The sequence below is a fragment of the Roseburia sp. AM59-24XD genome, assembly GCF_003478445.1.
Taxonomy (GTDB): domain Bacteria; phylum Bacillota; class Clostridia; order Lachnospirales; family Lachnospiraceae; genus Jutongia.
On the sequence record NZ_QUET01000002.1, the window covers coordinates 1 to 57671 of the forward strand.

Below are 57671 nucleotides of genomic sequence, written 5' to 3' on the forward strand. Positions count from 1 at the left end.
TTTCATATATCACCTTTTTCAAATTATATCATTTACATACTTTAGTTATAATATTATTAAAATATCTTTACTTTATCACTACATTTATAATATGTCAACTCCTTTCTTGAGCCTCCAACGATATTCTGTTACAATAAAAAACACACAATCGATAAATGATATAAGGAGTAAACGAATTTTTGACCTCAGCAACAACATCGTAGAACTTCTTGTCATATAGCGATATAAACACAGAAAAGGACACCACCATGAAAAATTATAAACTCATCCTGCAGTATGACGGCACGCGCTACAGCGGCTGGCAGAAACAGGGCAATACAGACAATACGATTCAGGCAAAGCTGGAGACGATCGCATCAAAGCTGACCGGCGTCCCGACAGATGTCAACGGCTCCGGGCGGACTGATGCCGGTGTCCATGCTTTTGGACAGGTGGCAAATTTCCGATGTGAGGAGTCCGCACTGCCGCCGAGGTTTCTGCGATCAGAGGAAACTGTCACCGACCTGATCCGGGATTATTTTAATAATGCTCTTCCGATGGACGTCCGCGTCCTCTCGGTCAGTGAAGCTCCGGCACGCTTTCATGCAAGATTAAATGCAAAAGAAAAGCATTACCGATATGTGATCGATAATGCTGCCGTTCCCGATGTATTTACAAGGCGGTACGCCGCACGGATCCCGACTGAGCAGGAGGTGCGCGTTTCATATGATATTGAAGCGATGCAGCGGGCCGCAAATGCTCTGATCGGCGAACATGATTTTAAGAGTTTTTGTGATAACCGGCACATGAAAAAATCCACTGTCCGAAGCATCCACGATATCCGGATCGTTTTGCAGGACGACCGGATCACCATGGATTTCTACGGCAATGGATTTCTGTATCATATGGTTCGCATTCTGGTAGGGACGCTGTTGGAGGTCGGAAGCAGAAAGCGCTCTGCCGATGATATCCCCCGCATTCTGCAGGCACTGGACCGCCGGGAAGCAGGGTTTACCGCACCGGCACAAGGGTTATTTCTCGTAGAAGTGACTTATTAGCTTAGTGTTTAAGCGCACTGGTACTTTTGTAGAATGCCATCCATTTCACAACTAAATAATTAATTTGTATTGTAAAAGCTCGCACTATTTTGAATATGTCCTCTCCTTGCCGGTTGTCCGGTAAAGAGGGGATATATCTTCTATGTCGAGGCTTTTGGTATATATTATTATAAAATTGTAGTTCACTCTACGCCTGCATCCGCTCAAGGATCGTGTCTAACAGCTGCCCGGCAACCTCTTCTTTGGACTGCAGCGGCAACTCAACGGTATCCTCCGGCGTGATCAGTGTGACCACATTGGTATCGCCTCCGAAGCCGGCACCCTGCACCTTGAGGTTATTGGCAACAATCATATCGACATTCTTTTTGGCAAGCTTTGCTCTGGAGTTATCCAGCATGTTTTCTGTCTCCATGGAGAAGCCGCAAAGGAACTGTCCCGGCTTGCGATTTTCTCCGAGCCAGCCGAGAATATCCTTCGTGCGGGTCAATGCGATCGCATTGTCGCCATCCTTCTTTTTTAATCTTCTCGGAAGCCACCTGCACCGGTGTGTAATCTGCCACCGCTGCAGCTTTAACGATAATATCCTGCTCTGCCGCACGGCTCGTCACTGCTTCAAACATATCTGCCGCACTTGTCACAGGCACAACATTTACAAACATTGGCGGATCGATAGAGACCGGTCCGGTTACAAGAGTCACCTCTGCGCCGCGCAGCATCGCCTGACGCGCAATGGCATATCCCATTTTGCCGGTGGAATGATTGGTGATATAGCGCACCGGATCAATTGCTTCCACGGTCGGTCCCGCCGTGACCAAAACACGTTTTCCTTTCATTGTCTTCTCACATGCGGTTTCCTTCAAAATGTACTGAAGAAGGACATCCTCCGATGGGAGCTTCCCCGCACCCACATCGTGACATGCAAGAAGTCCGACTGCGGGCTCAATGATCTCCATGCCGTAGTGCTTCAGCTTCTGAAGATTGTCCTGCACGATCGGATTCTCATACATTGCTGTATTCATAGCCGGAGAGATGATCTTTTTGCAGCGGCATGCCATGACCGTGGTCGTCAGCATATCATCGGCAATACCGTTGGCAAGCTTACCGATCACATTGGCGGATGCCGGTGCGATCAGTACAACATCAGCCTGCTTTGCGAGCGCGACATGCTCTACACTGTACTGAAAATTACGGTCAAATGTATCGATCAGACATTTGTGGCTTGTCAGTGTCTCAAATGTCGTCGGATGAATAAAATTCGTAGCATTCTGCGTCATCAGTACCTGTACATCGGCATGCAGCTTGACCAGCATGCTTGCAAGATTGGCTATTTTATAGGCTGCTATACTTCCTGTAACACCAAGTACGATCGTCTTTCCTTTTAACATTGTTTCCCTCTTTTCTGAGCCTTTCGAAGTTGTTGTAATGTACCACTTTTCTTTCCCCTAGGAAAGCTGTCCGTGCTTCTCATAGCTGGTGACACGGCTGATATGATTCTGCTCGTCTACAAATACAACCTTCGGTTTGTGATCCTTCGCCTCCTCCGGCGTCATCTGACAATAGCACATGATGATCACATGATCGCCTACCTGCGCCTGTCTTGCCGCCGCACCATTGAGGCAGATCATGCCGCTTCCCGGCTCTCCGGCGATGGTGTATGTCTCAAAGCGGTTGCCGTTCTCAACATCGACGATCTGAACCAGCTCATATTCTAATATTCCTGCCTGCTCCATGAGTTCCGGATCCACGGTAATGCTGCCCACATAATTTAATTCTGCCTGCTGCACGATGGCACGATGGATCTTTCCCTTTAACATTGTAATCTGCATTTTGATTCTCCTTTTATCTGCATAAGCTAATGAGCGGATTGCAAAACTCGCATTCATTATTTAATAAAGTTGTCGATCAGTCTTGTCTTACCGATATAAACTGCCATTGCTGTCAGGATCTCTCCCTCGGTGCTGTCAACCGGCTCAAGTGTATTCCAGTCTACGATCTCAACATAATCGATTTTGGCAAGTGGCTCTTTCTCGATCTCACCGCGGATCGCTGCGATAACCTTTTTGGCGTCCTTCTCACCATCCTCGATCAGCTTTTTGCCAAGCTTTAATGAACGGGATAATACAAGTGCTGCCTTTCTCTCCTCCGGGCTTAAGTAAGTATTTCTGGAGCTTTTGGCAAGTCCGTCCTCCTCGCGGATGATCGGGCAGCCCACGATCTCAATACCGAAGTTCAGATCAGACACCATATGACGGATCACGGCGAGCTGCTGCGCATCCTTCTGTCCGAAATAAGCGCGGTCCGGTGTTACGATATTAAACAGTTTGGAAACAACAGTACATACGCCACGGAAATGAATCGGTCTTGTCTTTCCACAAAGACCGCCGGTCAGCGTACTCATATCCACAAAGCTTGAGAAGTCATCGTGATACATCTCAGACGGCTCCGGATGAAAGATCAGACTCGCCCCCGCATCCTCACAGAGCGCTGCATCTCTGTCCATATCTCTCGGATAGCTTTCCAGATCCTCGCTTGGTCCAAACTGCATCGGATTAACAAAAACGCTGACAACCACTCTGTCATTGTCTGCCACTGCGCGGTCGATCAGGCTCTTATGCCCTTCATGAAGATATCCCATGGTTGGCACAAGACCTACGGTAAGTCCCTGCTTTCTCCACTCCTTAACCTGTGCTCTCACTTCTGCTACTGTATTTACGATTTTCATTTTATGATACTTCCTTTCCCGTTGTCCTTGTATTAATAAAGCTTGTCCAATACGTCATCATCTATCTTAAATGTATGCTCCTGTGCCGGATAAGAGCTTTCCTGTACTTCCTTTATGTACTGGGTGAAGCCCTTCTTCATAACTTCTCCGACCTCGGCAAAACGCTTTACAAACTTTGGAGAATAATCGGAAAACATTCCAAGCATATCCTGATATACCAGAATCTGTCCGTCACAGCCTGCACCGGCACCGATTCCGATCGTTGGAATATCAAGCTTGTCGGTGATGATCTGCGCCAGCTTTGCCGGAATACATTCCAGAACAACCGCAAAGGCTCCTGCCTCCTGTACGGCAAGTGCCGCCTCGATAATACTCTGTGCTGCCTCCTGGCTCTTTCCCTGCACCTTGTTGCCGCCAAATGCATTGACGTGCTGCGGTGTCAGTCCGAGATGTGCGCATACCGGAATACCTGCATCCACGATTGCCTTGATCTGCGGACATACTTCCTTGCCGCCCTCCAGCTTAACTGCATTGCCGCGTCCTTCCTTCATCAGTCGTCCCGCATTGACTACGGCATCGTAAACGGATGTCTGATATGACATAAACGGCATGTCGATCATGACAAGTGCGTTTTGGGCTCCGCGGGAAACGGCAGCGCCGTGATGGATCATATCCTCCATTGTCACAGAAAGCGTATCCTCATATCCGAGAATCACATTGCCAAGGGAATCACCAACAAGAATACCGTTGATCCCTGCCTCATCCTCCAGCTTTGCCGTGGAGTAATCGTATGCGGTAAGCATTGCAATCTTGACTCCGTCCTGTTTTGCCTGTCTCCATGTCTGTACTGTGTTTTTCATTTGATTACCAACCTTTCTGAATATCCGCTATCCTTATGGATAGTCGCATTTCCGGTCACCGCCCACACCTTCTGTGCAACCGGCAACGATGTTTGTTCTGTTCCATTTTACGGACAGATCTCCTCAGCCTGCGAATGCTTTAATCTGTTTCCTCTTCAAACAGATCTCTTTCAGTCCGCGAATGCTTTAATCTGCTCCCTTTTCAAACAGATCTCCTCAGCCTGTGAATTCTTTAATCCGCATTCTCCTCAAACAGCTTCCGGATCGGGGTATAGTCCCTGTCCGGATTGCGCCGCCCGGCAAGCTCTACCATGGTGCTGCCAAGGCTCTGATAGATCCTTCCCGCCTTGCTGCCCGCCAACGCCTGCAAATGCTTCTCGACCGTCTGCGCATCACCGCGCTCCACCGGTCCCGTCAAAGCATTGACGCAGCCCTTCTCCAGCATGGATGCGATGTTGCCCTCCACAAGCGGACGCAGAAGCGCCATCGAATCCTCCTCGGCAAAACCACATTCGGATAGCACATCAATGCTCGCCTGCATCAGTCCAAGCATTTCGTTGCTCGCCATCGCTGCTGCCGCGTGGTACTTGATCTTATCCTCCGCCTTCAAGGTCAGCACATGATGACCAAGCTCTTCCCACATCGGCTTCATCACTGCAACCGCCTCCGGGTCGCCCTCCAATGTCAGATATGCTGTATGAAATTGTTCATATGAATGGAACTTGTCGCTGAACGCGTACATCGGATGCATCGAGATTCCAAGGGCACCTGCCCTTTCCCGATCAGAAAATACATAAGAAGTTAATGAACCACTGAAATGACATATGATGTGATGATCTAAGTTTTCTTTCAAAAGTGCTTCCCAGACATGGGCGATCACGCCGTCCGGTGTCGTAATAAATATAATATCGTTATCCTGTGTAAGCTCGTGCAGGGTCGTATATGTCCCTGTCCCTACAAAAGTCGCTGCCTCGTCAGCGCTTTCTCTCGTCCGGCTGTAAAATCCACCGACATCCCTTCCATGCATGAAAGGTATCTGCCAAGTGTTGTTCCGACTTTACCAGCCCCTATAATGCCTATCTTCATGGGAAACCTCCCTGTGATGATATCGGAAGCTGTCCAATATCTGTGTGATCATCTGATTGTCATTTGTCGTTCGTTCTGATGCAGTTTCTCTCCGAATACCGCTCATTTTCACAGAATAACACAAAGCGGCGGCTTTTTCAAGCCGCCACTTCACAGAATATAACCCCCAATCAACGAAAATCAACCAAAACAATTCCCCCAGCTAGATCATGAACACGATTCCAAACCCACCATGATTCCTATCGTTGATTTCTTCATCGCTGTTTCCTTCCTTTCTATAATTTATTAAGTTGATTTATCATCAAAAGCATCATTTCCTTTGTACTAAACGTCACTGTGGATCCGTCCTTATATGTAATACACGTTTCGTGAGGAAGTACCTTATCATATCCTGCTCCCAGATCCCAATATGCACTTCTGGTTTCGCCATTCTTCAGGGATTTACATGTATCCGTAAAACTAATCGGAGTACCGCCGCTCCACTCCTCACCATAGATATCATATAGCCTAAAAAGAAATTCTACTTTTTTAATCGTTTTGCCCGATACATTTTTATAAGTGATATGAAATTGATTGGTAAAACCGGACCTATCCATGTCTGATTTGATCCATTTAATGGAATGCTTCAACTGTTTGATATGAAGCTTTTTCTGTCTCTTTTTATACGCCTTTTGTTTTGCTGTAATTTCCTTTTCGTATTTTTCGATTTCCTCTTTATTTTTTCCAAGCTCTTTTATTTCGTCTATTTCATTGAGCGCACTGGAATAGTCATTCTTTTTCACCTTTTCTGCACAGTCTTCCTGCACCTTTTTCCAATATGCGTCATAATTATCATTCATCATTTTCTGAGCCGTCTTGTAATTGCAATCCTGTTTTATAACACCATTTAAATTCTTAAACGCTGTCGCATACTCCTTTTTCTCAATCTGTCCTTTACCCAGACCAAATTGACCTTTGGAAACCTTCATTTTTAAAAGATCCTTCTGAAGAGACTCTGTATATTCCTTACAGCCTTCTACTCCCGCCAACTCTTTCAGACTTTTCTCACAGTCGTCATAGCTTTTCGCTTTATCATTCGCATAATTCTGATAAATTTCTTTTGCTTTGTCCTTCACCATGCGTTTTGCCTGATCTGTTTTGTCGACATCCGTGCTGTTTTCCTTGATGTATGCTTTTACATCATTAATATTGTTCGCTTCCAGAGCTTTCCCGACAACATACTCCGGGCCGGTAAAATACTGATATGCATAAAATCCTCCACCAGCCAGAAGTAACACCAGAATCACTAAAATAATAATTTTCTTTCTCATTTGATCTCCTTTCCTAAGTGACTTTCTATGATTTTCATAGTATGCACTACGTCCGGACATCGATGTCTTAATTTTTTAATCCCACAAAAACTTTCCTCCGGGAGATCAATATTCGCCCATACGATTTCTTATATCCAATAATTTATTTTGATATTTTGCCACCAAGACACTGAAAGATCCGAGAACTGTGCCTGAAAAATTGTCTTGTCACTTACGGATTTCGAAAAGACTAATTGCTTTGCTGCTTTGATGTTTGATGAATGTGCCCTTCCGTACGCGCCCCAGGTGGGAATCAGGTGTTTCGCAAGGCACTCTGCCCCCGCCAGTACTTATGCCCCTGCACTCAAGAAAAAATTTAAAAAACAGGGCGCATTATGTACTGCTGCGTGGGGCAACGTAGCGGGAGCGTGCCTGCCGAAATAGCTGATCCCACCTAAGGGGCTTGCTCGTACGGACACACATTCATCAAAGCATTGCAAAGCAAAGTCTTTTCAGAAATCCTACTGATCTGCGTCAATTTTTCAGGCACAGTTCTCGGATTACTTTGTTTTGTAGGCAAAATAATTATTTTTCATATTGGACATAAGAAATCATATGGGCGGATACACTTGATTAATATGGGAAGCTTGGGAGATTAAAAAATTGCACAAAAAAACAGCCCTATTGATCACTCAATAGAGCTGCTATGAATCAGTCTGATTTCAATTAGTCTGTGGTATATGGCATAAGTGCTACGTGACGAGCGCGCTTTACAGCGACTGTCAGAGCTCTCTGATGCTTTGCACAGTTACCGGTAATTCTTCTAGGAAGAATCTTACCTCTCTCAGAGACATATCTCTTTAACTTATTGGTATCCTTGTAATCAATGAAATCATGCTCTTTGTCTGCACAGAAAGCACAAACTTTTTTTCTTCTGCGAATCGGTCTTCTCTTTGCTGGAGCACCGTCTCTATCGCCTTTATTATAAGCCATGACAAAACCTCCTAATCATTATTACGCCACTGTCTAGTTAAATGGCAATTCCTCTTCGATGGCATCCGGAATATTCATGAATCCATCCCCTGCTGCCTGTGTCGGCTCAGGTCTTGATGGAGCCTGCTGGTAGCCATCCCTGTTTCCGTTGTAGTTCGCTGCAGCCGCTTTGCTCTCGGCAAACTCCTGCTCCTCTACAACTACATCGGTCGTATAAACACGGTTGCCTTCCTTGTTGGTATAGCTTCCGGTCTGAATACGTCCGGTTACCGCAATCTTGGTACCCTGATGAAGATAATTCTCAGCGAACTCTGCACCTCTGCCGAATACGACACAGTTGATAAAGTCTGCTGACTGATCATCTCCCTGACGTTTAAATCTACGATCGACTGCAAGCGTATATCTTGCAATTGCTGTCTGATTCTCTCCGGAAGAATAACGAATCTCCGGATCACGGGTCAGACGACCCATCAAAATAACCTTATTCACTTAGGAAACACCTTCCTTTCTCCTATGCTTCCTGTCTGATGCATAAGAATCTGAGAACATGATCCATGATGCGGACTGCCTGCTCAAGCTGTCCCGGAACATCTGCCTCAGCATCGAACTGAATAAAGTAGTAGTAGCCTTCCTTCATGTGCTGGATCTCGTAAGCAAGCTTCTTCTTGCCCCACTCATCCACATTTGTGATGTTACCGCCGAATTTGGTCACATAGTCCTTTGCCTTCTCGACAGTTGCTACTCTTACATCCTCTTCGATCTTAGCATCGACAACTAACGCTAATTCATACTTGTTCATAGTTGTCTGTACCTCCTTTTGGTCTCTGGCTCTCTCCATGGCTCGCCTCCGTGTGATAAGCGGCTGCGGCATGTCCCTGCATGCTTTGCCCTGTCAGGAAAGAACAAGGATAAAATAAACGTATCACAATCCAACATTTTATATCATTTGTCAATAAAATGCAAGCGTTTTTTTCTTTAAATCCCTTTAAATCCCTTTTAAATTCGATTTTTTGCGAAAATCACACGGTATTTCCCCGCTGCAGCCAGCCGTAAATCCCCATCGCCGCCGCAGAAATTCCGGCAAAGATCCACATGCCGGTGACCAGTCCCACGCTGAGCATGCCACCAAACACCATGGTTCCAATGGATTCACCCAGATTATCGGCAAGATTGTAATATCCCATCGCCTCATCCTCACCATACGCCGCCACCTTCGGCTGCCTGCAGAACAAAATCTCCCGTCCCGCTGCACCAAAGCTTTTCGCCGCGCCAAGAAGGAACAACGTAAGGGCAAGCATCGGAAGCGTCTGAAAATACCCAAACAGCAGAACAGCTCCCAAAGAAACCGCACTCGAAAGATAAAGCGTTCCTCTCCCGAGATGCTTCATGGTAAGACCGGTCAGTGCTTCACTTAAGAAGATTCCCACAAGACAGTTCATGACAAGAAGCAGACTCGTCTGTGACTCGCCGAGTCCCTGGCCATCCGCAAAGATCGGCAGAAAGTAGCTGGTAAAGCCGTTGATGATCACATACGGCACGACGATCAACAGAAGGTACCCAAGCACCTGTCCGGAAAACACAAATGACAGTCTGCCGGTATGGCGCACCCTCTCTTTGCCGGACATATGAAACAGACCACCCACGGCAAGCAGCAGGAAAAGCATACTTCCCCAGATCACCGCAGAGCAGAAGAACATTTTGGATTCGCCCAGCTTCTCGGCAATCGCAGCACCGATCACCGTGCCGGAGATCATTCCCGACAGGATCGCACCGTTAATGACCGAAAATCCCTTGGACTGCACCTGATCGGACTGGTCTGCCACGATGATCGACAGTCCGTTCATCAACAGACCGCATCCCATTCCGCCTAAGATCAGTCCTGCTAAGATCATGCCATAGCTCCCGGAGTATGCCATCATAAGATCTCCCACCGCACAGCATAAAGCCCCGGCACCCATGACAAGACGGAAGCCAAACCGCCGCAGCAGCCCGGATACAAACAGGGACATGACACCGATCATCGCAAAATTGACCGTCAGCGGCAGGGAACCCGCAAGCTCTCTGGTGATCGGAAAATCCTCCCGGTAAAAACGTTCCACATATACAGGCAGGAAGCTTGTCGGCATGTTGTACGCCGCAAAAACGAAAAACGTCACAACCCGCAGATAAGGGATTGGAAAGGTATGTGTTCTTTCCTTATGACTTAAACGTTTCCAATCCCTGCGATCCTCCATAAATGCAAGACCTTCATTTAATAAGAAAACAGCGATGATCACCATCAGGATGATCTCAACCATGATCCTTGTACGCATCGAATCGATCATTCCGGACAGCGTATCGGACACCATGCCGATCTCAATAATTCCGATCACTCTTCCCGCGCGTCCTTGACCGGTGCCTTAACGTAAACATAGGAGCCGGTCGCATCCTGCTTTCCGTCATTGATATACTGCTCGCCAGTCCGGTAAACCCTCTTCGCTTCCTTGGCTTCTCCCTCGTCCAGCGGATAATACGCGCCGATCGAATGATCCAGATATGCCAGTGCATACGCCCTTTCTCCATTCACTTTAACAATATTACAATAGAGATTTTCACTGTACCGGCTCGTCACATCAATCAGATCATTCATGCATTCCTGCAGCTTCCGGTAATCCTCAGAGCCATAATCCGTCGGATAATTCACATGCTTTAGTGCATCCGTATCCATAATATCCGATGCGATCTGCGTCACCGTGCACATGCTGCCGATCTGCTCCTGTGTGTAGCTGTCCTTAAAACGTTCGAGCATGCTCACCATAACCACAAGTGCCGAAATACTGACACCAAGGATCATAAAGATACTGAAGCGTTTCTTTTGAAAGATTCCCGAATGGATCAGATAACGAAGCAGCACCATCGAATAATAAATTGCCGTTACACCGGAAAATGTCCACACCACAAAACAAAACAACAGCTTTGCCAGAAAAGAATCTGCATAATAGAAGCTTTGTCTGGTGTCCATTTTTACGGACACACCCTGATCCACTGCCAGCACAGCCGAAGCATTATCCCAGGTAACGGAGATCATTTCTTTTCCTGCACTTTCCGTCACCTGGATCGTCTCCAGAACCGAATGCTTCAGATCAAGCCCGGTAATCTTCTGCAGCTTTTCCATCGGACAGAAGCACTCTGCCTGCTCCTTTCCTTCCTGCAGCCGGTATATCCCATTTCCACAGATATCCGTGAAATACAGATATCCTCCCCGAAAGGAAAGATTATACGGCAAAAGCCAGGTCCGGTCTTCCGCCCGGTACACCACCTTAAGCGGATCCTTTTCAAAGGAATAGATCGTTCCGTTTTTGATCACAAAATATCCGCCATTCTCATTGACGGCAAAATCCTGAATCTCATCCGCAAGATCCCAGGAAATATACCGGTCTCTTTTCGCATTTGTCTGTCCGTTTTTCAGGACATATGTACTAAAGCCCTTTCCATCCGGATCCACCGCCGCAAAACGAATCTCATTCTTCAGGGCAACAAGTGAAAACAAATGGCGTTTCATGATCATCATATCCGTATAATCATTTTCAAAAACAACACCGGCAAATTTCCCGTCGGAGGTATACTTGAGCACCCTCTCGCCGGAAAGACCAAGCCCTGTATCATTCCAGAGTATATCGAGAATATAAATGCTGCCATCACTGCCTACCGCCACCTCGTCCGCCTCTCCAAAGCAGTCCTTCTGGTGATCTCCCCACGCGATCCGTGCCGTGATGCGTCCTTTCCCTGATATTTTGAGAACCTCGCTTTTCCCCTCATTGATAATATAGCGGTTGCCCTTTTGATCCATTGTCGCAAAATACGGGTTTGATATGTCCCGTTTTACGGACAGAGTCACAGGCAGATACCACCACACCAGCATGCCTGCTGCCAAAAGAGCCGCTGCAAGTATCATCCATATTATATCTGTCTTCTTACATTCCAGTCTGCGAAATGCCGTAAACATACTATCACCTCTTTCTTATAACAGCTGGCGCTTCGCCATCTGTGCAAATCTGCCATTGCAATGCAGCAGTTTCTCATACGTTCCCTGTTCCGCAATCCTTCCCTGCTCCAGATAAAGGATCCTGTCACAGTCCCGGATCGTGGACAGACGATGTGCAATAACGAGACGCGTGCATTTCATCTGCTTCAACGTATCCACCACACGCCCCTGCGTCTCGTTGTCTAACGCTGAGGTCGCCTCGTCAAAAAGCAGGACTCCCGGATCACTTGCCAGTGCACGCGCGATCAGAAGCCGCTGTCTCTGACCGCCGGAAATGCCACCGCCATCCTCGGAGATCATCGTAAACATTCCCATCGGCATCTGCCGGATATCCTCCGCCAGTCCCGCCCGTTCTGCCGCCTCCCATGCACCCTCCATCGTCAGCCATGGTGCACAGATCGTGATATTCGAGAAAATATCCCCTGCAAACAGCTTTCCATCCTGTAAAACAACGCCGATCCTGCGGCGCAGTGAGGGAAGATCAAGCTGTCCAAGCTCGCGTTCGTCATAATATACCGATCCCCTTTCCGGCACCTCAAAGCCCAGAAGGATACGCATCAGTGTTGATTTTCCGCAGCCCGAGCTGCCGACGATCCCGATATATTCTCCCGGCTCGATCCGCAGATCAAGTCCGTCTAACACATACGGCATATCCGGCGTATACCGGAAACAGATGTTGTTTAGTTCCAGCCTTCCCTCAAGCCGTTCCACCGCTTCCCTGTCCTCATAAAGCTCCGGCTCTGCCAAAAGCACCGGGCGAAGCATTTTGACCGCCGGACCGAGACAGCCAAGCTGCAGGCCAAAGTCCGCAAGCATTAAAACAGACACGAAAAAGGAAGAAAATGCGGTCTGAAAGGCAATATAATCCGAGGTCGAAAGTCCACTCTTCCAGGCACACCAGTACAGAGCCATGCTTCCGCCAAGTGCCGTCACCTTTGCGATCACCGGCGACAAAAGGATCCATGCATTTCCCATGACCGGCATATGCTTCCAGACAGACGCCCAGACCTGAAATGCCGGCTCCTGTGCACCGGCAATTTTGATCTTGCAGATTCCGCGGATCAACTGATAGGAAATGCCTGTCACCTTTGTCTGCGCCTCGTTCTCACGGTCACGCAGACGGATCTGCAATATACCTGCCACTGCAATATTACAAAGCTGAATGAAAAGGATCACAACCGACGGAATCATAAGTTCACCGGCAAACCATGAGATCTGAAACAGATAGATAACAGACAGCACCGCTGTCAATGCCGCCGGAAGCATTCTGCCGCCAATGATGTTACAGATCTCCTCAATGGCGTCCGTACGCTGATACAGCTCTCCGGAATCATATTGTTTGAAAAAGGCTGCCGGAAGCTGTAAAAGACGCCGCCACACGGCACTCTGTCCTGCCACCTTCATTTTCTCGCCCAGACGGACTCTGCAGATTTCTTTATATAAGGAAAGCAGGGTTGAAAAGATAACGGTGCTGATCACCAGAACCACGATGCCCGGTATTTCCCTTGCCGTCCCGGAAGGAATGACACGATTATAAACAACGCTGTTGATATACGGCATCAGCAGCCCGCACAGCTCCACAAACAGACTGATCACAAGGATTACGATCAAATCGGTATGCGGAATGCTCTCCCACAGGAAACGCCACAGCATCCCCGTCCCTTTGTGTTCACAGGAAAATGGCTTATAAAAGCATCTCGCCGTCCTCTGAAACTGCTTTGCAAGCTGCATATCTACCACCTTTTCCTGTTCTTCGATCCAGACATGGTAGTGGTTTCCGACCGGAACCGCCGCATAGATCCGGTCATCCTCGCCGTAAAGCTCCATTGGGAGAAATGCTTCCTTCCACCATGCCCCCTCCAGCGTGATTTTCCGCGGGATCAGTCCGGACTGCCGCAGGATGCTTTCATGCCAGTCCGCTGCCAGCAGATCGATCCCCTCCGGCATAGAGATCCGGTAATAATTCAGAATCCTGGCAATCTCGTTTTGTTCTCTTTTTCTTTCTCTCTGCTCCAATTTCATTCTCCTTTTTGCACATCAGCCTGCTCAGCGGATTCCTGCTTTATCGGTGAAGCCCCCTCTTCATCCGCTCGAAGCAATGCCGCATATGCACCGTCTGCCGCCATCAGTTCTTCGTGGGTTCCACGCTCCTTTATCACACCGCACTCCAGCATAATGATCTCATCGGCATCCCGGATCGTGGACAGACGATGCGCGATCACAACACAGGTCATCCCGCGCCGTCTTACTGCATCCATCACCTTCTGTTCAGTCATCACATCCAATGCAGAGGTTGCCTCATCCATGATCAACACGGAAGGATCCTTTACCAGCGCCCGCGCAATTTCCATCCGCTGTCTCTGCCCGCCTGAAAAATCTGAACCTCCCTCGCGGATCACATGCTGATAGCCATGTTTTCTCGCCATAATGTCCTGATGAATGCATGCATCCTTACATGCCTGAATCACCTTTTCCTGCCGGATCGAATCATCCCACATCGTGATATTGTCCCGAACCGTTCCCCCGAAAAGGGCGATCTGCTGATCCACAACGGCAACCGACCTGCGAAGAAGCTGTATGTCCAGCTCCTCCAGCCGGACATCATCATATAACACCGCCCCGGACGCACAGGGATAAAGCCCGCATAACAGCTTTGCGACAGTCGATTTGCCACTTCCGCTGCCTCCTGCCAGTGCGATCACCTTTCCGGGCTCTGCCTCCATGGAGAAGCTCCGGATCAAAGGTTCCGTCACCGGGCTATAGCCAAACGAAATATCCCGCACACAAAGCCTGCCGGTCAGTCGCCCGGCATTCTCCGTTTCCGGCAAAGCAGCACCGCCCGATAAAGGATCGTCCTCATACTCCAGCACATCCTGTACCCGCTCAACATTTCCCTTCATCTCCTGTGCCGCCTGAAGCCCCTGTGCAAACGATGTCATCGGCGAGAAGCAAAGCTGCAGAAATGCCTGAAACGCCGCCAGCGTTCCGATCGTCTGCTGTCCCTCAAATACCGCATAAATTCCAAGGATCAGTATGATACCGTTACTAAGTCCAGCCATCAGTCCCGGAAGGATTCCAAGACGGATCCTGCTTTTCTCCAGCTCCAGCCTGACATTGTCGTATCTGGTCTGATAGCCGAGGATCCGCTCTAAAAGCCCCTGCTCGGCACCACTCGCCTTGATCGTCTCGATCATGGAAATTCCAGAAAGCTTCACCCCCGACAGTTTTCCACTGTCCCGGCTTAAATTGCGCCCAAGATTGCCATAGTAGCGTGCCCGCAAAAGAGCCGCCAGAAGCTGTAAGATCCCCGCCGCGGCTGCCACAAGACTCATCCGGACATCCAGCGAAAACATCAGACCATACAGACAGAACATCAGGATCACTTCCATAAGTGCCGGCAGGATCCGTTCAAAAAATAACGAAATAATCTCCTGTCCGTCCTGCTGCCTCGAGACAATATCCCCACAAAACCGCTGGTCAAAAAATGCCGCCGGAAGCCGGAGCAGCTTCCGAAAAAACACTGCCGCTTCCCGGATGCGAAGCTGTGCCTGAAGCCGTTTGGCAAATAACACCTGCAGACCTCCGGCAAGAAGCATTCCTGTACCTGTCACCAGCATGGCAAGCAAAAGTGCCGGCAGCCATTCCGGGGAACCGCCGAGAAGGATCCGGTCCGTAAATATTTTATAAAAGACCGGCGGCAGTCCGTTCAAAAGACTGTACACAGCCCCCAGGACAATGACAAACACAAATGCCGCCTTCTGTCCACGACACATTTTCTTAATAAATCCTCCTGTCTGAGCCGGCATGCCGATCCGCTCAAACGCCTCTCCCGGTCTAAAACACAGAGCGATTCCGGTAAACGACCGGTCAAACACCTCCGCAGGAACCCGTATCCTTCCTGACGCCGGATCATTGATCACCGCATCCGTCCCCCGAAATCCGCACAGCACCACGAAATGATTGAAGTTCCAGTGAATGATCATCGGAAAATCCTGCCTTTGCCGGATCTGTTCCGGATCCATCTTGTAGGCTTTTGCCTCCAGCTCATGCTTTGCGGCAGCCTTGACAATATATTTTGCCAGGCTTCCATCCCTCGTCACATTGCAGTCAATCCTCATTTTCTCCAGGGGAATAAACCGCTTATAATACGCCAGTATCATTGCCAGCGATGCCGCGCCGCACTCAACGGCTTCCATCTGCAGCACCACCGGCACTCTCTTTACATTTTTCATTGCTTCCCCCTGTTATATTTTCTGAAGGATCAGCTCATACGGATGATATTCCTGCCGTATGATCCGGATCCGGCAACGGTCGCCGGATTTCATGTTCAGCGCCTCGCCCTTCGTATTTGACCAGACATAGCCTCCATCTCCCGTCTCCTTCACACTGAGCTGAATGGTTACCTCCACACAATTCTGTGACGGCAGGATTTCCTCCACATAGTCCAATGTGCCCATATGCTTCACAATATGATTTTCCGTCACAATGTTTTCATCAATGTTCGAAATAATTCCTTCGACATAGCCATATTCCTCTCTGGTCACATACGACGGCGTGATCTGCGCCTCCATACCTACCGCAAGCGCGCCGATCTGCTCCCTCGGAACATAGATATAAACCTCCTGATAGCTGTAATCATCCTGCGGAACGATCGATGCCACCACGTCTCCGGCATCGACTGCCTGCCCGTTTAAAAGAATCTTCTGCACAACGCCGTCCGAGGTGCTTCGCAGCATGTATTCTCCGCGCTGCCCGCGGATCTTCTCCTCCAGATCACGGTATCTTTGCGAAGTCTTCGCATAGCTTTTCTGGCGTTCCCGCAAGGTCTCAATCCTTTGCAAAGCAGCTTCATTATAGATGACCGCAATCACATCGCCTCGCGATACCGTATCACCTTCCTCGACTAAAACGTCACCCAGAACACCGCCGATCTGCGCCCGCAGACTGATCACATCGTTGTAGTCGAAAATAACACCGTGATAATCTGCCCCGCTGGACACTGTCCCAAAAAACGCCCACATCACCGCTGCCGCAATTCCTGTCAGAACCGCCGCAAATAAGATCCATGCACCGGATGGAATGATCCGCACTCTCTGGTCGAGCTGTTCGGGTGCTGCCAGCTGCTGCATTGCTTTTTCCTGAAATAATCCCTGTTTCATCCCTCGATCCCTCTCATTTCATTCGCACAAACTTGCTGTTTCTGCACACAAACACCGGACAGTTTTCGGAAGAAAGACGTCCCTTTTCATCGAAATAAATCCTTCCTGCCACGCCCTCATATCCTTCCTTTTTCTTCAGCTCCCGCATCATGCTCTGACTTTCTCCGCCGCATCTGTCATACGCCTTTCCAAGCATCTGAAACAGATCATAATACTGCACCGCCGCAGTCGAAAAGCGAACCTGCTTTTCCACCTCGTAATGCCGTATAAACCGTTCCATCTCCTCGCTGTCTTCATACGGATAGACCGGAACGATCACGACCCCCTCCAGATCCTTTCCATACTTTTTCAGGATTTCAGAGCTGTCAAGGGCATAATCTCCAACCACGGTCAGATCCGGTCTTTTCTTTCGCAGTCTGCTAAGCAGCCATGCGCTGTCGGTCTGTGTATAAAAGTTGGCAACCACCGTATCAATTGAAAGCTTTTCGCATCTCGCCAGCAGCTGTGCCAGACCATCCTCATCAAACGGACCGGTCTGAGTATAATAAATATTCGTATTGTCACTGTCCCGGATTGCGGACTGTATCCCTTTTAGTTCGTCCTTTTCAAATGTTGTATCCGAATGACAGAGTGCGATGTTTTCCCGTTTTTCCTGTTTCAGAAATTCGCCGATACTGCTGCCGATCGTTCTGCCGCTTAAGAAATCCGTGATCAGATATTCATAGCCCCGTTCTGCCACCTCATCGTAGCAGCCCATTGTAATAATAAACGGCTTTTGTACCTGTTCAAAAAATCCGGCCTCCGCACCGATCGACTCGAAATTCTGAAAGCTGATGACCATGTCCACACTTTCATCCTCCGCCAGTGCCTTCGCCATGGAAATTCCATTGACATAATCGCCTCCGTCATCCACACGCTCCAGATCGATTGATATTCCGCTTTCCTTTTCCAGAGCCTCCTGCGCAAGCATGATCCCGTTTTCAATTCCTTCATCGGAATAATAGTAATCACCGCTGTCCAAAATAACTATTTTTAATGTGTCCGTTTTTGTGGACTTTGCTTTTGGGGGCTTTCGCTGTATTTTTCCTGCCACCATAACAGTTCCTGCCACTACTGCCAGAATAACGATTCCGGCAATGATCCGTTTTTGACGTTTCACTTCATCCCTCCCTGCTCTCCGGCGGGCTGTCCGATATAATCCTTATATCCGGCAGTTGTCCGGTATATGGTGTTTTTGCCGTCTCTGCTTAAATATTCCGGATAGAGAAGCTGGATCAGTTCCATGTCTCCTCCATGAATCTTATTGCACTTGCGCCCGGAGTCCGTCTCGTCCACACTGTCCACCTGTACCACATACCGTGTCCCATACAGATAATACGGTAGTGCGAGCATTGTGATATAATCAACCACCGCCTCCTTGCGCGTATCCCTTCCCGTGATCTTCTGCATATAGGTTGATCCCTCAAGATACGGTCTTCTTTTTTCATAAAAAAGCTCCCGCAATTCCACCTCTCTGTCATGTACCACCAGATAGGAAAGCTTCGGATATTTCTCTGCGACATGACGGATCACATCCAGATAATGATCCGTGATCCGATAACATTCTTCGCGAAATTCTTCCATCACCTTCTCCCGGAGCGTTTCCTCCAGATTTTGAAGGATTGCCTCCATGTACTTAAAATAGGACAGATCCGGAAGCGGAATCACAATTTTCCCGTCAAACACCTCTGCCACACTGAACAGATAACGGATACTGTCATACTCCTGCCTTGTCACTCCTTTTTTACAGTTACGGATCCGGACAGCCTCGATCTTCTCCGGATGCCTTTCAATAAATTCCTCGATCGTCTCCTTTTCGTCATTTCCGACAAGGCAGCGTCTGTCACAGCTGCAGTCAAAAACCGCCCGCTCCCCATTGTCTGTCGTCATCTCCAGAAAAACCTCATCCACACCAAACAGGCACGGTCCTCCCACCAGCCCGATCGGCTCCTTCTGCGCTAATGCCTTTCGAAGCTGTTCCAGATGCGACACAAAAAGAGGAATCTCCCGGATGTCTCCGGTCTTTATCTTTGCAAGCTGCGGAAACATTTTCTGCAGATCATAAAACCAGCTGAAATAGACCGTATTTTTGTACATCATTGTCCGGATCTCTCTGTAATCATAGCCGTAAATGCCGCAAAGCTCTTCCTCCTTTCCCCGCCGGATTTCCCTTTTTTGTTTCTGCAGACGTTTTCGTTTCTGTTTGAACAGTGCCATTTCTTCCTGTGTAAAGCCTTCTCCCGCTTCGTTTTTCTTTCGCTTAAGCCATCTGCCAAGCTGCTCGGATATACGGTTGATACGTATATATTCCGGATCGTTTTCCAGCGCATTCTTCAGCCTGCTTTTGTATTCCAGAAGCTCTGCAAACTGCTCGGCACTGTCCTCTCCGTTTTTTTCCTGAAGAAAATTTCCTATCGTGATCGGATAATCAAGCACCTTTCCGGGCATTTCCCGGTAGACGCTTTGTTCCGGTTCCATTCTGTCACATAGTATACTCCGGATGTCTGTCAGCATTTTCTTTTCCTGCCTTTCTAAGCAAACAGCCCGGCATAAAATTACCGGGCTGCCTGGCAGCAAACCTGAAATCGGTATACTGCTTTCCTTGTTTTTAACCTTAACAAATGTCATGGATCACTGCATTTGACCCCTGCATTATTTTTTGACTTTAACAACGGTTTTGCCGGAGTATCCCTTCTTCGTCACCGTCACTCTTACCGCCTGTTTCTTTTTCAGCTTTTTCTTCAGGCGGATCACCACTTTGCCCTTTTTGTTCGTCTGATATACCGGATACTTCCGAATCAATCCCTTTTTCTTACCTTTTCCGGCTGTCTTTTTGTTCCGGTAAACGGTCACAGAGACCTTCGCCTTTGACAGCGTCTGAACGGTTATCTTATTCCCCTTTTTGTTGATCGTCACCTTTGCCGTCGTCTTTTTCACGGTCGGCTGTACGCCTGCGTCTGACGGTTCCGGCGATGCGGAAACTGATGGCGTACCGGATGGTGCTGCGGTCGGCTGCGAGCCGGCCGGTGCGGTACTTGACGGTGTATCTGTCGGCACCGGTGTCACGGTCGGTGTCGGCGTCGGCTTTACTTCTGCCTTTTTGACCGTTACCTTGATCGTATTTCTGGTGATCAGAGACTCCGGCACACGGTACATTTCCCGGTTCTGTCTAAACCAGCCGGTTCCGTCGGTCTGGCTTAACGAGCCAAAGCTGCCATCGTATTCCTCCTCAATATTTCCGTTTGCGGCAAATGGATCTGCCTGCTGCAGCTCGCCGCCCGGATAAGTGACTGCGGTAATTTCCGTCTCGCCCTCCTTGAGCGGGATCAGCACACCGTTGTCATTGACATAAGCCACGCTTTCATCCGAAGAAGTCCATTTTGTATTCAGGATCGACTTTGGATCAAGCCCCTGTTTCTGAAGCTCGGCTGCCTCACTGCTATCATCCTTCCAGTCAAAGACCGGCTCAAGCTTAAGCACCTGATCCTCGGAAACCTTCAGCGTATCCTTTACCGGCTGCAGCGTCTGTGCCGCATCCATGATATCCGGAATACCCTGATCCTGAGCTGCTTCATTGCTAAGCTCACACTGTCCGATCCGGATACCGCTCAACGCATCCACTGCCTTTCCTTCCCATGCGGACACTTCTCTTGTCACATTAAACGGCTGTGAGATATCGCCATATTCCGCCGTCAGCGTCAGTGCATCGGACTTGCTTCCGTCCTCTGCGGTTGTAACTTCGCCGAACTTCGAATTGCTGATATCAACCGTCATGGTCAGATCGCAGCTCTCTCCATATGCTGCCTTAACCATCTTTTCCTGTGCCAAAACTTCTTCCTTATCCTTCACCTTTACCGTTCCTTCAAAATCCTGATTTCCCGTATTGACAACATGCAGCTTCACCGATGCTGTTTTTGCATCAACAAGCTCTGCACTGACCACGGAAATACTCAGCTCCGGCTGTTCATGAAGCACCTTCTCCACGGTAGTGATCTCATCCCCCTGCTTCAACTCGATCACAAGCTTTGTTCCTTCTATCTGTCCCATATTCAGGACACCATCATACTGCAGTGTTACCGTATTTCCTCCGAGAAGCACTCCCTTTCCGCCATCCTCTGTGACGGTTCCAAGAGACGTCCATTCCACCTCGTCGGTCACGACTTCATTGTCCCCCCGGATATACATCCGATACTCCGCATTTTCGATCGGTTTTAAGCCATCGTTGGTGACATTCATCCGGAAGGAAATGTCCTCTCCCAGCGCATAAAGCTCCTTCTCCGTCTGAATGCCATCATTCTGTAATTCACTTCCGATCACAAAAGTCTGCGCATACATCTGCATATTGCTTTCATCCATTTCGAAGACATTGTTGTCATCGAGTTTCTGTTTTCCTTTGATAAAGAAGGCGCGAATATTTCCGTCCTCATCCACCCGGAAGGAAAGATCCTCGTAGTTGTCTCCCTGTCCATCGGTAAGCTGAACCGGTTCTGACCATCCATAGCCGTCACAGGCACGGATCGTTTTATCTTTGCCGGATCTCCTGCCGAAACGACACCGGTCTGACCGTTCAGATCCTCCTGCTTTTTGTAGTCGAACGTGAACACATCGCCCGCAGAAAGGGTCGAACCGTCCTCCAGTGTTGTGTCCTTCAATGCCGTGAAGCTTACCGGATACGTTGTTTTATCCTTACCTGTCGCAAACCGGTACGTTTTCGTATCATCGTCCTCAAATGTGTATGCGGTAGAAACAGATTCCAGCTCCGGTTCACAATATGCTCCGTAAAGCTGTGTCTCGCGCACAACATTTTCGGCTCCCGACTTATCTTCATCCTTCTGGCTCGTTCCGAGTGCACTCCAGATCACATACATGCTATTGTCGTTTGCCTGCACATCGTATTCACTGATCTTGTTCTCCGCAACACTGCCATCCTCGCTGACCTCCTGCTGATGACGGATTGCTGTGACAACCGGATCATTTTCGTATTTGTTGATGATATACATCGGTCTTGTACTGCCATCCGGCATGGAGACCTGTGTTTCCTTCAGATAACTGCTGTCGCTGTTTAAGGACGATACAATATCGCTGACATTCAGATACTGAATATCTCCGTCATGCAGCCAGTACAGATAGGTCATGCCCTTGCAGCGCACAAACTTCGGTCTGGAATCTCCGACAGAATCGCCCGTGATCTGGATCGGATGATGGAACTCATCCTGCCTGAAGTTGTATATCTGCAGGTACAGTCTCTGATCGTCACTCGTCTCCAGATTGGCATCCGCATCGGTCGTGTACGCATAAAGAGACAGGCCGTTGTAGGAAATGCTGTCGGAATCTACGACACGCGGATCTATCATCTCATCTACGATCACGTCTGAGGTCTTCTTTGTCTCTGTGATCGTACGCGTAACCGTTTCTCCGTTTTCATCCTCGATCTCAACGGTTTCACCCGGTACCTCAGTCTCCGTTTCCTCGATCCTTGCCGGTACACCGAGATCTAACAGTCTCTGACCATATAACTCAGGATCCTCCGGATCTGCAGAATCCCATTCCAGTGCTCCGTTTTTCAATGTTGCCATACGACATGCGATCGCATTGTAGCCATTGATGATATCACCGTAGGTTGTCACCTCGGAATCACTGTCGGCATCCTCATCCACGATCACATCGCCATTGTTGCCATGCTCGTAGCTTTGCTCATCGTAATCAATCTTCGTATAGTAAACAACCAGCCTCTGTGATTCTTCATCAAAGGCGATCATCGGATCCATATCTGCCATCACTTCATCCTGTGTTGTCTTTGTGATCGCAAATTCGTCTGTCATCGTATTATCATTAACATCAAACAATACACCACTGATATCAAGCTGCGACAGAACATCCTTTGTGCCGTCTGATTGGTAAATTCCCTTGCGGCATCGGACCATGTGATCAGCACCTTGTCATCTGTCAGACGATAAAGAGCCGGTGCCTCATCCCAGGTTCCGTCATCGCTTACGCTGACCGGTCTGGACCATGTTGTGCCGCCATCTTTCGTGATCGTGTAGAACAGCTCGGCACGGTTGATCATGTCACGCTCTCCGCTGTCGCTGATAAATACCGTGAGCTGCTTGCCATTGCCAAGATCCAACATCTTTGTCTGCTGATCCGGATAAGCTCCCTCCATCAGCAGAACCTCTTTGCCGGCATCCACTGACCGCTTCTTTAGCTTCACCGGCTGCCACTTGCTTCGGTTATTCAGATAATCTCTCGCAAATTCTTCCGAATTGGAGACATCGTCAATATCTTCATAGAGATAATTCTCCTCGAAGTCATTTAACATCTTTGCCACGCTGACTGCACCATACTGGAACAGATTCATCTGCTCACCCTTGTAAAGCGTCCATTTCTTTTTGATAAATAAAATTTTCAGCTTCAGTGCCGCGCTCAGTGTAACATTTCCATATCCGGAGGAGGATTCGTTCTGTCCCATAATTGGTACAGTGAATCCGAAATCAAAATCGGCTGTTCCGGATACGACAACACTTGCCACCTTGCCAAGACCAACACCCGCGCCCACGGTAATGGTCGGTGCCAGCATGAATTTGGTGTACAGCGAGAAGTTATCCTTATTCAGGCTTAATGCACCCTTCTCGTTGCCGGCCTTTGTCACATTGAATACATCATCGTACATTCTGCCGTTTGAGGATTCTGCGGCAAATGCTGCCACCGCCTTTCCTCCTACCTCAAGCTCTGCAAGGATCTCCACTCCGATCGGCGTCATGTAGCTGACCGTATACTGGAAATCTGCATCTGCCGCGGCGATCAGTGCCAGCGAATTAAAATAATACTGACCATCCGGCTTGCCCTGACCGGTAATTCCACTTTCTACCGTCAGGATCACCGCAACGCTGAAATTGTAATGGAAGGAACTGCTTCCCATTGTACTGCTTGCCGGAGCGGCACTTTCCTGCGCCTTCTCCGCCGCCTTCTTGCTCTCATTCAGATCCTTCTTCGGTGCCGGTGTGCTTGTTGCCTTCTCATCGTCACCGTCGTCATCATCCTCGCTGTCATCACTGCCCATCAGACCCTCCATATACTGCTTGATATTGTCTCTTCCGGACAGTGCCTCCCCCTTATTCTCCGCACGATATTCCAACTGCTGTTTCTTAAGCTCCTCCATGACCTTGCTGTTATAACCAAAGGCAACCTGGATCGTGTTGATCTGCGCATTTGTTTTCTTATCATTGTAATGCGTCTTGTTGCCCATAGACTCGACATCATAATCAAGAGGAAGATCAAACTTTGTGCTGACACTTCCGATCAGCTTGAGCACCTTGGTAAAAGGTGTCTTAAAGCTTGCTGCAATGCCGATCGCCGTCAGTTTATTCTGGAAGGTCATACCTACATCCACTGCAGGATATACATGGTCAATCTCCTTGCCATCCTTCTTATCCGTAAAGATTCCCTGAATGGTCATCTGATCGCCGCCCTTGACGCCTGCCTTTAAGGTATTTAAGGTCAACTCAAACGGCTGATCTGCCGATTGACGCGTTAAGGTCTTCGAATAAATCTCACGGTCGTCGCGAAGAATCTTCACCACAGCCTTATTTGCCTTAACACCAACGCTGGAGCTAAAGCCAAAGGTAAATGTCGTGTCATCGTTGACAACATCTAAGATGCTGTCGCTTCCGTTGGAACGGATCCCTGTGTCTGTTCCGCCGATTTTCACTGAGAAATTGGTCGGGAACATATACTTGGAAACATCGATCGTCTCCTCTTTATAGCCGGTTCCCTGTACGGCACCGACAAAGCTGATCGCACCCATGCGGACGTCCGCCATATAGGTTTTACCCTTTTCATAGTTGCCTTCTGCGATATAGTAGCCTTCGCTGTCTCCGGTCACAGCATCCTGACCGGCAAAGGTCACGGTCGCATCAGTCAGCGGTTTCTCGATCGAAACATCCGGATCCAGCACCGTGGATGATTTCTGCGTCAGCTTCATCAGCACGGTATTTTCATTGCCGGTCGATGTGTCGCGTCGCACAAAATCATAATAAACCTTGCTGTTTGCATAAATGCTCGGACTGTATTTGAATACATTTCCATAGAAAATGCTGACGCTTCCCGCAAGATCCCCGGAAAATCCAAGCTCTTCGAGACGTTTCTTCGCACTTTTCACATTTTCATCGGAAAGATTTCCATCGTTGTCGGTATCTGCGGAATAATCTCCCCATCTGCCGATAAACAGCGGAGAAATCATGGCATTCATGGTGTAATCCGTAAATGGATTCGCATTTTTGAAGGTCAGTCCGGTGTTTAAATTGCCAAAGGTGTTTCCACTGCTGTCCTTCATCATGCCCTTGTCGTCAGACACGGACACATAGCCGCCGGAGTTTCCGAGAAAATCAATCTCTGTTTCCTGCGAGGTCAGATTTAATCCATTCACCTTGCGGTTTCCGCTGATTGTAATGGTTGCCCCGGTTCCGTCCACCCAGCCAAGCTTCTTCCATGTTCCGCTCATGGAGAAACGGTATTTTCCGTTTACAACCGTCGGTGTCAGTTTATATGGTGCGCCCGTAACCAACGCACCGCTGTCATCATACACACACAGACTTGCGCTGACCGGTTTGCCGAACATCTGCGCCTGATCGCCCTTGCCGTTTTTGTATTTTGGATTAGCAAGATATTCAAAGGAAATGGATACCTGTGCATCCGTACCACTCTGATACAGCTTCTCCATCGCCGTCTGCATTGCTTCCACATCAGAAGCCTTTGAACAGTTATACGTCTTTCCGGCGATCACATATTTCAGATTTGTGTAGGTGTTGCGGTACGTGTTCGGATCCGCCTCCACCTGCAGCTTCGTATCGCTGTAGTCAAGCTTGACGATATTGTATGGCATCTGCAGCGAGATATTGGCAACATTTCCCGCCGAATTGCTGTTATCAAGCGTCAGACAGGTGCCTGCCGCTGCTGCCGCAAAGGACTTCCTGCCCCACCTGTAGTCATTCTCATTTCTTGTGGTATAAACAGAGAACGCCGGGTTGTACGCGGCAACATTTCCGGAGCCGGTCAGCCCCTTCACCGTATCACCCACCTTGAGCGTAAACTCTTTCCCCTTCGCATCAAAGCCCTTGAGCATTCCTCTGTTGACATTGGCGTTCTCCAGCTTTAATTTCGCTGTCTTCTGGGACAATACCGGTCTGAAATAGATCGTATCTGCCTTATAAAGGTCAAATTTACTAAAGAAACCGGCATTTAATACAACATTTAAATTGCTTCCGTCTGTGATTCTCTGCCATTCCCTGTTGTCTGTTGATGCCTCAATTCCCTTCAGCTCCAGTACCTGCTCGTTGAATTTCTCGAGCTTAAAACGGATCACATCGGAGCGGTAAACGCTGCCATAGCTCGTTTGATTGATCCCGTTTTTGCTGTTCTGTACATTCGAGGAAACAGAATCGATCTTTAAAGTAGGAGTAATATCCGTTTTCTTTTTTAAGGTCAGTTCTCCCTTTCCATTTCTGTCATACCCGACCTGATATTGCTGCGTATAAAATTTATCATGGGATGCCTGACAGGAGGCCGTGTATTTTTTCAGATATAAACGCATCCAGCCTACATAACCATTGGTATGATTGCCTTCCTTTGCCCAGCTCTGAACCTTCACCTTGTTCTTCCACTGGTTATTGTTGTCAAAGGACTTCTTGCAGACCGCCCATTTTGTGTCTGCTTTATAGCTCCACTTCTGATCATTTCCAAAATACATATTGACGCCGTATTCTTTTTCTGAATGATGATGCGTCTTCTTAAAGATCCACCAGCCGGAGGTCGTGGTCCACTGTCTGCCGTTACCGGAATTGTAGTAGCCAAACTCCGCTGCCGAAGCACCGTACAACTTCACACTGTCCTTTGTGGTGATCCATCGGTCACCGCCCCAGTATTGGAACCGTGTCTCATTATTCTCACGCCAGATATTACCACCGCTGTAGTCCATATCCTGCGCCGGAACAGCCCACTGACCATTTGCCGGCTTCCAGCCGTTCGGACTGATCTTCTCCGGACCGGTCTGCGCTGCCGTCGCTGTTTTCAGTGCTGCCTTTTTCTTCGATGTGGCTGCCGGGATCACAACCTGGCAGGCATCCTTCATATAGCTGCTTCCGTCACGGCTTAACAGAACATAAAAGTCGCGGCTTGCCTTGCGGTACTCATTTGATAATACATCAATGGATACCTTCTTCTCCGTCTCACCGGCATAGAAATCGACCTTTTTCAGACCGGCTTTATAGTCAGCCCCCTGATTGGCACTTCCCTCGCCGGTTCCGATATAAACGGAATCAAAGAAATTAATTCCTGCCGTTCTGCGGACCGTGACAACTGCTTTGTCCGCGGAGGCATTCACCTTATCCTTTGCAAAGGTATACTTAGACGTCTCACTGCCATCGTTATCCTTGATATTGACATAGGCATTGTAGGATTCACCGACCGGTGCACTGCCCTCGACCGGAAGAAGTGCACAGACAAGCTGCTCCTCTGCCTCGGAAATCTTGTCATCCTTCGGCACCAGATAGAGGTATTTGACATACTCTCCGTCCTTGAAGTTTAACACCTGCTCACTTCCGGAAACATTGTCCATAAAGACTTCAAAATTGTCTCTTACCTCGTCTGCCTTCTCGGAGTTATCGGCGATCTTCCAGTTTGGACGATCCGATTTCTGTCCGGTCTGCGCGTCGCGGCGTGCCTTTAAGGATGTTTTCGCTGTCTGTGGTTTGCTATCTGCCTTTGCGGCATACGGCGTCACCGTCACATCCGGATACTGATCCAGCGGATTCCCGGTTGCAACAGCCTTCTTCTCCTGACCGCCGGCATAATCTGCTGCCGCAGCCTCCACCACACTGCTGCCGTCCGGCGCCTCGGTGCTTTCTGCGGTATCGTCTTTGCTCAGATCCACCTTCTTTTCCATTGCCGTCTGAATCAGCGGAAATGCATCCTTCCCCTTCTTCATGGCACGGAAACGATTCTTTCCCACATAGATCTTATAGTCCTCACCATAAGAGCTTGTGATATCAATCGCTTTAAACTTTACCTGTGCACTCCCCTCGGTTCCACCCTGACGGATCACGGCAATCTCAAGCGCCTTGTCACTCTCCTTCACCTCCATCTGGGTTCCCAGAAAGTTAAACAGTCCGTTCGGATATTCCTGTACCATCTGCTTTCCGTCCCGGATCGCTTCCCTTAAGCCGGCTTCCTGCGCCTTTGCCTTCTGCTGATAGGATGCTGCCGCGGCCGAGACCTCCGAAACATTTCCCGTTGCGAGCATCGCCGCCACTAAGAGCAGCGATATTCCTCTTCGGTAATAACTTTTCCATTTTTTCATACAATCCCTCATTTCGTTTTGCGGATTTTACTGTGACTTAAATCCTGCTGATCGTGTCATCACTGATCGCAGTTGTCTCAACCTTCTTTTTCTCACGCAGGCTGTAGCCGCCTGCCACCTGCTCGAGGTCCTCCAGACTGATTTCTGTCACCTCCTGTGCTGCCTTCTTGTCCTCCTGATTGAGCTTCTTGTTTTCCATAAGCTCCTCCTTTCCTGCATTACGTTCATTGTTTTCATTTTATTCATAATAACATCGCTGTTACCGAAAGAATACCTGCATTTCGTCCAAAAATTCATACATTTGGTCAAAAAACGTATGCGTTTATGCATTTTTTGCTGTATTTTTGTGACGAAATGTGTTACAATTTGTTCATATTCATCGAACGAGGGGAGGGTTTGCTATGACCATTGCAATCTGTGATGATGATCCGGCGGTCTGTGACTATCTGACCGGCTGCATCCGGGAATACGATGCGCTTCACGGTATCGGACCGGATATGAAGATCCTCTGTTTTCCGCGGGGCGGGGATTTTCTGAAAAATCCCCACGCCGATATTCTGTTTACGGATATTTATATGGAAGATCTGTCCGGCATCGATATGCTCCAAAGCATTCCGCCGCGCTTCCGTCCCCGCTATGTGATCGTGATCAGCACCAGCCGCGAGTTTGCCATTGACGCCTTTCGGCTCAAGGCGACACATTATCTGATCAAGCCCCTTGACCGTAAGGATGTGTTCGAGGCGCTGGATCGCTGTATGGAACATCAAAGGCTCTCCCCGCAGCTTCAGCTCCATGCAGCTTCCGGTCTGATCTCCATCCCGATGGCATCGATCATTTATCTGGAGTCTTTTCATAAACGCACGCTGATCCACACAGAACGTGAGACGATCTCCACCTACGATCCGCTGCAGGCACTAAACGAAAAGCTGGATGACCGTTTTCTGCAGCCACACCGCAGCTTTATTGTGTCCATGCCGCATATCCGTGCGTTTTATTATGATCATCTGATCCTCGATAATGATCTGGAGATCATGCTGTCCCGCAAGAAGCGCAACGAACTAAAAAAGCAGTATCAGTACTATCTTTGCCGGATCACGCGGGAACACGGATGACTGCGCTGACAGAAAGGTAAGCTCAAAAAGACTGCAGGCCGGAATGCTTTTTCTGATTTTACAGACTGCAAGTGCTGCAGAAGGGAGGTAGTTATGCTTTTATTGATACGTCTTCTGGTGGGATACTTTCTCCAGAGCTTCCCCTTCGGACTGCTCTGCATCTACGCCTTCCGGGATCATTACCGTTTTCGCAGCAGACAGACCTATCTGATTCTGGGTGGCGGAACCCTGCTGCTTAGCACAATCTTTTCTACTCTATGTATACTCCTGTACAAATATTCGATCATTCCACAGAAGGATCTCTTTTTCGCTGCCAATCTGCTTTTTATGGCAACGATGATCCCCTGTCTTTTGATGTATATTTATCTGACTCGCGGTATCTTCTCCAAGAAGCTGTTTGTTTTTCTGTTTGCGCTGACCGCAGCATTTGTCATAAATTCATTTAACAACATCATCTGCTCCCATCTTTCCAGACACATGACGGCGGACGGGCTGCCTTACGACAATGTCTCAATCCCGATGATCCTTTTGTGTACGCTGTTGTTTATCCCGCCGCTGTTATTTCTCCTGCACCACAAATTTATTCCGCTTTGCGATTTTCTGGATCCAAAAGAATACCGCCAGCTCTGTCAGCTCGCACTTGTTCTCTTTCTGATACTGATATTTGAATTTTTCCCGATGTCTGACGGAAGAATTTACAACCGGACCATCCTGTATCTTTACATCGCTTTGATCCTGTGTACGTTTATGATCTATTTTATATTCTTTCAGATTTTCGCCAGAGAGAAGAAGCGGTTTGAAGCGCAGAAGCAGCTGGAGGAGACAACCCGCCAGCTCGAGCTGCAGCAGACGTATTATCAGAATATGATCAAAAATACCGAAGAAACAAGACGGATGCGGCACGATTTCCGCCAGCACCTCATCGTTCTGCAGGGCTATGCAATGGCCGGAAACACACAGGGACTCGTCGAATATCTGTCCGACCACATCCGTCAGATCGACCATCTTGCCACTCCGTCGTATTCCAATCTTCCGGTCGTGAACATGCTCCTGCATCATTACCGCCGGCTTTGTCAGGAAAATGAGATCCGGATGGACATTTCCGCCACACCGATTCCATCCACCGGTCTCTCCGATTCGGAGCTTGCCACGCTGCTCGGCAATCTTCTGGAAAATGCCTATACCGCAGCAGACCACGCCCTGCCCGGCAACCGAAGCATTACGGTCCGCCTTGCTGTTCACGGCAACATGCTTGTCATCACGATCGACAACGGCTTTGACGGAAATGTCAACAAAAAAAGAGACCATTACCTGTCGACAAAAGTGTCTCATACAGGTTATGGTCTCCGCAGTATTCGTCATATCTGCGATACACACGGTGGAAACTGCAGCTTTTCGCATGATACGGACTGCTTTCACTCCTCTGCCGTGATCGCCATTGATCCGGATTAACCGCCGTTACGGTAAGACATTTTTACGTTCCTCGTATCGCTTTAAACAGCCTCTTTTACTTGCCGGCATTTGCTACGATCTTCTCTGTCTCCTCAATAAAACGCTCCATCTCTTCTCTCGTACCGATGGAGATCCGGAGATAATTGTCGATCCGTTTCTGGCTGAAATGACGCACGAAGATATGTTTTTCTCTGAGCGCATCAAAGATTTGAACAGCCGGTACGCTCTCATGAGCGGCAAAGATAAAGTTCGTCTGGGAATCCCGGAACGAAAATCCAAGACGTTTCAACTGCTCCTTCGTCCACTCTCTCGTCTCGATCACCTTTGCAACAGTTTCCTGAAAATAGGTCTCATCCTCGAGCGCTGCCACACCGAGTGCCACAGAAAGTCTCGTCATCGGATAGCTGTTGTAGGAATAACGGACATCATTCATTGCTTTGATCAGCTCCGGATTACCCATCGCATATCCGATACGCATGCCGGCAAGCGCACGCGACTTGGAGTAGGTCTGCACGATCAGCACATTGTCGTATTCCTTCGTCAGCTCCAGCGCAGAGCTTTCACTAAAGTCCGCATATGCCTCATCAATGATGACCACCACATCACGGTTATGCTCGATGACATCACGCAGAAAATCTATATTCTGCAGCACACCGGTCGGTGCATTCGGATTGGCAATAACAACACCACCGTTTTCTTTATAATAATCCTCCCGGATCAGATCAAAATGCTCATCCAGCGCCGGTCTCTCATACGGAATCTGAAACAGCTCTGCCCACACATCGTAGAATGAATAAGTAATGTCCGGGAAAAGGACCGGCTTCTTTGAATTGAAAAATGTCATAAATGCGATCGCAAGCACATCATCGGAACCGACTCCCAGAAAGACCTGATCACTTGCAAGACCATATCTTTTCGCAAGGGCGTCTGCCAGAAGCTGTGAATTCGGATCCGGATAGAGACGCAGACTGTCACAGTCAAAGCTTTTGAGTACCCCAACCACCTTTGGTGATGGCGGGTACGGATTCTCATTGGTATTTAACTTGATCATGTCCGGCAGGTTCGGCTGCTCTCCCGGCACATACGGTTCAATTGTCCTTAAATTATCTCTCCATGTACTCATTGGTCGTCCTCATTTCTGTCTGATATCGTTGTTATTTGTAATTCCTATGCACCACTTTATAATTATTCTTTGTGCACTGTTTTGTAATTTTTTCTTTTGTTCGTAATTATCTGTGCACTGTTGCCGGCTTTATTCGTTCTCATAGCTCTTTGCAAGCTTCTCGAAGGCAGGCAGTGACCGCTTGATCATCTCCGGATCCACGCAGTAAGCGATACGGATATAGCCCGGACACATAAAGGAGCTGCCCGGCACAACCAGCAGGTTGTATTCCTTTGCTCTTGCCACAAATGCACTGTCATCCTCCTCGAGTGTCTTCACCCACAGATAAAAAGCACCCTCCGGCTTTACAACCTCATAGCCGTACTGTGTCAGTGCATTAAGCAGCATTGTGCGGTTTCTGTCATACGCAGCCACATCGGTCTGCTCGTCCAGGCATTTTGCAACAGCAAGCTGCATCAGAGACGGTGCATTGACAAAGCCCAGAATACGGTTTGCTACATTGGCGGCGCAGATCACATTTTCAAAATCATCGACTTCATCCGGGATCACCAGATAACCGATACGCTCACCCGGCAGGGATAAGGATTTGCTGTAGGAATAGCCGACAATCGTATTGTCATAATATTTCGTCAGATATGGCACCTCCACACCATCGTACGCAAGCTCACGATACGGCTCATCCGCGATCAGATAAATGGCTGTGCCGTATTCTTTCTGCTTCTTCTCCATAACGGCTGCCAGCGCACGGATCGTCTCCTCGCTGTAGACAACACCGGTCGGGTTGTTCGGATTGTTGATGATAACCGCCTTTGTCTTCGGTGTGATCTTTGTCTCAAACTCCGCAACATTCGGCTGAAACTCCGGCGGATTCGGAGCGACTACAACCATTTTGCCGTCAAAGTTGGCAACGTAATTGTTGTATTCTCCGAAATACGGTGCGAATGCGATGACCTCATCCTCCGGGTCAAGGAGTGTTTTGAGGACAACATTCAGTCCCCCGGCTGCACCAACGGTCATAAGAATGTTCTTCTCGCCAAAGGATGTCCCGAAGCGTTTGTTCAGTGAGGACGCAATGGCTTCGCGCACTGTCTCGTAACCGGAATTGTTCATATATCCATGCACATAACATGGAGATTCCTGCTCCAGAATCTCACAGATTGCATTCTTGACCGCAGCCGGCGGTTCCACACTCGGATTTCCCAGGCTGAAATCGTATACGTTCTCTGCGCCGTATTGGGCAGCCATCTTCTTTCCTTCCTCAAACATCGCTCTTGTAACCGAGCTTCCTTCCACATACTTGATCATTTTCTGTGCGATCATGCCAGACCCTCCATTTCGTATTATGCAACACCATACTGTAAATATCCGGAGTATCCCTGCTGCTCTCCGGTTATGTTCATTTTACTCCATTAAGTATAGCACTCACTCTTCTTATATGCAAAATGTTTTGTAAGTGGAGGAATATACGAATATACAAAAAAAAGCACCTGATAATTATCAGATGCTTCAAAGTAGTGCGCGATCAGGGTTCGAACCCTGGACACCCTGATTAAGAGTCAGGTGCTCTGCCAGCTGAGCTAATCGCGCTCATGTCGCTGTGCTCTCGCAAGCGACTTTGCTATAATAACAGATTATTTTATAAAATGCAACCCCTTTTTTGAAATTTTTTTATTTTTTCAAAAATCAGTTGGTAAAAATCTGTGACCAGTAGTATTTGTCCCCCTTTGTGGTGCTGTAATATCCAAGCCCCATATAGGCATAATCGGTCGACATGATCTGTGCACGGTGTCCGGCATCTGCCATCCACTTCTCCACAACATCCTTCGGCGTCTTGCAGCCGGAGGCAATATTCTCTCCTGCAGATTCGTATACGATCTTCTCATCAGTCAGAACGCTGCAGCCGTTTCTTCCATCCGGACGGTTCGGAGAATTCTGTGTCACAAGCTCCTTCGCACGAATACAGGCAGCCTTGTCGAGTGCTGTGCTCGCCTTAAGTGGTGCCAGTTCCTCCCTGGCGCGTTCTTCATTCACAAGCTTCAATACCTGTGCCGCATACTTGTCTGCCGTTGTCACGGCAACATACTTGCCAATCTTTACCACGGAGGAATACTTTCCGGTAACGATCCGGGAACCGGAGGTCTTATAGGCACGAACCTTTACATAATATACTTTATTTTTCTTTAATTTGCTCATTTTAAATGAGGTTGTGCGTGTTGCACCGATCTGGGAATACTTTCCTTTCTTCTTAGTGGAAAGAAACACCTGATAACCGGTCACTCCGGACATCTTCTTCATGGTAAGCTCCGCCGTGGTCCCGGTGCGCCTGCTTACCGATACACCGGCACGTCCCAGTGCGTGTGTCCTCTGAACCGACTGCCACTGCAGCATACTGACACAGCACAATATCGCCAGTACACCACAGAATCTCCTTTTTAATGTTATTTTATTCATGAAAATATTCCATCCCTTTCTCCTCCCGCAGGCTTTAAACCGCAGGCATCAATCGTCATAAAACCTTACTTCTGCAACGACTTTTCAATTTGTCCCAGTATACCACGATTTCATGGTGTTGCAAAGTATCCTCCGAATTTCTTCAAGAAAATTTCACATTTTTTTCAATTTTTTTGTAAAAAAGGGTTGCATTTTGTCGGCAGGTTGTATATAATGAGTTCGTTGTCGCAAAGACGATGAGCGCGATTAGCTCAGCTGGCAGAGCACCTGACTCTTAATCAGGGTGTCCAGGGTTCGAACCCTGATCGCGCATTGAAGGTCCTAATTTGATAGAAGTCTATCGGGTTGGGGCTTTTTTTCCACCTAATTTTATGACTGAATATCATATCGCGGATTGTATTATATTATGCAAACAATCACATTTTTGACAAACAATCACATTACACTAACCATATTGGCACAGGGCATTTACATATAGGAGGTATTTATGAGAAAACATTTTGTGATCAGTACACTGTTAAGTGTATCTATGGTCCTTTCGTCACTATCCTGCATACCGGGACGCACTGCTTTGGCTGCAGAGCAGACACAGGGGGGATTTGCTGAGGCTGTTTCACAGACGGCTGCACCGCAGGCGCTTCCTGCCGATCAGAACGATCCCGGCTACGAGCGTCTTACCGGTCAGTATGAACCTGCCGCCGAGGAGAATATTTCCGGCGCAGACTCTGCTGTTTCCACATTCTCAGCGGATGCGCAGGGATCCGGAGGATTTCTTTCCGTGAATCCCGCCACCTCCGGTCTGAAGGGCTACAGCTCTTCCGTGAGTGCATACACCGGCAAGACCTACACACATGCATCCAATTTTGACGGCATGAGTATCTACAACGGTATCGATGTTTCCTATCATCAGGGCACGATCAACTGGAGCAATGTGAAAGCTGCCGGCATTGATTTCGCAATTCTGCGTCTGGGCTACCGCGGTTACTCCAACGGCTCTCTCGTCACCGATTCCAAATTTACTACATATATTAAGGATGCAGCCGCAGCAGGCATTCCTCTCGGCGTATATTTCTGGACCGAGGCGATCAATGTCGATGAGGCAGTCGCCGAGGCACAGTATGTCGTATCGACACTCGCTCCTTACCAGTCATCGATCACCATGCCTGTCGTGATCGACTGGGAGTTAAACAACAACAGCCGCCACGGCGGTCTTCCGAAAGCTACCAATACCGCAATCTGTTCCGCTTTCTGCGATTATGTCAAGCAGAGCGGCTACACGCCGATGATCTACGCCAATGTCAGCGACCTGAATAACAATCTGGACGGCGAGGCACTGGGACAGAAATACGAGATCTGGGTTGCCCGCTATAACAATATCGTCAACAATGCCACCGCTCAGTTCTACGGCAATTACAGTATGTGGCAGTACGCCAGCTCCGGTTCCGTGGACGGGATCTCCGGCAATGTCGATATGAATTTCTGGTATACGACCGGAAGCCCTTCCTCACCGGTCTTTTCCCATGGTGCAACACCGGGAGCAATTGCCACAGCCACACCGGCTCCGACTGAGGATGATGTGGACAGCCTCGACAAAGTCACAGGCTTTTCCGCAAAATCTGCTGCCAAGAAGCTTTCTCTCAGCTGGAATGACGTAGAGGACGCCGATGGATATCAGATTTATCGCAAGGACACCTACAACGGCTCCTTCAAAAAGGTAAAGCAGATCAATGACCCCGACGTAACGACCTGGACTAACAGCGGTCTTTCCAAAAATCACGAATATTATTATAAGATCCGGGCATTTCATAAGAACTCGGATGGTACGGTCTACTCCGGTTATACGTCACTGACGGCTGCCACGAAGTCTTCCAGCCAGTCCGGCATTGTAAAGAAAAGCTTTATCCTATACAAAAAACCGGTCAAAACCGCTGCAAAGCTGATGACACTTAAAAAAGGAATGCCTGTCGAATATGTCGGCGTAACCTACCGCAGCGATGGCAGCAAGTTCCATCATTTCCGTTATCACACATCGACAAAAGTGTATAACGGCTATGCAAAGGCAAAGTCCGGTCTGACCTATTACACGCAGGGCTGTACCACAGCAAAACTCAATCTGCGCAAGACAGCCGGCACAACCGGCAAACTGATCACCAGCATTCCGAAGAACACGTTTGTACCATTGCTTGGCACGAAAAAGGTCAAGGGAACAACCTGGTATAAGATATGCTTCTCCATCAGGAAAAACACGGTGACAACCGGATATGTTTCCGGTAATTATATTCGCAAATAAAACTACCATAAATAAAACAGACAAGCTTCTCTGAGAGGAAAAGCTTGTCTGTTTTATTTATGGTATATGAAAATGCTCGTAATGTAGTGTTAAGTCAACGAGAATTGCGAAGCAATTCCTGGAGGACAAAACGCCGGTTCTGCCCTTTTTATGACATCATGCTACGGATTATTTATTCTCTCTGTAATCGTACTCATAGATCGTCACGGAAAGCGGCGGAAGCGTCATCCGAATCGAATAATTCCTGCCATCACACGGCTCCTCCTTCGCTGTAAGCACCTTCGGATTGACAATACCGGTTCCGCCGAATCTCTCCTCATCGGAAGATAAGATCTCCTTGTAGGTTCCCGGACACGGAACGCCGAACAGCATATCCTCTCTTGTCACCGGCGTGAAGTTACACAGGAACAAAAGCTGCTTCTTAGCAGTGGATCCACGACGCACAAATGTAACCACGCTCATGTCTGCATTCTCGCAACTCATCCACTCGAAGCCGATCGGATCAAAGTCGTTCGCATAAAGTGCATCGTACTCCTGATACAGCTTATTCAACGCCTTCACATAGTCCTGCATCTGGTGATTGCGTTCCTCACCCAGCAGATTCCAGTCAAGACTTCTCGCCTCACTCCACTCACGGAACTGCGCAAACTCCTGTCCCATGAACAAAAGCTTCTTGCCCGGATGACCATACATAAAACCGTATGCCGTACGCAGATTGGCAAACTTTGCATCCAGCTCTCCCGGCATCTTATTGATCATCGATCCCTTGCCATGCACAACCTCATCATGCGAAAGCACCTGAATGAAATTCTCACTGTATGCGTACTGCAGGCTGAAGGTCAGTCTGCCGTGGTTTGGTCCACGGAACAGCGGATCCATATGCATATACTCAAGGAAATCATTCATCCAGCCCATGTTCCACTTAAACAGGAAGCCAAGACCACCCATCTGTGCCGGAGAGGTTACTCCCGCCCATGCGGTAGACTCCTCTGCAATGATCATCGTACCTGGTTCTTCCTTCTCAACAACCTGATTCATATGCTGCAGCAAATGGATCGCATCAAAGTTCTCATTGCCGCCCTTCTCATTTGGCAGCCACTCGCCGTCATTCTTGCCATAATCCAGATACAGCATGGATGCCACCGCATCCACACGAAGTCCGTCCACATGGAACTTCTTCAGCCAGAATAGTCCATTGGCAAGCAGGAAGTTCTCCACTTCCTTCTTCTTGTAGTTAAAGATCAGTGTGCCCCAGTGAGGATGCTCACCACGACGCTTATCCGGATGCTCATAAAGTGCCTGACCGTCAAACTGTGCCAGACCGTGTGCATCTTTCGGAAAATGTGCCGGTACCCAGTCAAGGATAACACTGATGCCCTGACTGTGCATATAATCGACAAAATACATGAAATCCTCCGGCGAGCCATATCGGCGCGTCGGTGCATAATATCCGGTCACCTGATAACCCCAGGAGCCGTCAAATGGATGCTCTGCAATACCCATCAGCTCAACGTGGGTATATCCCATCTCCTTCACATAAGCAGCAAGCTCTACTGCAAGCTCTCTGTAATTATAAAATCCGTCCTCGGTACCATCGTCTTTCTTACGCCAGGAACCCGGATGCACCTCGTAGATCGCGATCGGCTCCTTACGGCGGCTGTCTCTCGTCTCCTTGCGGCGGCTGGTCATCCACTTGCGGTCTGTCCAGCGGAAGCCCCGCAGATCCGCAACAACAGATGCATTATCCGGACGCATCTCTGCACAGTTTGCATACGGATCCGCCTTCATAAGGATCTCATCATTCCGGGTAAGGATCTGATATTTGTATACCGCCCATGGCTCCACCCCCGGGATAAACAGCTCATAAACACCGGATACCTCCAACGTACGCATCGGATGCAGTCTGCCATCCCACATATTAAAGTTACCGACCACACTGACGGCTCTCGCATGAGGCGCCCAGACTGCAAAATATGTACCCTTAACACCATTGATCTCCATCGGGTGAGCACCCAGCTTATCAAAGATCTGGTAGTGCTTGCCCTCTGCAAACAAATAAAGATCCAGGCTGGAAAGCTGTGGTGCAAAGCAATAAGGATCTGCAGTCACTACCACGTCATCCTCACCGTACTTGATATTCAGAAGATATGGTGCCTTAAGCTTCTTGCGGCTCTCGACATATTTTCCAAAAAATCCGCTGCCCGGCTCCACCTCTTCCAGCTCGGTCGGATGGTTTCCGCGCATATCTGTCACGGTAACTGCTTTCGCCTCCGGACGATACACGGTAAATATCTGTCCCTTGCCAAAATCGTGAAGTCCCAGTATATTGTGAGGGGCATTATGTCTGCCCTCCAGTAATTCGTCATACTCCACCCAATTGATCCACTGATCTAACTTCTCCTGCATAGTCTCCTCCAATCATCCTATATAATTATAATGTATTGAAAACCCCATTTCTTTCGCAGTGCGAATATATCGCATAATAACGAAAACCTCCTACACAATCGCATAGAAGGTTCCTGTAAAAGCATGTGTTATTATTATAATTGATTGACCGAATTTCGTCAATGAATAAGACAGAGTTCCCAGCATGAACTCTGTCTTATTCTGTGCAAATCTATTTCATTTTATAAGGAAGGAAACAACTAGTTATTGTATTTAAATTCGGTTCCATCTGCATTGTATGCACCGTCGCAGATCTCAATCTTGACATAGGATGCACCCGTGTAAGTATTGGTGGTGATCCACAGCCATGGATAATCTCCCTTGAGATTGTCTGCATCCAGTTTCACATACTTGCCAACCCAGATCTGATTGTTATTCTGGTCATAGTCGACATCAAACTTTGCAGCACCGTTCTCTGTCTCTATATATCCTACCTGAAGATCAGCGCCCTTACTTGCATCGTTGTCCGCAGGATAGATCCGGACACAAGGCTCCTTAATCTTGCTCCAGTCTACATTCAGATGAATGTTCCAGTACTCTTTGTTAATGATCGCCTGCAGCTTATCGGTCGGATTGCCATCCGCATCGGTAATGCTTGTGGTGTAACCGATTCCATGGTAAACAGGATCGAAGATATCTCCTCTCTCCGCTGCGACGATCTTTGCCTCCGGATCACCGGTGTGGCGCATGAACTCGCCTTCCCATGTGTAAAGAACCTTAGGATTCTCATTTTCAACAGTTGGCACTACGGAAATTCCTGTATTTACTAATTTAGCACTCTTCGGAAGCTCAGGCACCTTATTGCCTGTCATTTCTGCGAAAAGCTCTCCGACATCACCGTATGCGAAGTAGCCTCTCTTACGCTCGTAATAATGACCCTCGTCCCACATTACCGGGCAATAACCGCTTGCCAGGCACTGCTTAAATAACTCTCTCGTAAAATCAATCACATTGTCTTTATAACCCTTAACGCAGCCACACTCACCAATGATCACGCCGTAGCCCTGATCCGTGAACTTCTTCAGACGAGCCAACGAACCAGTCATGTACTCGTAGTCCTCTTTGGTGCCCCATGTGTCACGATAACCCCAAGTGGTTGTAGAAGTTGCAGAGATACAGTAGTCTGTCGGATCATAGTAGTGAACCGATACGCTTAGTTTATTGTTGCCATTCTCTTCTGTATCCTTTGGCATCTGGTAGCGATCATCCATCGTACCGTCTGTCTCATAGTAATCACTCTTATAACCGCCGATCACGCAGGACTCATTTCCTGTACCAGGGATCAGCAAATGACGATATGCGTTGTTGCCGCCTGTGCTTCTTACAATATCAACGAATGTCTGGTTGATCTGATTAACAAGCTGATAGATTGCATTACCATCCTTAGGAAGCTTGCCGGTCTGGTTTGACTGACCTTTCTCCGGATGCTGATAATCATCGTTCAGACGACCGCTGAGCTCCTCGTTTGCTCCCTCGAAGATCAGATGATCGGAATATTCTTTATAACGGTTTGCAATCTGTGTCCAGAAAGCTTTGTATTTCTTCCATGCCTGATCACGGATCGGTGTATCCTTGGCATCGATCTCCTCAGCACCAAACATTCCCCACCATCCGCCATCCCAATGGATGTTGATGATAACATACATCTCATCATTTAATGCATAATTGATGATCTGCTCTACACGGTTAAACAGATCCTCGTTGATGGTATAATTGCCATCTGTTGACATGAAGTTGGACCATGCTACCGGCACACGAACTGTGTTAACACCATATGCCTTAAGTCCATCGAAGGTCTTCTGTGTTGCCATCGGGTTACCGGCACTTGTCTCACACTCCTTGAGTGTTGTCCAGTTGCCCATGCAGTTAGACTGCTCCATCTGGTTACCCAGATTCCATCCAAGGGACATTACAGGCATCAAATCCTGAGAAGAAAGCTCTTTTCTCATAAGACCGTTATCCTTTGTAGTAATTCCGTTTGCTGACTGATGCTCCTCACCAACGTTGGACATTTTCAAAAGCTCTGCCTTATCCTTCGGCAGCTCCGGTGTTGGTGCTACGGTTGGTGCAGGTGCTACAGTAGCTGTCGCTGCAGGTGCTTTTGTTGCGATTGCGCCATTACTTGCTGTTGCTGCAGGTGTTGGTACATTCTTTTTCTTTGCCTGTACTGTCACCTTAGCGGTCAGCTTCTTAGTAACCTTTTTCTTCTTATTCTTATAAGTTACCTTGCAGGTAATCTTAGCAGTTCCCTTTTTCACTGCCTTCACCTTGCCGTTTTTCACAGTTGCTACTTTCTTGTTACTGGTTGACCATTTTAATTTCGCCTTTGCCGGCTTATTCTTAACGGTCAGCTTCTTGCTCCGTCCCACGGTCAGCTTCAAAGAAGTCTTGTTCAACGTGATCTTCTTTTTTGCCTTTGTCTTTGCAGCGGATGCCAGATTGGTAACACCATTCATCGTGAATACCATGGCAGTTGCCAGAAGCAGAGCGGTAAACTTGTTGAAACATCTACGTTTCATAATCATTTCCTCCTTTTCCATGTGTAACTGTGTATTCTTTCTTTCATAAAAGTATGTTACAATGAAATAAGGCATAATAATATCATTTTAGTAACGATATTTATAACTTTTGTATTATTTTGTGGAGGATATTTACAAATGATCGATATAGAAATCATGCAGGATGCATCCGAGATCATCCATTACGACTCCCCTGAAATCTCTTTCGCCGTCCAGGAACGATCGCTGTCAAACTACACAGATATGCGGGCTCTCTGCCACTGGCATGATGACCTTGAACTCCTGTATATCTTCGATGGTGAGATGAATTATGAGGTCAACGGGCAGAAATACCTCCTGACAAAAGGTGACACGATTTTTATAAATTCCCGTAAGCTTCATTATGGATATGACAACAACCGGAGGGAATGCGAATTCATGGTTGTGCTGATCCATCCGGAGCTTTTAAAGGCAAGCAATTACATGTACCGCAGATACGTTCATCCCATCTTAAATTACGCCACGGACATCGTCATTGTTGACCATGCCGGACCGGATGCAGGGAAGTTCTCCGCACTTTTCCACAAGATCCTTGAATGCCACCGTCTTGCGGAGAGCAGTCATGAATTCCAACTGCTCGGATACTTCTATGAGCTTTGGAGTCTGATCTACCAGAACTGCAACATGGAGGAAAATGTCATCTCCAGCCTGGAAGATCCCGACATTCAGATTCAAAAGCAGATGGTATCATATATCTACCAGCACTATCAGGATCATATCACGCTCGAAGATATCGCTGCAGCCGGCGTGGTCAGCCGCAGTAAATGCTGCCGTATCTTCCAGAAATACCTTTCCCAGTCACCAATCTCCTTCCTGAACAACTACCGTATGGAGATCAGCTGCAACCTGCTTTGCGATACCGCCTTCAGCATCACCCAGATCGCCACCTCCTGCGGTTTCAACCACTTAAGCTACTACTCCAAAATGTTTCTGCAACGGTATGGCTGCACCCCCAATGGATACCGCAAGGCACATCAGAAGAGATAGGGTATAACCGCGCACTGCCTTTAGGCAGGCGCTTCTTCCTTTTGCAGTTCCGCATAGATCTTATCTACGTCGTAATCCGGAGCATACAATTCTGCAGCTTTATAAATACGTTGAATTAAAGCTTCATTTTCTTCCAACATCACTGCTGTCTCTGCAGCATTAACATCATTACACAACTTTTTTACTGATTGTTCAATGATTTTACGTAATTCTCCCTCACGCATACATAATTTCCGATGATCTTCCCATGCTTTACACATATTGAATTCCTCCTTGTTCTCGTTATGATCCATTTTAATATCGGTAAATCCTTCAATAACCTTTGCAACGGCATACTCTATGTTATGCAGTGCCGCCTCGCGGGTAAGTATCTGCTCCATCTCCTGCTCACTGTCCTGATGCTTGATAACTTCAAGAACAAGCCCGACAGAGGTGCGGAACTTTTCAAAGTCTGTGATATTGGCGAGCCTTGAGACTTTACCTATAACTATATATATTTTTTGATACAATATTGTATAATAAATTTTACAGCAATGGTTTTGTTACATGCAAGACGATTACTGTTGCAGTCTGGAATAGATCTTGTCTACATCATAATCGGGAGCACACATTCTGGCAGCATCATAGATGCGCTCGATTAATGTCACGTTTTCCTCGAGCATATCCGCAGCCTCCTCGGCTGGAATATTTTTAAGAATCTTTTTGATGGTTAATTCAATAAGATTCAATATTTCCCCTGTTCAAGTCCTTGCTCGCGACCCTCGCGGACTCCGGACTGGTAATGATCTGTCCATGCTTTACACATATTAAATCCCTCCTTTTCGTCTTGATCCATCTTAATATCGGTAAATCCTTCAATAACCTTGGCAGTAGCATACTCTATGTTGTGCAGTGCCGCCTCGCGGGTAAGGATCTGCTCCATCTCTCGCTCGCTGTCCTGATGCTTGATGACTTCCAGAACAAGCCCGACAGAAGTGCGGAACTTCTCAAAATCCGTGATATCTGCAGGTGATATGAGATTCAGCTTATAATCCGCCACATACTTCAAGATCGTGCTGTTCGTGTGGAACATTAATTGATGCCACGGATTGCTCCATTGCCAAGCAATTCCCGCAATCCTGCAAACACCTCCAATCTCGCATATTTGCAAGCAAATCTGCTTCTTGTCGGTGTTTGGCGGGTCAAAAGTAGATAGCAATTTGTATGTAAACATACATTGCTATCTACTTTTGACCCTTGCATCATCTCATGCAGGCTGCGCGGTCCGTCCCACGGCTGTGAACCCCAGTAGACAGTAATCGTCACCACCGGCGTCAGGTGATCCTCTGCAGTAAAGCCGGATAAAAATTTCGCGGGACTATTCAGATCATGACCCTTTCGGTGCCGTCTGCTGATCTCATTCACCTGGCTGCCGTAATTGATCCCGTCATAGATCATCCCACGAACCGGCATGGCATAATGGATCTCCGTCTGATTCTCCACTCCTAGGATCAGATATGTGCAGTCTCCGGTGCTGCGGATCACAGCACCCTTCAGAATGTCACGGATGCGCTGTATCTGCTGTCCCTTCCCTGACAGCCCCGCAAGCTCCAGAAACTCCTTCGTATCCATCTCCCGCAAATCCTCCGCCTGGATCACATCCTGACCGTCAAACAGACAATAATTACAGATATCCGCAAACCTTGCATTATCCGACAGATATTCCGTTGATAAAGTATCCTTTCTTCCCATAAAGTTCCTCCTTTTCGGTATGGCAGGAAGAACTTCCTTTTGTGAAAAATTTTCCCGGAAATCCCCCTGCTTTTGTCGTAATAAAAATGGTAAAAGCATTGAAATTCCAAGATGTTTTGAAGAACAGATAATAGAAATATGCTTTGTACGGATTGTAGCACGGTGGCAGTGTCGTGTCGAGAGATAACTAACTTTTCTCCGTATTGCCGAAAATCATATTTATTTTTGGACAAGTTGCCGGAATTGATAAAATTTCGATAAACCGATGCCGTTTTTTTGTACACGGCACACTTCGTCAAAATCACCAAAACAATTTATGCATAATTCACATTGCATTTCTCTTATATCACTTAAGCCAGCATAAATAGGGCGTTCCCGTCATTGTGCAAATACAACATTTGTTAGAAAATGTATCCTTTCCGGCTGGGCGGTCGATCGTACCTGCACAGAAGTCAACGGAGCGTGGCATCGGAAAGGAGCGGCTAACACGCTGGCAACAGCACATCATCTACAACAAAATAACGTAACTTCCGCCGGGTTCGGCGGATCATTTCACACACTGCACATGGAGGTGCGGTGGTAAAACAAGGAGGTAATTACTATGATAGTACAACACAACATTACAGCGATGAACGCAAACAGAATGCTGGGTCTTACAACAGGATCCCTTTCTAAGTCAACTGAGAAGCTTTCTTCCGGTTACAGAATCAACCGTGCAGCAGACGATGCAGCAGGTCTTACGATTTCTGAGAAGATGAGAAAGCAGATCCGTGGTCTTGATCAGGCATCTACCAACGCAGAGGACGGTGTTTCTGCAGTACAGACAGCTGAGGGTGCTCTGACAGAGGTTCACTCTATGCTTCAGAGAATGAACGAGCTGGCAGTACAGGCTTCTAACGGTACAAACTCTACATCTGACCGTCAGGCTATTCAGGACGAGATTTCACAGCTGAATACTGAGATTGATCGTGTTGCTGAGACAACCAAGTTCAATGAGACCTATCTGTTAAAAGGTGGCGATGGCACTAAAGAAGTAACCATGAACGGACATGATGCAGGACTTAAGGGTTCTCTGGCTGATGGTGCTACAAAGGCTACATTCTCAATCGAAGCAGGTGCTCTCGATGCTGGCAAAAAGATTACCATTGGTGGAAAAGAATATACTATCGGCGCAGAAGCTAAAGATGGTCAGGCATTAGTTACGGCTCAGGAAAAAACTGGCGGAAAAATTACTGTTAATGGTAAGAATTATACTTATAACGATACTGATAGTAAATGGCTCGATTCTGAGGGAAACGATGCGAAAGTAGGAAATGGAGCAAACGCTGGCGAAATTAAGATTGCTGATGGCGATAAGGTGTCTGATGGAAGCAAAACATTAACAGTAATGGTTGATGCCAAGAAAGCTGATGGCACCGCAGGCAAAGATAAAATTGACGACACTGACTCCTCAGTTATTACAGCAGACAAGGCTATTGAACTTATGCAGGCAGAGCTTGAAGCAGCAAACAAGATTGGCGTCGATGATCCAGCATCTGTAACTGTATCAAAGCCTACATATGACAAAACAAAGGCAACTGAGTTTGAAATTACAAAGGGTACTGCCAAAGTTGCAGATCGTCTTTCTTTCAACCTCATGTGGGTTCTGATGCTGACATGACCAACAAGATCGGTGTCAACATTGAGACAATGAACTCTGCATACCTTGGAATCAAGGGTCTGAATGTCGCTGATGATTCCGGTAATGCCGCTACATACGCTATCGATGCTATCGCAGATGCAGTTGCTAAGGTATCTGAGCAGCGTTCTGCACTTGGTGCCGTTCAGAACCGTCTGGAGCACACCATCGACAACTTGGATAACGTTGTTGAGAACACCACTTCCGCTGAGTCTCGTATCCGTGATACAGATATGGCTGAAGAAATGGTTAACTACTCAAAGAACAGCATCCTTCAGCAGGCTGGTCAGTCTATGCTTGCACAGGCTAATCAGGCAAATCAGGGTGTTCTGTCACTTCTCCAGTAATTTGCTGAGAGACTTTGAGTACGCCGCATAAATGGAATAATATATTGTTGCATTTCAAATGTTTGTAGATGATTTCACCGCCGGTCCGATAAGGACTGGCGGTGTTTTTGTAAAGCAGCTTTAAAAGGCGCACTATTGCGATAAAAAAATAGTAAAAAACGTAAACAAAACAACAAAATAAAAACAACCGAAAAAGCAATCGTAAAAAAATACAATTGTTTTTTCGATTGTTTTGCATATAATATATTCAATAAGAACGAAATGGATTCAATAATGCAGCCGGACTTTTGGCAGATAAAAATCATTTTCCGGGGATTGATACTATCAAATTCGGAGAGAACATCAGTATCATTCAAAAGAGATCAACTTTTGAAAATATATCAGTTTTAGAGGTATATGATAAGGCAATTGATGTCTTCAGAGACTATTACCAATATGAAGTAATACAAGACGCCGATCGACAAAAAATAGAGAAAATACCGGAAGCAGCTTTCCGTGAAGCAATCGCCAATGCGCTGATTCACAGGGTATGGGATATGGATTCACAAATCATAGTTTCGATGTTTGATGATCGACTCGAAATTGTTTCTCCGGGTGGACTGCCGTCCGGAATAACAGAGGAGGAATATCTGTCTGGTAAACTTTCTGTTTTAAGAAATAGAAATCTTGCAAATGTATTTTATAGATTGGGGTTTGTAGAAATATTTGGAACAGGTATTACAAGAATAAAACAACTGTATGCGGAAGGTTTGATAAAACCGGATTTTGAAATATCAGAAAATGCCATAAAAATTATACTTCCGATATTTGAAAAAAGTGCTGATCTGACAGAAGACGAAATCGTGATCTATAAGCTTTTAAGCAAGACGATGCTGAAGCCAATCAGTGAAATTGCACCATATGCACCTTTCGGTAAATCAAAAACAGCAAAGCTGCTAAAAGAAATGTGTCAAAAAGGCGTGATCACAGTGAAAGGAAACGGCAAAGGTACAAAATATATTATTCGATAGGGTATCTGGGGTATCGGCATTTGGTGCAGCTGCTTGCGAAATAGGTCTTGCATAAATTATACGGGAACTTGTACTTTCTGCCCCTCTGCACGTCTTATTATTTATCGTTGTTATATTATACTTTGGCGAACCGACGTGCCTTTTAAATCTGCTTTACAAAAACACCGCCAGTCCAAAACCGGACCGGCGGTGAAATCATCTACAAGCATTTTGAAATGCAACAATATATTATTTCGGCTTTATGCGGTATACTCAAAGTCATTCAGTGAATTACTGAAGGAGTGACAGAACACCCTGGTTAGCCTGATTAGCCTGTGCAAGCATAGACTGACCAGCCTGCTGAAGGATGCTGTTCTTTGAGTAGTTAACCATTTCTTCAGCCATATCTGTATCACGGATACGAGACTCAGCGGAAGTGGTGTTCTCAACAACGTTATCCAAGTTGCTGATGGTGTGCTCCAGACGGTTCTGAACGGCACCAAGTGCGGAACGCTGTGCGGATACAATCTGAATAGACTGCTTAATGGTATCAATAGCATCAAGCGCATTGGAATCATCCGCACCATCTACACGTATACCACTAATTCCCAATCCTTTTGAACTCATTGAATCAATATTGATAGAAATCTGATTATTAGATGTTGCGTCGGCACCTACATGAAGCTTTAACTGTAATGCACCTGTCAAATCTTTCTGTCCTGATACTTCGGTAGGATCCAAATCAATCGCATTACCAAGCGCATCGTACACTGTTGGAGCATCAACACGTTTAGCAACCGTACCATCTGCGGCAACTGAAAAATAATCGCTTAATGCATTTTCGGCAATTTTATTGCCATCGCGATCGTAATATGCAGCTTTCTCTCCATCAACTTTTGCAGCCGTTGCTTTTGCGGCCGTGATATTATCTGTAGTATGAACAGGAGCATCAGCCTTAGTTGCTGCAACTCCACCTCCTACGGTAACATCGGCAATTTTATTACCATTTGTGTCCTGAATTTCAAATTTTCCTGCATCCGCTTTTGCTACAACAGAGAATGAAGTATTAGATCCATTCAGTGTAAGTTTGTATGTACTATGTGCTGCCGTATCAAATGTAGATGTAAAATCAGCTGTTACACCCTGATTTTTGATAAGTTTTGCAAGTTCATTCTGGCTATCCTGACTTGCATCAGCATTAAAATCAACTTTAACGGTCAACTTATTAGCCCCTGTAATAGTTGCACTATCTTTACTATCAACAACTGATGCAGCAGCAGCATTTGCATTTTTTCCATATTTAAAGGTAGCAACTTTGGAAGCATCCTGATCGCCCTTTAACAAATAGGTCTCATTAAACTTAGTTGTCTCAGATACACGATCGATCTCCGTAGTAAGCTGATCAATCTCGTTCTGAATTGCCGTACGGTCTGACTCAGAGTTTGTGCCGTTTGCAGACTGAACTGCCAGCTCATTCATTCTCTGAAGCATTGAGTGAACTTCGTTCAAAGCACCCTCTGCTGTCTGTACTGCAGAGATACCATCCTCTGCATTTGTAGAAGCCTGATCAAGACCACGGATCTGCTTTCTCATCTTCTCGGAAATAGAAAGACCTGCTGCATCGTCTGCTGCACGGTTGATTCTGTAACCGGAAGAAAGCTTCTCTGTTGACTTGGACAGTGAGTTTGTTGTTAATCCCAGCATTCTGTTGGAATTCATCGCTGTAATGTTGTGTTGTACTATCATAGTAATTACCTCCTTGTTTTACCACCGCACCTCCATGTGCAGTGTGTGAAATGATCCGCCGAACCCGGCGGAAGTTACGTTATTTTGTTGTAGATGATGTGCTGTTGCCAGCGTGTTAGCCGCTCCTTTCCGGTGCCACGCTCTGTTGACTTCTGTGCTGGTACGATCGACCGCCCAGCCGGGAAGGATACATTTTCTAACAAATGTCGCATCCTACTCTGATCACGCATAAACAGGGCGTTCGCAAACTTCCGTATTTCATAAGAAAGAATTAAAATAAAACTGCAGCAATCCGCGGAAAATTGCACTCCGCAGAAATACAAAAGGTAGCATTACCGGAAAGGAAAATATTATGAGTACAACGTGTCCCATCAGGAAAGAAGAGGATCTGCAGCGATTTAAAAACTATTATCTGGAAAGAGGAAACATGAGAAACTACCTATTAATTGTGGTAGGATTGAACACGGCATTGCGCATTGGCGATGTCCTGAAATTAAAATGGGAAGATGTCTACGACGAGCACTGGGGCAGATTTCGCCGGCATCTGCATGTAGTCGAGCAGAAAACGGGCAAACAAAATTACATTGCGCTAAACGATTGCATTATATCCACATTGGAACAGTGTTATCACGGTCAAAAGGGCGAGGAATACCTGTTTTGCACCAATCGGCACGTCAACCGGCCGATCAGCCGGAGTCAGGCATGGCGGATCATCCGCAAAGCCGCCGAGGAAACCGGGCAGGACGAGCACATCAGTTGCCATTCCCTGCGCAAAACATTTGGCTATCATGCTTGGAAACAGGGCGTTTCTCCGGTTATGCTAATGATGATCTACAACCATTCGTCCTATCAGATCACGAAACGCTATCTCGGAATCGTACAGGAAGAAAAAGACGACGTGTTTTACCATATAAAATTATAGAGAATTTGATAAGAAGTATTTTGAAATCCATATCATGTGCTAAGGGCTTTTCTTTGCCACAATATTTTGTTCGAACCCGTAAAAATAAAAAATATACAAAAATTTCAAAAAAAGGGTTAAGTCCTTGGTAAATAAGCCGATATTATAAGTGTAATAAAAAATGCGACATTTGTTAGATAGCGTTTCTGTTTTACGAAAGGAGGCAACATTTTAACACAACCAAATCAATGATAATTGTAATATGATGCCGCACTTGCGGTGTCGAAACATAGCACACGGGCAGAAAGGAATCTGCCTGTTCAAAACAAGGAGGTAACTATTATGATAGTACAGCACAATATTACAGCGATGAACGCAAACAGAATGCTTGGAATGACAACCGGTTCTCTTTCCAAGTCAACCGAGAAGCTTTCTTCCGGTTACAGAATCAACCGTGCCGCAGACGATGCAGCAGGTCTTACGATTTCTGAGAAGATGAGAAAGCAGATCCGTGGTCTTGATCAGGCTTCTACAAACGCAGAGGACGGTGTTTCCGCAGTACAGACAGCCGAGGGTGCTCTGACAGAGGTTCACTCAATGCTTCAGAGAATGAACGAGCTTGCTGTTCAGGCTTCTAACGGAACAAACAGTCAGGATGACCGTAAGGCAATCCAAGATGAGATTTCACAGCTCACAACCGAAATCGATCGTGTTGCTGAGACAACCAAGTTCAATGAGACTTATCTGTTGAAGGGTGATGATGGTCAGAAAACGATCAATTTAAAAGCTCATGATGCTGGATTAAAAGGTACATTAACCGAAAATGGTGACGGCACTGCTACATTCACAATGGCAGAATTGCAAGATGGCGATACTGTTAGCATTGGAGGTAAAAACTATACAATTGGATCATCTGTAGCAGATGCAAAAGCTTTATTGGTTAATGCCGACGCAGGAAAAACTAATACCTACAAAATAGGGGATAAGACCTACAAAGTTGATGAAAACGGTGCCGTAACTGATTCTAACGGTAATTCTTTATATGTAAAAACAGAGAAAGGAGCTACTGCTGCTACTGCATTCTCTGTAGGTGTCGAATTAACTACCGATGCTAATTTTACAAACGATAAGGGCGTTGCTACTAACAATACAGCAGTTACATTGGACAACCTTAAGAACTATGTTTCTGGGGGAGTAACTGTAAGCAATGGAACATTAACAAAAGTTGCTATGACAGATGACAAAAGTTTAGACGGTACAGCAACAGCTGATGGAATTGATGACAACGATTCTAGTGTAATTACGAAAAAAATGGCATATAAATTAGCTGCTAATGAACTTCTTGCCGCTAACCAAATCGGCGATACCGAGGGCAGTGCCAAAGTCGGACTCGGCACAGATGTCGATACGGCAGTAAGTGCAACTAATGGAACTGGAGTATTTAAAATTCAGCTTGGTCAAACTAAAGTTGCTAATACATTAAGCTTCAACCTTCATGTAGGATCTGACGCTGATATGACCAACAAAATTCAGATTGACATCGAGACAATGAATTCTTCTTACCTTGGAGTTAAGGGCTTAAACGTAGCTGATGACTCCGGTAAGGCTGCTACATATGCTATCGACGCTATCGCCGATGCCGTTGCTAAGGTATCTGAGCAGCGTTCCGCACTTGGTGCCGTTCAGAACCGTCTGGAGCACACCATCGACAACTTGGATAACGTTGTTGAGAACACCACTTCCGCTGAGTCTCGTATCCGTGATACAGACATGGCTGAGGAGATGGTTAACTACTCAAAGAACAGCATCCTTCAGCAGGCTGGTCAGTCTATGCTTGCACAGGCTAATCAGGCTAACCAGGGTGTTCTGTCTCTTCTTCAGTAATTGACCACACTATTGTTGCTTATTCTTTTATAAACAGAAACTATTTTTATTACAAATATGAACGAGACTGCCGCTTTCGTGGAATCCACGGAGCGGCAGTTTTATTTTCCCTGATTCATTTTTTACCAAAACGCATCCTCTCATTTTAGACAATTTGACGAAGTGCGTCCGTTACAAAACGACATGAATTTATCGATTTTTTATCAATTCCGGCAATATATCCAAAAATAAATTTTATTTTCGGCAATACAGAGAAAAGTCAGTTTTCTCTCGACACGACACTGCCACCGTGCTACAATCCGTACAAAGCATATTTCTATTATCTGTTCTTCAAAACATCTTGGAATTTTCAATGCTTTTACCATTTTTATTACGACAAAAGCAGGGGGATTTCCGGGAGAAATTTTTCACAAAAGGAAGTTCTTCCTGCCATACCGAAGGGAGGAACCTTATGGGAAGAAAGGATACTTTATCAACGGAATATCTGTCGGATAATGCAAGGTTTGCGGATATCTGTAATTATTGTCTGTTCGACGGTCAGGATGTGATCCGGGCGGAGGATCTGCGGGAGATGGATACGAAGGAGTTTCTGGAGCTTGCGGGGCTGTCCGGAAGGGGTCAGCAGATACAGCGCATCCGTGACATTCTGAAGGGTGCTGTGTGTGATCCGCAGCACCGGAGACTGCACATACCTGATCCTGGGAGTGGAGAATCAGACGGAGATCCACTATGCCATGCCGGTCCGTGGAATGATCTATGACGGGATCAATTACGGCAGCCAGGTGAATGAAATCAGCAGACGGCACCGCACGGATCATGATCTGAACAGTCCTGCGGAATTTTTATCCGGCTTTACGGCAGAGGATCACCTGACGCCGGTGGTGACGATCACTGTCTACTGGGGTTCGCAGCCTTGGGACGGACCGCGCAGCCTGCATGAGATGATGCAAGGGTCAAAAGTAGATAGCAATGTATGTTTACATACAAATTGCTATCTACTGGCTTGACCCGCCAAACACCGACAAGAAGCAGATTTGCTTGCAAATATGCGAGATTGGAGGTGTTTGCAGGATTGCGGGAATTGCATGGCAATGGAGCAATCCGTGGCATCAATTAATGTTCCACACGAACAGCACGATTTTGAAGTATGTGGCGGATTATAAGCTGAACCTCATATCACCTGCGGACATCACAGACTTTGAGAAGTTCCGCACTTCTGTCGGGCTTGTTCTGGAAGTCATCAAGCATCAGGACAGTGAGCAGGAGATGGAACAGATCCTTACCCGCGAGGCGGCACTGCATAACATAGAGTATGCCGCTGCCAAGGTTATTGAGGGATTTACCGATATTAAGATAGATCATGACGAAAAGGAGGGATTTAATATGTGTAAAGCATGGACAGATCATTATCAGTCCGGAGTCCGCGAGGGGCTTGAACGCGGGCGCGAGTTGTGGCTTGAGCAGGGGCGCGAGCAAGGAGAGCTGCAGGCTATCATCAAATCATCTATCAGAAAGTTCTGCAAGAATATATCTGCAAACGAAGCTGCGGATATGCTCGAGGAAAACGCGGAATTGATCGAGCGCATCTATGATGCAGCCAGAATGTGTGCTCCCGATTATGATGTAGACAAGATTTATGCCATATTGCAGCAGTAATCGTCTTGTATGTAACGAATATATTTCTGTGATATTTATTTTACCCCAAAATATAATTTACAAGATACTGTATTAAATATATTGTTTGTTATATGTTAATTTTCACATCACCTGCCAATATCACAGATTTTGAGAAGTTCCGCACCTCTGCCGGGCTTGTTCTGGAAGTCATCAAGCATCAGGACAGCGAGCAGGAGATGGAACAGATCCTTACCCGCGAGGCGGCACTGCACAACATAGAGCAAGGCTCCCTGCGTGTACACACGCAGGGAGCCTGATATTACCTATATACTGATATTCGATTCGTCGTCCGTATCACAGATTACATTGCAGCAACCATCTCAGAAACTGCCTTTGCCATAGCCTCAGACTTCGCATCGGCGTCCTCAAGAGAGGTGCCTACAACGCCGTAGTAGAACTTCACCTTCGGCTCTGTACCGGATGGGCGTACGCACATCCATACATCGTCTGTCATGTCGAAGTAAAGCACGTTGGACTTTGGCAGTCCGGTCGGCTTTGTCTCGCCGGTAGCGATATCTGTGATGATATCCTTCTGGTAGTCACGGAAGGATGTTACCTTGTGACCGCAGAACTCCTTCGGCGGATTCTCGCGGAGTGTTGTCATGATCTCCTGAATCTTGGCAAGTCCCTCGATACCCTTCATGGTTACGGACTGTACGCCGTCTTTATAATAACCAACTCTCTCATACAGAGCAAGCATTGCATCCCAGAGAGTCATGTTCTTTGTCTTGTAATATGCTGCCGCCTCGCAGAGTGCCATCGTAGCCACGATCGCATCCTTGTCGCGGGCATGTGTTCCGATCAGGCAGCCGTAGCTCTCCTCGAAACCAAACAGGTAAGTTCCCTTGCCGGTTGTCTCGAAGTTGAGGATCTGCTGTCCGATGTATTTAAATCCGGTCAGAACCTCAATGAGATCAACGCCGTAATCCTTGGCGATCGCATCTGCCAGATTAGAGGTAACGATGGTCTTGATCAGCTTGCCATCCTTAGGCAGTCCCTTTGTTGCCTTTCTCTGGGAGATCTCATAATCTGCCAGCAGACAGCCAGACATGTTACCGGTCAGGGTGATATACTCGCCGCTCTTGGTATCCTTAACATATACGCCGAGACGATCTGCATCCGGATCTGTTGCAAGAACAAGGTCTGCATCCTTCTCCTTGGCAAGCTTGAGAGCCAGTTCAAATGCCTCTGCTGCCTCTGGGTTCGGATAGCTGACGGTAGGGAAATCTCCATCCGGAAGCTCCTGCTCGGGTACTACATATACATTCTCAAAGCCGATCTCCTTGAGGACTCTTCTCGCCGGGATATTACCTGTTCCGTGAAGCGGCGTGTAAACGATCTTAAGATCCTTGCCAACTTCCTTGATGCTGTCCCAATGAATAACCTGCTTCTTTAACTCTTCGATATATTTATCATCAATGGCTGCGCCAATGTTCTCATAGAGACCCTTCTCGACTGCCTCAGCCTTGTCCATGGTCTTAACCGTGTTCCAGTCCGTAACAGCCTTAACCTCGTCCATGATACCGGTATCATGTGGCGGCGTGATCTGTGCACCGTCCTCCCAGTATACCTTGTATCCGTTGTACTCCGGTGGGTTGTGGCTTGCAGTTACGTTAATTCCTGCTACGCAGCCAAGCTCGCGTACAGCAAAGGAAAGCTCCGGTGTCGGACGCAGTGACTCAAACACATATGCCTTAATGCCATTGGCTGCAAGGCAGAGTGCTGCTTCATCTGCAAACTCCGGTGACATATGACGGGAATCAAATGCAATGGCTACACCCTGAGAAGCCTTTCCCGCTTTGTTGATATAATTCGCCAGACCCTGAGTTGCCTTTCGTACCGTGTAAATGTTCATGCGGTTCGTCCCTGCCCCAATGATCCCTCGCAAACCAGCGGTTCCAAATTCGAGGTCCATATAAAAACGCTCTTTTTTCTCATTCTCGTTATCTGCAATGTCCTGAAGCTCTTTCTTCGTATCCTCATCGAAATAAGGATTGCTCAGCCACTCCTTGTAGATGTCTTTGTAGTCCATGTCTTTTCCTCCTATCAGTGATGGCATATGCCTTGATTTTGCAAATCCACCTATTATTTTGTATGTTGAAACGCATATTGTCAACAACAAATTATAATCTATTTTGTAAAAGTTTTTTGAACAAAATCACTGAGTCGCCGGCGATGCCGTTGCTGCCGCCTCCTTTGCGGTCAGATCCGCAAAGCTCAGCTTCACATCCTGATCATCATCAAGAATGTCGACGGAATAGCTCTTTGTTGCATATCCATCCCGGCACAGCGTAACGGTCTGTGATCCGATCACCTTTGTAAAGGTACACGGTGCAAGTCCTTTATAAACATTGTCCAGATAAACCTCCGCTCCCTGCGGTGCCGATACCGTGATCGTGTGATCGCTGTCAATCTGCTTTGTCTGTGTATCGTCCGTGTTCTCCGGGCTTGTCTTCGTGCTCTTTCCGGTGGCTGACGGTGCCGCCGTGGTGTCGGATGCCTCCGCTTCCTCCTCCACAAGATCGATACGGACGGTCGTCCCCTTCGGCTCCTCCACATCCAGCGTGCCGGTGTATGTGGTGTACCCTGTCATGGACACCTGTATCTGATAAACGCCGTATGCCAGTGCGATCGGCTTGCTGTAGCCTACCGCCGTACCGTTGATCGTCAGATCCGCCCCTGCCGGTGCAATATCAAACGTGATCACACCAACATGACTGTCCGCCGGCTTGTACTCCGAAAAGTCCAACGTAACCTCCCTGCCGCTGTGAACCGTCACATTCTTGACTGCGGTTGAATGATTCTTACTTAAGATCACCTTGTAGGTTCCCTCGCGGATCGTGATCAGCATGTTCTTCGTCAAAGGCAGGATCATGTCACTTCCGACTTCGATCATACCGCCGATAAAGTCCTTATAATGTGCCAGCCGTATGTAACCGTGCCCCTGTGTCTTTACGACCGAGTACACATGATAACCGCTTCCGCGCACCGTCAGCACATCCTGCGGATTGATTTCCATCATGTCGATCGCCTTACCGTCCGACGAAAACAGCGTATATTGTGAATACTGGTATTTGCGGTCTGCAAATGAAAGACTGCTCTCCGCGCTGTCAAACTGATAATCGCCAACCTCCTGATATTCCCAGACATCCTCTGGAATACTGGTAGAAAGCAGCTTTCCGCTGTCCTTCTCATAATCTGCCTCGAGGATCTCGCCCACCTCAATATCGGTGCCGTCGCGCTCCTCTCCGTACTTGTCGGTCATCTTCGCCGTGGCATCATAGCTGATCACCGTCTCGAGATCACCTCCAAGCTCACGCAGGGTAAGCCGGCGCATCGCCGTATCATTGGCTGTCACAACCCCCTCGACAACCGCAGGTGCCGCCGCAGCCCCACCGCCCGCCATGCTGTCCGTCTCCTGCTTCGTTTCGGACGCACATCCGGAGAGCATTACCGTGCACATAAAAAACGCGCCCAGACCGATCCGAACGCGTTGCATGATTTTGCATTTCTTCATATATAAACAACCTTTTCTCCCGGCTGCTTCTTATAACACTGCGCCGGGTCGCATAACGTCTCATTGTCCCAGCCAATATTTTAACACAGCCCGCCCAAAATAGGAAGAGGGCAACCGGTCAATCTGACAGCATTCCCTGATCCCCTGTATCAGCACGCCCCACAGAGCAGTGGGCGAAGCTCTCTTAAAAAGTACGCACGCTTCTCCTCCTGCGCGCGGAT

At 47.4% G+C, this 57671-nt stretch carries 44 protein-coding genes, 2 tRNA genes and 2 pseudogenes (1 of these 48 running past the window's edge); 14 read left to right on the top strand and 34 right to left on the bottom strand.

Translation table 11 applies throughout. The features are described 5' to 3' along the window. Window positions 1-248 precede the first annotated feature (248 nt). Window positions 249-1037 (top strand): tRNA pseudouridine(38-40) synthase TruA, encoded by a 789-nt coding sequence (gene truA, locus DXA20_RS00895; RefSeq protein ID WP_118558958.1) that lies wholly within the window; start codon window positions 249-251, stop codon window positions 1035-1037. A gap of 187 nt (window positions 1038-1224) precedes the next feature. Here the strand turns inward: truA and coaBC are convergent. From coaBC to DXA20_RS16045, 20 genes and pseudogenes are all read right to left on the bottom strand, one after another. Beyond that, a pseudogene (gene coaBC, locus DXA20_RS00900) lies at window positions 1225-2422 on the bottom strand (bifunctional phosphopantothenoylcysteine decarboxylase/phosphopantothenate--cysteine ligase CoaBC). A 57-nt stretch (window positions 2423-2479) separates the two neighbouring features. Further along, window positions 2480-2863: an aspartate 1-decarboxylase gene (panD, locus tag DXA20_RS00905; RefSeq protein WP_022305125.1), complete on the bottom strand. Its 384-nt coding sequence runs from the start codon at window positions 2861-2863 to the stop codon at window positions 2480-2482. Between the two features lie 56 nt (window positions 2864-2919). Beyond that, the gene (panC, locus tag DXA20_RS00910) at window positions 2920-3759 is read right to left on the bottom strand and encodes a pantoate--beta-alanine ligase (RefSeq protein ID WP_118558959.1); all 840 of its coding nucleotides are present in this window, start codon (window positions 3757-3759) and stop codon (window positions 2920-2922) included. 32 nt (window positions 3760-3791) lie between these two features. Continuing rightward, the gene (gene panB / locus DXA20_RS00915; RefSeq protein ID WP_022305127.1) at window positions 3792-4619 is read right to left on the bottom strand and encodes a 3-methyl-2-oxobutanoate hydroxymethyltransferase; all 828 of its coding nucleotides are present in this window, start codon (window positions 4617-4619) and stop codon (window positions 3792-3794) included. Between the two features lie 232 nt (window positions 4620-4851). Next, entirely contained in the window at window positions 4852-5646 is a 795-nt protein-coding gene (locus DXA20_RS00920) for a Rossmann-like and DUF2520 domain-containing protein (protein ID WP_118558960.1), read from the bottom strand. Window positions 5647-5980: 334 nt separating this feature from the next. After that, window positions 5981-7015, bottom strand: a complete 1035-nt coding sequence (locus tag DXA20_RS00925; RefSeq protein ID WP_118558961.1) for a hypothetical protein — start codon at window positions 7013-7015, stop codon at window positions 5981-5983. A gap of 705 nt (window positions 7016-7720) precedes the next feature. Continuing rightward, the gene (gene rpsR, locus DXA20_RS00930; protein WP_022304837.1) at window positions 7721-7987 is read right to left on the bottom strand and encodes a 30S ribosomal protein S18; all 267 of its coding nucleotides are present in this window, start codon (window positions 7985-7987) and stop codon (window positions 7721-7723) included. A 33-nt stretch (window positions 7988-8020) separates the two neighbouring features. Further along, window positions 8021-8476, bottom strand: coding sequence for a single-stranded DNA-binding protein (locus DXA20_RS00935; RefSeq protein ID WP_118558962.1), 456 nt, complete (start codon window positions 8474-8476; stop codon window positions 8021-8023). Window positions 8477-8498: 22 nt separating this feature from the next. Beyond that, a complete protein-coding gene (gene rpsF / locus DXA20_RS00940; RefSeq protein WP_118559033.1) occupies window positions 8499-8786 on the bottom strand; it encodes a 30S ribosomal protein S6 in 288 nt (95 codons plus the stop codon). A 220-nt stretch (window positions 8787-9006) separates the two neighbouring features. Then, window positions 9007-10359, bottom strand: coding sequence for an MFS transporter (locus DXA20_RS00945; protein ID WP_118558963.1), 1353 nt, complete (start codon window positions 10357-10359; stop codon window positions 9007-9009). Then, window positions 10356-11972, bottom strand: a complete 1617-nt coding sequence (locus DXA20_RS00950) for a hypothetical protein (protein ID WP_118558964.1) — start codon at window positions 11970-11972, stop codon at window positions 10356-10358. Before DXA20_RS00950 ends, DXA20_RS00945 begins: the two co-directional genes overlap by 4 nt. Window positions 11973-11987: 15 nt before the next feature. Next, window positions 11988-14027: an ATP-binding cassette domain-containing protein gene (locus tag DXA20_RS00955; protein WP_158577082.1), complete on the bottom strand. Its 2040-nt coding sequence runs from the start codon at window positions 14025-14027 to the stop codon at window positions 11988-11990. A gap of 2 nt (window positions 14028-14029) precedes the next feature. After that, window positions 14030-16243: a cysteine peptidase family C39 domain-containing protein gene (locus DXA20_RS00960; RefSeq protein WP_118558966.1), complete on the bottom strand. Its 2214-nt coding sequence runs from the start codon at window positions 16241-16243 to the stop codon at window positions 14030-14032. 12 nt (window positions 16244-16255) lie between these two features. Further along, window positions 16256-17170: an HlyD family efflux transporter periplasmic adaptor subunit gene (locus tag DXA20_RS00965; RefSeq protein ID WP_118558967.1), complete on the bottom strand. Its 915-nt coding sequence runs from the start codon at window positions 17168-17170 to the stop codon at window positions 16256-16258. Between the two features lie 13 nt (window positions 17171-17183). After that, entirely contained in the window at window positions 17184-18329 is a 1146-nt protein-coding gene (locus DXA20_RS00970) for an ABC transporter substrate-binding protein (RefSeq protein WP_118558968.1), read from the bottom strand. After that, complete coding sequence (locus DXA20_RS00975) at window positions 18326-19723, bottom strand: hypothetical protein (RefSeq protein WP_118558969.1); 1398 nt, start codon at window positions 19721-19723, stop codon at window positions 18326-18328. The genes DXA20_RS00970 and DXA20_RS00975 overlap by 4 nt, the downstream gene beginning before the upstream one ends. Before the next feature lie 138 nt (window positions 19724-19861). Next, complete coding sequence (locus DXA20_RS00980; protein WP_147403659.1) at window positions 19862-21550, bottom strand: hypothetical protein; 1689 nt, start codon at window positions 21548-21550, stop codon at window positions 19862-19864. After that, window positions 21523-23133 (bottom strand): hypothetical protein, encoded by a 1611-nt coding sequence (locus DXA20_RS00985; protein WP_118558971.1) that lies wholly within the window; start codon window positions 23131-23133, stop codon window positions 21523-21525. Before DXA20_RS00985 ends, DXA20_RS00980 begins: the two co-directional genes overlap by 28 nt. Beyond that, window positions 23028-28562, bottom strand: coding sequence for a Calx-beta domain-containing protein (locus DXA20_RS00990; RefSeq protein WP_158577083.1), 5535 nt, complete (start codon window positions 28560-28562; stop codon window positions 23028-23030). The genes DXA20_RS00985 and DXA20_RS00990 overlap by 106 nt, the downstream gene beginning before the upstream one ends. Window positions 28563-28599: 37 nt before the next feature. Next, a complete protein-coding gene (locus DXA20_RS16045; protein ID WP_022306644.1) occupies window positions 28600-28761 on the bottom strand; it encodes a hypothetical protein in 162 nt (53 codons plus the stop codon). A 202-nt stretch (window positions 28762-28963) separates the two neighbouring features. Between DXA20_RS16045 and DXA20_RS00995 the strand changes: the two genes are divergently transcribed. Continuing rightward, window positions 28964-29674, top strand: coding sequence for a LytR/AlgR family response regulator transcription factor (locus DXA20_RS00995; protein WP_118558973.1), 711 nt, complete (start codon window positions 28964-28966; stop codon window positions 29672-29674). A gap of 93 nt (window positions 29675-29767) precedes the next feature. Beyond that, window positions 29768-31126: a sensor histidine kinase gene (locus DXA20_RS01000; RefSeq protein ID WP_118558974.1), complete on the top strand. Its 1359-nt coding sequence runs from the start codon at window positions 29768-29770 to the stop codon at window positions 31124-31126. Window positions 31127-31181: 55 nt separating this feature from the next. Here the strand turns inward: DXA20_RS01000 and hisC are convergent, their stop codons facing one another. From hisC to DXA20_RS01020, 4 genes are all read right to left on the bottom strand, one after another. After that, complete coding sequence (hisC, locus tag DXA20_RS01005; protein ID WP_118558975.1) at window positions 31182-32249, bottom strand: histidinol-phosphate transaminase; 1068 nt, start codon at window positions 32247-32249, stop codon at window positions 31182-31184. Between the two features lie 129 nt (window positions 32250-32378). Continuing rightward, window positions 32379-33569: a pyridoxal phosphate-dependent aminotransferase gene (locus tag DXA20_RS01010; RefSeq protein ID WP_118558976.1), complete on the bottom strand. Its 1191-nt coding sequence runs from the start codon at window positions 33567-33569 to the stop codon at window positions 32379-32381. Window positions 33570-33764: 195 nt separating this feature from the next. After that, window positions 33765-33836 (bottom strand) — tRNA-Lys (locus DXA20_RS01015). 96 nt (window positions 33837-33932) lie between these two features. Further along, window positions 33933-34700, bottom strand: coding sequence for a CAP domain-containing protein (locus DXA20_RS01020; RefSeq protein ID WP_118558977.1), 768 nt, complete (start codon window positions 34698-34700; stop codon window positions 33933-33935). Between the two features lie 240 nt (window positions 34701-34940). On the opposite strand from DXA20_RS01020, the gene DXA20_RS01025 reads away from it, so the two are divergent. Further along, a tRNA-Lys gene (locus DXA20_RS01025) sits at window positions 34941-35012 on the top strand. Window positions 35013-35187: 175 nt separating this feature from the next. Then, complete coding sequence (locus tag DXA20_RS01030; protein ID WP_118558978.1) at window positions 35188-36990, top strand: GH25 family lysozyme; 1803 nt, start codon at window positions 35188-35190, stop codon at window positions 36988-36990. Window positions 36991-37158: 168 nt separating this feature from the next. On the opposite strand, the gene glgB is transcribed toward DXA20_RS01030, so the two are convergent. Continuing rightward, complete coding sequence (glgB, locus tag DXA20_RS01035; RefSeq protein ID WP_118558979.1) at window positions 37159-39396, bottom strand: 1,4-alpha-glucan branching protein GlgB; 2238 nt, start codon at window positions 39394-39396, stop codon at window positions 37159-37161. 239 nt (window positions 39397-39635) lie between these two features. Beyond that, a complete protein-coding gene (locus DXA20_RS01040) occupies window positions 39636-41954 on the bottom strand; it encodes a cellulase family glycosylhydrolase (protein WP_158577084.1) in 2319 nt (772 codons plus the stop codon). A gap of 138 nt (window positions 41955-42092) precedes the next feature. Between DXA20_RS01040 and DXA20_RS01045 the strand changes: the two genes are divergently transcribed. Further along, a complete protein-coding gene (locus DXA20_RS01045; RefSeq protein ID WP_118558981.1) occupies window positions 42093-42980 on the top strand; it encodes an AraC family transcriptional regulator in 888 nt (295 codons plus the stop codon). 20 nt (window positions 42981-43000) lie between these two features. Here the strand turns inward: DXA20_RS01045 and DXA20_RS01050 are convergent, their stop codons facing one another. From DXA20_RS01050 to DXA20_RS01060, 3 genes are all read right to left on the bottom strand, one after another. Continuing rightward, window positions 43001-43360 carry a hypothetical protein gene (locus DXA20_RS01050; RefSeq protein ID WP_118558982.1) on the bottom strand — a complete coding sequence of 120 codons (360 nt, stop codon included), beginning with the start codon at window positions 43358-43360 and terminating at the stop codon, window positions 43001-43003. 344 nt (window positions 43361-43704) lie between these two features. After that, window positions 43705-44028 (bottom strand): hypothetical protein, encoded by a 324-nt coding sequence (locus DXA20_RS01055; protein WP_147403660.1) that lies wholly within the window; start codon window positions 44026-44028, stop codon window positions 43705-43707. A 23-nt stretch (window positions 44029-44051) separates the two neighbouring features. Beyond that, on the bottom strand, window positions 44052-44711 hold the full coding sequence (locus DXA20_RS01060; RefSeq protein WP_118558984.1) for a hypothetical protein: 660 nt from the start codon (window positions 44709-44711) through the stop codon (window positions 44052-44054). 601 nt (window positions 44712-45312) lie between these two features. Between DXA20_RS01060 and DXA20_RS01065 the strand changes: the two are divergent. Beyond that, window positions 45313-46736: pseudogene (locus DXA20_RS01065) on the top strand (flagellin N-terminal helical domain-containing protein). Between the two features lie 287 nt (window positions 46737-47023). Then, window positions 47024-47746, top strand: a complete 723-nt coding sequence (locus tag DXA20_RS01070) for an ATP-binding protein (protein ID WP_243100479.1) — start codon at window positions 47024-47026, stop codon at window positions 47744-47746. A gap of 270 nt (window positions 47747-48016) precedes the next feature. On the opposite strand, the gene DXA20_RS01075 is transcribed toward DXA20_RS01070, so the two are convergent. Together DXA20_RS01075 and DXA20_RS17035 are read right to left on the bottom strand one after the other, a co-directional pair. After that, window positions 48017-49471 (bottom strand): flagellin N-terminal helical domain-containing protein, encoded by a 1455-nt coding sequence (locus DXA20_RS01075; protein WP_118558985.1) that lies wholly within the window; start codon window positions 49469-49471, stop codon window positions 48017-48019. Window positions 49472-49545: 74 nt separating this feature from the next. Next, a complete protein-coding gene (locus DXA20_RS17035; RefSeq protein ID WP_279222339.1) occupies window positions 49546-49674 on the bottom strand; it encodes a hypothetical protein in 129 nt (42 codons plus the stop codon). Between the two features lie 149 nt (window positions 49675-49823). Between DXA20_RS17035 and DXA20_RS01080 the strand changes: the two genes are divergently transcribed. The 6 genes from DXA20_RS01080 to DXA20_RS01105 all read left to right on the top strand — a co-directional run bounded on the left by DXA20_RS01080 (window position 49824) and on the right by DXA20_RS01105 (window position 54190). Then, window positions 49824-50393, top strand: a complete 570-nt coding sequence (locus tag DXA20_RS01080; protein WP_118558986.1) for a tyrosine-type recombinase/integrase — start codon at window positions 49824-49826, stop codon at window positions 50391-50393. 321 nt (window positions 50394-50714) lie between these two features. Continuing rightward, window positions 50715-52256 carry a flagellin N-terminal helical domain-containing protein gene (locus DXA20_RS01085; protein ID WP_118558987.1) on the top strand — a complete coding sequence of 514 codons (1542 nt, stop codon included), beginning with the start codon at window positions 50715-50717 and terminating at the stop codon, window positions 52254-52256. A gap of 451 nt (window positions 52257-52707) precedes the next feature. Further along, entirely contained in the window at window positions 52708-53016 is a 309-nt protein-coding gene (locus tag DXA20_RS01090; RefSeq protein WP_118558988.1) for a hypothetical protein, read from the top strand. Then, a complete protein-coding gene (locus tag DXA20_RS01095; protein ID WP_147403661.1) occupies window positions 52919-53263 on the top strand; it encodes a hypothetical protein in 345 nt (114 codons plus the stop codon). The genes DXA20_RS01090 and DXA20_RS01095 overlap by 98 nt, the downstream gene beginning before the upstream one ends. A 31-nt stretch (window positions 53264-53294) precedes the next feature. Beyond that, entirely contained in the window at window positions 53295-53912 is a 618-nt protein-coding gene (locus tag DXA20_RS01100; RefSeq protein ID WP_147403662.1) for a hypothetical protein, read from the top strand. A gap of 92 nt (window positions 53913-54004) precedes the next feature. After that, window positions 54005-54190, top strand: coding sequence for a hypothetical protein (locus DXA20_RS01105; RefSeq protein ID WP_118558991.1), 186 nt, complete (start codon window positions 54005-54007; stop codon window positions 54188-54190). A gap of 44 nt (window positions 54191-54234) precedes the next feature. On the opposite strand, the gene DXA20_RS01110 is transcribed toward DXA20_RS01105, so the two are convergent. The 3 genes from DXA20_RS01110 to DXA20_RS01120 all read right to left on the bottom strand — a co-directional run. Continuing rightward, entirely contained in the window at window positions 54235-55965 is a 1731-nt protein-coding gene (locus DXA20_RS01110; RefSeq protein WP_118558992.1) for a phospho-sugar mutase, read from the bottom strand. A 126-nt stretch (window positions 55966-56091) separates the two neighbouring features. After that, the gene (locus DXA20_RS01115) at window positions 56092-57450 is read right to left on the bottom strand and encodes a PEGA domain-containing protein (RefSeq protein WP_118558993.1); all 1359 of its coding nucleotides are present in this window, start codon (window positions 57448-57450) and stop codon (window positions 56092-56094) included. Between the two features lie 149 nt (window positions 57451-57599). Next, window positions 57600-57671 carry the 3' end of a CotS family spore coat protein gene (locus tag DXA20_RS01120; protein ID WP_158577087.1) on the bottom strand. 930 nt of this gene lie beyond the right edge of the window, so 72 of the gene's 1002 nt are visible here — the last part of the coding sequence; its start codon lies off the right edge, out of view; it ends in the stop codon at window positions 57600-57602.

What these genes read in the sequence shown, in the direction of transcription:
- DXA20_RS00950 (WP_118558964.1), bottom strand. Translation starts at nt 11,972, where the DNA reads ATGTTTACGGCATTTCGCAGACTGGAATGTAAGAAGACAGATATAATA.
- panB (WP_022305127.1), bottom strand. Translation starts at nt 4,619, where the DNA reads ATGAAAAACACAGTACAGACATGGAGACAGGCAAAACAGGACGGAGTC.
- truA (WP_118558958.1), top strand. Translation starts at nt 249, where the DNA reads ATGAAAAATTATAAACTCATCCTGCAGTATGACGGCACGCGCTACAGC.
- DXA20_RS16045 (WP_022306644.1), bottom strand. Translation starts at nt 28,761, where the DNA reads ATGGAAAACAAGAAGCTCAATCAGGAGGACAAGAAGGCAGCACAGGAG.
- DXA20_RS01105 (WP_118558991.1), top strand. Translation starts at nt 54,005, where the DNA reads ATGTTAATTTTCACATCACCTGCCAATATCACAGATTTTGAGAAGTTC.
- DXA20_RS01040 (WP_158577084.1), bottom strand. Translation starts at nt 41,954, where the DNA reads ATGAAACGTAGATGTTTCAACAAGTTTACCGCTCTGCTTCTGGCAACT.
- DXA20_RS00985 (WP_118558971.1), bottom strand. Translation starts at nt 23,133, where the DNA reads ATGGTCCGATGCCGCAAGGGAATTTACCAATCAGACGGCACAAAGGAT.
- DXA20_RS01090 (WP_118558988.1), top strand. Translation starts at nt 52,708, where the DNA reads ATGGGAAGAAAGGATACTTTATCAACGGAATATCTGTCGGATAATGCA.
- DXA20_RS00995 (WP_118558973.1), top strand. Translation starts at nt 28,964, where the DNA reads ATGACCATTGCAATCTGTGATGATGATCCGGCGGTCTGTGACTATCTG.
- panC (WP_118558959.1), bottom strand. Translation starts at nt 3,759, where the DNA reads ATGAAAATCGTAAATACAGTAGCAGAAGTGAGAGCACAGGTTAAGGAG.
- DXA20_RS00980 (WP_147403659.1), bottom strand. Translation starts at nt 21,550, where the DNA reads ATGCAGATGTATGCGCAGACTTTTGTGATCGGAAGTGAATTACAGAAT.
- DXA20_RS01030 (WP_118558978.1), top strand. Translation starts at nt 35,188, where the DNA reads ATGAGAAAACATTTTGTGATCAGTACACTGTTAAGTGTATCTATGGTC.
- DXA20_RS01060 (WP_118558984.1), bottom strand. Translation starts at nt 44,711, where the DNA reads ATGGGAAGAAAGGATACTTTATCAACGGAATATCTGTCGGATAATGCA.
- DXA20_RS01110 (WP_118558992.1), bottom strand. Translation starts at nt 55,965, where the DNA reads ATGGACTACAAAGACATCTACAAGGAGTGGCTGAGCAATCCTTATTTC.
- DXA20_RS00920 (WP_118558960.1), bottom strand. Translation starts at nt 5,646, where the DNA reads ATGCATGGAAGGGATGTCGGTGGATTTTACAGCCGGACGAGAGAAAGC.
- DXA20_RS00990 (WP_158577083.1), bottom strand. Translation starts at nt 28,562, where the DNA reads ATGAAAAAATGGAAAAGTTATTACCGAAGAGGAATATCGCTGCTCTTA.
- DXA20_RS01080 (WP_118558986.1), top strand. Translation starts at nt 49,824, where the DNA reads ATGAGTACAACGTGTCCCATCAGGAAAGAAGAGGATCTGCAGCGATTT.
- DXA20_RS01020 (WP_118558977.1), bottom strand. Translation starts at nt 34,700, where the DNA reads ATGAATAAAATAACATTAAAAAGGAGATTCTGTGGTGTACTGGCGATA.
- glgB (WP_118558979.1), bottom strand. Translation starts at nt 39,396, where the DNA reads ATGCAGGAGAAGTTAGATCAGTGGATCAATTGGGTGGAGTATGACGAA.
- hisC (WP_118558975.1), bottom strand. Translation starts at nt 32,249, where the DNA reads ATGAGTACATGGAGAGATAATTTAAGGACAATTGAACCGTATGTGCCG.
- DXA20_RS01045 (WP_118558981.1), top strand. Translation starts at nt 42,093, where the DNA reads ATGATCGATATAGAAATCATGCAGGATGCATCCGAGATCATCCATTAC.
- DXA20_RS00975 (WP_118558969.1), bottom strand. Translation starts at nt 19,723, where the DNA reads ATGCTGACAGACATCCGGAGTATACTATGTGACAGAATGGAACCGGAA.
- DXA20_RS01000 (WP_118558974.1), top strand. Translation starts at nt 29,768, where the DNA reads ATGCTTTTATTGATACGTCTTCTGGTGGGATACTTTCTCCAGAGCTTC.
- DXA20_RS01050 (WP_118558982.1), bottom strand. Translation starts at nt 43,360, where the DNA reads ATGGAGCAGATACTTACCCGCGAGGCGGCACTGCATAACATAGAGTAT.
- DXA20_RS01010 (WP_118558976.1), bottom strand. Translation starts at nt 33,569, where the DNA reads ATGATCGCACAGAAAATGATCAAGTATGTGGAAGGAAGCTCGGTTACA.
- DXA20_RS00925 (WP_118558961.1), bottom strand. Translation starts at nt 7,015, where the DNA reads ATGAGAAAGAAAATTATTATTTTAGTGATTCTGGTGTTACTTCTGGCT.
- DXA20_RS01115 (WP_118558993.1), bottom strand. Translation starts at nt 57,450, where the DNA reads ATGAAGAAATGCAAAATCATGCAACGCGTTCGGATCGGTCTGGGCGCG.
- panD (WP_022305125.1), bottom strand. Translation starts at nt 2,863, where the DNA reads ATGCAGATTACAATGTTAAAGGGAAAGATCCATCGTGCCATCGTGCAG.
- DXA20_RS00965 (WP_118558967.1), bottom strand. Translation starts at nt 17,170, where the DNA reads ATGAAACAGGGATTATTTCAGGAAAAAGCAATGCAGCAGCTGGCAGCA.
- rpsR (WP_022304837.1), bottom strand. Translation starts at nt 7,987, where the DNA reads ATGGCTTATAATAAAGGCGATAGAGACGGTGCTCCAGCAAAGAGAAGA.
- rpsF (WP_118559033.1), bottom strand. Translation starts at nt 8,786, where the DNA reads ATGAACAAGTATGAATTAGCGTTAGTTGTCGATGCTAAGATCGAAGAG.
- DXA20_RS01075 (WP_118558985.1), bottom strand. Translation starts at nt 49,471, where the DNA reads ATGATAGTACAACACAACATTACAGCGATGAATTCCAACAGAATGCTG.
- DXA20_RS00960 (WP_118558966.1), bottom strand. Translation starts at nt 16,243, where the DNA reads ATGAAAAATGTAAAGAGAGTGCCGGTGGTGCTGCAGATGGAAGCCGTT.
- DXA20_RS01085 (WP_118558987.1), top strand. Translation starts at nt 50,715, where the DNA reads ATGATAGTACAGCACAATATTACAGCGATGAACGCAAACAGAATGCTT.